This window comes from Gluconobacter cerevisiae, from assembly GCF_015244675.1.
Lineage (GTDB): Bacteria > Pseudomonadota > Alphaproteobacteria > Acetobacterales > Acetobacteraceae > Gluconobacter > Gluconobacter cerevisiae.
Map to the genome: position 1 here is coordinate 115,344 of NZ_JABCQO010000006.1, position 56,144 is coordinate 171,487.

Below are 56,144 nucleotides of genomic sequence, written 5' to 3' on the forward strand. Positions count from 1 at the left end.
CAGATCGCTCTCCGCGCCGTCATGCAGGGCATAGGAGTGAACAAAATAGCCGTGATTGCCGGGCGTGAGACCGTCCGTTAGCAGATGCGCGCCGGGTGTGAAATCCAGTGTGTTCCAGCCCATGTGGGGCAGACGCAGACCGGCACTGGCAGCTTCATCCATGCGGCGAATATTGCCGGAAATCCAGCCCAGCCCCTCGGTCCGGCCATGTTCGAGACCATAGTCGCTCATGAGCTGCATGCCGACACAGATGCCGAGAAACGGCGTGCCATTGGCGGTTGCAGTTTCAAGCATGGAGCGCAGTTCTGATCCGAGACCCTGCGCGCAGTCCGCGAATGCGCCCTGACCGGGGAGGATCAGGCGGTCTGCGGTGAGGATGTCATCTGCGTCGCGGGAGATGACGACGTTGGCCTCTATGCCCTTGCGTGTCGCGGCCTTGCGGGCTGCCTGTGCGGCCGAGGCGAGATTTCCGCCATTGTAGTCAATTACGACGACGCGCATGGAAACTCCGGGGATGTGCCGTAGGAAGGGGCGTATTGCTGCTGGTCCATCCAGCGCAGGAGCGCGATGTCCCGGCTGGGTGCGGCGATGGGCGTGCCGGGAACGCGGCCGTTCAGGCGCTGTTCCCACAGACGGATCTCAGCCGTGAAGCTGGCGAGTACGGCGTGAATGGCTACGATCAGATCAAGCCGTGGCCAGAATCCTTTTAAGATATGCAGCGTGATCATGGTGACGGCTGCGGTCAGAAGGGCAGAAATCCACGCGCCATAGGTCAGCAGACCAAACCAGCCGAAAAACAGGACGCGCCATGAAAAACCGTCCTGCACCATTACGGGCATCTGCGGGCCGGGAGCTTCAGGCTTCGTGCAGGGAATATAGAGCTTCACAGCACGCCTTTGGTGGAGGGAATAGCGCCTGCCAAGCGCGGATCATGCGAAACGGCAACTTTCAACGCGCGGGCAACGGCCTTGAAGCCGCTTTCGGCAATATGATGCGCATTGGTGCCGGCCTTGCAGGTGATGTGCAGGGCAATATGGGCGGACATGGCGAAGGCGCGGAAAAACTCTTCAAACAGTTCCGTGTCCATCGTCCCGATCTTCTCCCGAAGGAAGACGACATTCCACGCGAGATAGGGGCGGCCGGAAATATCTACCACGGCTTCGCACAGGGCTTCGTCCAGCGGCACGAGCGCATGGCCGAAACGTTCGATACCGCGCTTGTCTCCGATGGCCTGACGAAAGGCCTGTCCGAAAACAATGCCGACATCCTCGACAGTATGATGCCCGTCGATATGCAGGTCTCCCTTGGCCTTCAGATCAAGGTTGAAGCTGCCATGTTTGGCCAACGCCGTCAGCATGTGATCGAAAAAGCCGATGCCACTGTCCACGTTGGAACGGCCTTCGCCGTCGAGCGTGAGGGCAAGGGTGATATCGGTTTCGCTGGTGGCCCGATGCAGGCTGGCATGGCGGATGTCGTTCATGACATCTCTGCTACACCAGCATGGCACGGATTTCCACGCTATCCGGCCAATATGCTTGTGAAATCCACAATGCCCCCAGGCCGAAAAAGTCTGAGCGGGGAAAGTGTGTTCCCGCAGGAGCCAGTGTGAAAGGGTGTCACGTTTCCTTGAAGTGAGCAGTGTCAGGAAAATAACCTTGGCGAGAAGGGGAGATAGGCCCATATTTCTGGATTATGGCACATCATCATTCCCCCCTCGACGTCCTTCTCTCCCGCGCCTCGACGGACCATCTCGTCGAGCCTCCGCCGAAGGGGGATGACCTCCGCACCATTCTCTCCGCCGGCCTCCGGGCCCCGGATCACGGGAAGATGCGCCCCTGGCGCTATACGGTGATCAAAGGCAAGCACCGCGAGGCTTTCGCTGATCTCGTGGTGGAGGCGATGGGGCGGCAGGAGTCCGATGCGCCTGAGGCCAAGAAGACCAAGCGCCATCACCGCTTTTCCAATATGCCGATGATCATTGCACTGGGCATGCATCTTAAGCCAGACGGGAAAATTCCCGTCATCGAGCAGGAAATGGCCGTGGCTGCAGGGGCAATGAACGTTCTGAACGCGCTTCACTCATCCGGATTCGGCGGAATGTGGGTGACGGGTCCGTTCTGCGAAGACCGAATTCTGCTGACAGCTCTTGGGCTGCCCGAGCCACATCGTCTTGCGGGCTTCCTGTTCGTAGGAACGCCCGCGAAGCATTCCGATGAGCGCAAGCGTCCCGAAATCGACGATTACATGGCGGTCTGGAAGGGCGATGCCATCAAGTTCGCCGCGGATGCCGGCTGAACAGATGCGTTACGACGTTATTATCGCGGGTGGTGGTCCGGTCGGGCTGGCTGCTGCAATTTCGTTTGCGCGGGACGGACGCAAGGTCTGCCTTGTCGAGCGGTCATCTGCGGATGTGCTGGCTGATCCGCCTTTTGACGGGCGGGAAATCGCACTGACCCATCATGCGTCGGAATGGCTGAAGGCGGTCGGTGCGTGGGATGAGATTCCTGCTGGCAGCATCTGTCCGATGTATACGGCCCGAATTGAAACCGGAAAGACCGGAAATCCGCCCCTTCTGTTCGATGCGCCCGCTAATGGCCCCGATGCGCTGGGGCATATGGTGGCGAACCATCTGATCCGGCGGGCGCTGTATCGCGTGGTTTCGAGGACGCCGGGTGTGGACATCAAGGCCGGAGAGGGCATTGCCAGCTCATGGCACGATACGCGGTCGGCAGGCGTCGTTCTGGCTAATGGCGAGCGTCTTGAGGCTGATCTGCTGATTGCGGCGGACGGACGTTTTTCGCGCCTGCGGACTGAAGCCGGAATCGGTGCCATCGTGCACGATTTCCAGCGCAACATCATGGTTTGCCGGATGCGGCACCCCGAACCGCATGCCAATACGGCGCTTCAGTGGTTCGATGAAGGACAGACGATCGCTCTTCTGCCGGTCGCAGCAGATGAGCGGCCGGGGTCCTGTTCATCGCTGGTTCTGACGCTGGAACCGGACGAGATTGCGCGTCTCAAGACACTCGACGGCAAGGCCTTCAGCGAGGACATCACCGCCCGCACGCAGGGGCGCATGGGCCCAATGACGCTGGAGAGCGCGCGTTGTGTCTATCCACTCAAGGCCGTGTATGCGCATCGCTTTCAAGCGCCGCGTCTGGCGCTGATCGGGGATGCAGCTGTGGGAATGCACCCGATTACGGCGCATGGATTCAATCTGGGCCTCAAGGGACAGGAAGTTCTGGCTCGGGCGATTGCGGACGGGCCGGGCGATGCGGGTGATCCGTCCGTTCTGGCGCGTTTCGAACGTACGCATCGTCTGGCGACCGCGCCGCTCTTTGCGGCCACCAATGCCATTGCGACCGTTTATACCCGTGATGAGGCACCGTTCCTGATGGCGCGTCGGGCAGGGTTGGCTGTGGCCAATCGGCTCCTGCCCTTCAAAGCGGCTGTAACGAACATGCTGATGGATCGTCAGGGCTAAGGCATCTGACGGTTCGGTTTCCGGATTGAAAGGGAATTACCGTGAAGGCTTTCGGACATCGACGCGGGACCCGCATGGACGAAGCTGACGCTCTGGTCGAGCTGGATATTCCGACGCCTGTTCCGGGGCCTCGGGATGTGATCGTGGAGATCCGTGCGGTTTCGGTCAATCCCGTTGATACAAAGCTGCGTTCGATGGACGCGCCGGATGGCGAGCCGCGCGTGTTGGGATACGATGCAGTCGGTACGATCGTTGCGACGGGCGGTCAGGTGCGCGGCTTTCGGGCGGGAGACCGGGTATTCTATGCGGGAAGCGCGCAGCGGCAGGGAAGTGATGCACGGTTTCAGGCCGTCGATGAACGTCTGATTGCGCTGGCTCCGAAAACGCTTTCGGATGTCGAAGCCGCAGCACTCCCTCTGACGGCCCTGACGGCTTGGGAACTGTTGTTTGACCGACTGGGTGTGCGATTGGGTGAGATGGATAATCCCGACGCGCTTTTGATCGTTGGCGGAGCGGGAGGTGTGGGATCGATCCTGACGCAGATCGCGCGCCGTCTGACGGGACTGATGGTTATTGCCACAGCCTCGCGCCCCGAAACCACGGATTGGTGCCATGAGATGGGCGCCCATCATGTTATCGATCATCGCAGGCCGCTCGATCAGGAACTGGCGCGGATCGGAATCCCTCAGGTGCGTTATGTTGCGGGGCTTACGGCCTCGGGGGAGCACCGGGATGCGATTGTGCGCTCTCTCGCTCCGCAGGGCGCATTGGCGCTAATCGACGATCCGGGCGAATTTGACATCATGCCTTTCAAGCGCAAATCTCTTTCGGTGCATTGGGAATATATGTTTGCCCGCCCGATGTTCGAGACGCCGGATATGGCTGTTCAGGGGCGCATTCTGGGACAGATTGCTTCGCTTGTGGAAGCTGGCCTTCTGAAAACCACGCTGCATGAGGTGCTGGAACCGATTGGCATTGCCAATCTGCGGAAAGCTCATGAACTGCTTGAAAGCGGTAAGGGTATTGGAAAAGTCGTGCTTTGCGGCTTTGAATAATCCGTTAGTTAAAATGCGCCCGTAGTAGCGGTGTTGACGAAATACAGAGCATGATCAGCCCGAATAGCGCCATCACCTTGATGACAAAAAAGCAGGCGTGATGGCGGGCATCCGCGCCGGTTGCCAGCATCATGAAGGGGTCCGGGTCAGGGAAACCGGTTTTGCTGCCGACCTGTATCAGTTCCAGCGCGCGCTGACGGTTAGCGGCCGCCTGCGCACGAGGGCGTGTCATTTCCGTTCCAGAAATGTCAGCTTTCTCGTATAGTGCGATGAGATAGAGTTCCAGATCTTCGCGACGATATGCGATCTTCTTATCTGGAGTTTGGGTCCGTGCCGGTCCTGTGCCGAGGAGGGTCAGCAGCTTCATTCTGCGTTCCGGCAGCCCCAGATGGACTGCGGCTTCTGCTATAGAGAGGGTTTTGGAGCGTACGGGCAGGTGGAGAACCTGACCGATTGTTGTCTGGCCGGAAAGATGTGTCGGGGATGGCATCGGTCTGGATCCTGTCCTTGCGGAACGGTCTTGACCTTAAGAGCAGGGCCTCCGGAAATCGAGCATTTCGCGGAGTCCTGCGGTATATTTTTAATCAGGCTGTCGTGATGGCGATGCCTTCGGAACGGAACCGGCGGAAGACGTCGAAAAGAATGGCATCCTGCACGCTGCTGGCGTCCCGGGCGGAGGTGAGGGCAACACTCAGGGTCACAATCAGACTGTCTGCCGTAATGGCACTGACCCGGACTTTGGGTGCAGGTGTTGCGAGGACTTCATCGCGATGTGCTGCAACTTCGAGCAACATGGATTTCGCTTTTTCCGGATGCGTCGCCACCGGAACCTGAAATGTCAGGTTGAGAGTTCCCGTCGCCCCACTCAGCGTGGCGTTTTTGACGCTCGTCGTGATGAACTGGGAGTTCGGAACAATCATGGTCGAACCGTCGCTCAGCCCAATATCGGTCGCGCGGATGCTGATGCGTTTGATATCCCCCCGCGTCCCGGCGATCTCGACCATGTCTCCAACGCGCACCGGTCGCTCAGCCATGAGAATAACGCCGGAGACGAAGTTCTGCACGATGGATTGCAGACCAAAACCGATACCGACCGAGAGGGCGCTGACCACCCAGGTCAGGTTTTGTACGGATACCCCGGAGATGGACAGGATTCCGAGACCGACGAGAATCCACGAGCAATAGGTGAAGATGCTGAGGATCGACGTACGACTGCCGATGTCGAGACGGGTGGTGGGGAAAAACCGGTCTCTGATCCACATCCGGGTCTGACGGATAGCGTAATAGGCGACTACGGCCAGCACGATGACCAGAACGACTGTGTCGAGCGAGATCTTTACGCCGTGGATGGTATTACCGACGAACAGCAGCCAGAAGCGACTGGTGATGTCTGTCACGCTGAAGTTGCCATCCGTTTGGGCGATGGAAAACAGCAACAAAAGCAGCAGGATGTTTCCAAGCCCGGAAAGGATGACCCCGATCTGGGACAGGCGGCGTTGCGGCAGCCCAAGCTGAATCAGGCGCCGACTGAAGAAGCCCCCTTCTGAAAACAACCGTTCCAGCACGTCGCGCCAGCATAACCCCAGGAGCGCCACAATGGCTACGCCCGTTCCCAACGACAGCAACCAGCCGTTGAGCGTGAAGGCAAAGGCCACATAGCCCAGCAGGATGGAAATAACCGTTATGGCCAGAATCAGACTGGACACACCCAATGCAGATGGGGCGAAGCCGCGTGTATCGTTCTGGTTTCCCAGCCTGCGGAATGTATCTACAGCGCACAGACCGATGGCAATTGAGAACGCGATTTCCAACAGAAGCTGAAGTGTCTGACCGAAAGCATCCTGAGCCTGAAAGGCGCGCAACAGATCCAGCAGAAGAATGCTGATGGCCAGAATCCAGTCCACCCCCCGAAGTGCCTTACGCTCGCCGGGGTTGCCTTGTGCCAGAACGCCGCTGCGTCCGAAAACCGGCAGTCCGGCGCCGATGATGAAGCCGCAGACGGGGATAGTCTCGCCAATGACGGAACCGATGGGACCGCCGCCATCAGGCAGTACTGCCGCAGCCCAGATGAACCATGTCAGCGTGGCGATCAGGGCTTCCAGCGCGCCATTAAGCGTGATGGCAATGATGCTGGCAGAGAGAGCCTCCTTGACGCTGTCCTCGGTAGCGGGACGGAAATGGGCGCCACAGCGTTTGAGCAGACGCAGCATCAGCGGCGAACTGAAACCAATGGTTACGAACGTGACGGCGCAGCCGATCAGGAGATAGAGCCAGTCTGCCAGAACGCCGCCCGCATGAAGCGAAAAACGGTTCTCGGCACGCTCGGTCAGGAGCGTGTTCCAAAAGCGTGGAGCCAATGGAGAAACCGTGTGTTCAGACAATGCCGCCTGTTGCAGTCGTGAGCGGCGGGTATTGATGGCCGTGTTAAGTTGCTGTGCCTGAAGATTATAGAGCTTGGCCCGTATCAGGGCTGATTTCACAGACCGGGCATTCTGCTGCATCTGCTGGCGCTGTGCAGTGACGGAGGCGTCTTCGTTTTCCACGGCATTTGGACCGAGGATCTTCAGGAAAGACTCAATGATGTTGTCATAGGACTGGATTTGCGTGACCGCGTCCTGAGTGCTCTGCTGGACTTTCTGGATTCGGGACGACAGGCTTTCGAGCTCGCTATTTCCCGTATTGCCGTCTTTACGGTTCAGAGTAGCAAAGACCTGTTGCAGGGCCGTGACGTTATCGTCGAGTTGACGCCCGATAGCGGCAGAGACCGCAGTCCAGCCAAGGCCGGAACTTGCGGGGTCACGCGGCGAATCTTTCCCTGTGTCTTTCGGCGCAGGTTTGGAAGAGACGGTACTTGTCTGGGGCGCGACGGCTTGTGGAGCAGCGAACGCCCCCGGGGGTACCAATCCTGCGAATACCAGCCCAACGGAAAGCATAAAAACACTCAGGCCATGCCTACAAACGGCTCCGGAACGCTGTCTGTTTAAAGATCTAGAGGCGCGCGCGGCAGGCCGTTTGGTCATGCGGTGTGTATTCCGTTCAGTGTCTTGGTGGGTTTTCAACGGTTTGCAGGGACAAGGGTTCGATTGGCACGGAAGCACGGATACGAAAAAGGCATCTTTTCCAAAACTGAAAAGATGCCCTGAACTCCGAAAAGTACTCCGTGTAATCCTGCTGGCAGATTAGTCCTGCCAGTCAACGCCATGAGCGTCTGCAATCGACTCAAAGCCGTCGCGACGCATGGCTTCGAGCAGTTCCTGTTTCAGGCGGCTCAGGATGCCAGGCCCCTGCAGCACGAAAGACGAATAGATCTGCACCATGTCTGCGCCCATGCGGATGCGGGCAAGAATGTCCTCGCCAGTTTCAATGCCGCCGCAGGAAATCAGCGCCAGTCGACCCTTGTTCAGCCTCGAGACAATCCGCAGCACGTCCCGCGAACGGGCTGCCAGAGGCCGTCCGGACAGGCCGCCGGTTTCGCGGGCTGCCGGATCACGCAGGGTGGCTGGGCGGGCTATGGTCGTGTTGGTCAGGATCAGGCCCTGCGCACCTCCGTCGATGGCAGCCTCAAGGATCGGCTCGTAGGAACTGTCATCCAGATCCGGTGCGAGCTTGATCAGCAGGGGTGGCCGTTCGGGATTGCGCGTGTTGATGGCCGTGAGAAGTTCTTTCAGCATGGCTGCCGACTGAAGATCGCGCAGGCCCGGCGTGTTGGGCGACGACAGGTTCATTGTAATGTAGTCGGCATACGGCCGCACGCGAGCCACGAGTTCCGGATAATCCCGTAATGGGTCGGAGCCGGTCTTGTTGATGCCGATATTTACACCCAGCGGAACGGTCGGGCCGCGCATCCTGCCATTGGGCATCGGGCGGTGCAGACGGGCGAGGCGTCTGCAGAAGCGGTTTACGCCGCAGCCATTGAAACCCATGCGATTGATGATCGCACCGTCCTCAACCAGCCGGAACAGGCGCGGACCCGGATTGCCGGGCTGGGGGCGAGGTGTCACGGTCCCGGCCTCGATATGCCCGAAGCCCAGCTTTGCGAGCGGGCGAATGGCGCGGGCATCTTTGTCGAACCCGGCAGCCAGGCCGATCGGGTTGGGAAAGCGCAGGCCGAGTGCGCGGGTCGAGAGAGCCGGCACATCTTTCGGGGCCTGACCACCGAGGCCAAGAGCGAGAGAGTGAATGGCGAGTTCATGTGCCGTTTCGGTGTCGAAGCGGTGCAGAAGCGGGGTGACGAGCGTTCCGAGATCGATCATGAGTCGTTTCCATAGCCTAATCCGTGCTGTGAAGCATCCACCTCACGGCTTTGGGTGATGTCTGGTGGCGTTTTATCTTGGCGGTAACGCAGGGACACGATAGACGCGAACTCATGTCCGGTGCCCCTGCTGCTGAATCTTATGACGAGCCTTATCTGGAGACGTGCTGTCGCTCGACGTTGCACCGGCTTCTGCTGTGTGCCGCGACGGGCCGCCCGACAGGTCTGAAAGATCAGCCTTGTCTGGAGCGGCTGCAAAGACTGGGACTGTCCCAACTGCGCGATGACGGGCGTTTCGTAATCACACAAGATGGTTTGAAGCGGCACAGTGAAGAAATCGGCCCAACGGGCTGAGGTCAGGTTTTCAGAAACTCCAGAACGGCACGGTTGAACTTTTCAGTTTCGTCCAGAAAAACCATGTGAGCACTGTCTTCGAAGTCCATGCCCGTGCAGTTGGGCATGTTCTGTGCGACCCAGGCAGGGCCTTCGGGGTTCAGTATCGTGTCTTTTCGGGCCACCATCATCAGGGCTGGGAGCGTGAAGCGCGGCAGGATATCGCGCCAGTCCTGCGTGGTATGATCGGCCATCATGGAGCTGCGGGCGTGAGAGGGGCTCTGCGCCATTTCCCGAAGTAGGAAGGCCTTTTCCTCTTCCGCAAGCGGATGACAGATACAGTTTTCCAGATTGGTCCGGTCGAAATCTTCCGGGGTAAGGGTCAGTTGCTGCTGCACGGCCGTCAGACCGGCCTGATCGTAACAGTCAGAGTGACCGAGCTTCCAGTCGGAAGAATAATACTGTTTCGGGGTCTGTTGAACGAAAATGGCATTGCGGATGCGCTCAGTCCCGAACAGTTCCAGATACGACCAGATGACCGGACAGCCGATCGACCACCCCAGAACCGTGACATCCCGGAGGTTCAGCGCCACCAGCAGGTCCCGCAGATCGGCGGCCAGACGCGCGATCCTGTAACCGTGTGACGGTTTTTCTGAACGTCCATGACCGCGTAAATCTATGGTGATGACGCGGGCCTGCTCGGAGATCGGGCCGACGTTACGATGAAAGAAGCGTCCCGAGAACGTCCAGCCATGAATCATGACGAGGGGCCGGCCGTGCCCCTGCTCCTCGTAATGGATAAGGATTCCGTCACTGGTCGTGATATGCGGCATGGTCTTCCCCATGAAAGCGTTGGGCGGGTAGGGTGCAGAAACTGTCACAGAACATAGCGCGCGGACCGTAGGGCGGGTTGCGTTCAAAGGAGCGTTTGCGCTTGCGAGAGTGGGGCGGTAAATTGACTGGGCCATGACTGCTTCCCCTTCTTCTGATCCATCTGAAACCGCCGCTCCGAACCGTGTTCTGAAACCCATTGATCTGGGGCAGGGCGTGGTGATCGAGGATCCGGTGATCCTTGCCCCGCTTTCGGGTGTTACGGATCTGCCGTTCCGTCAGCTTGCGCGCGATCTGGGAGCAGGGCTGGTGGTGTCGGAAATGATCGCCTCCTGGGCGATGATCCGCGAGAACGAGAACACCATGCGTATGGCCCGTATGGCCGAACGCGGTCCCAATGCGGTCCAGCTTGCGGGTTGCGACCCCGAGGCTATGGCGCAGGCGGCAAAGATTTCAGTCGATGGAGGCGCGAACCTTATCGACATCAATTTCGGCTGCCCGGTGAAGAAAGTCGCAATCGGGCAGATGGCTGGCTCCGCGCTGATGCGGGACGAGGTTCTGGCCGGAAAGCTGCTGGAAGCAACGGCACGGGCCGTGAATGTACCGGTCACGCTCAAAATGCGCATGGGCTGGGATCACAACTCCCTCAATGCGCCGCGTCTGGCGAAAATCGCGGAAGAGAGCGGCATCCGGCTTGTGACCGTCCACGGTCGCACCCGGCAGATGTTCTATAATGGGACGGCGGACTGGCGCTTCGTTAAAACGGTGAAGGATGCAGTGTCGCTGCCGGTCATCGTCAATGGCGACATCAACACGATCCGCGATGCGCGTGAGGCGCTGCATCAGTCTCAGGCCGATGGCGTCATGATCGGGCGGGGTTGCTATGGTCGCCCGTGGTTCACGGCGCAGGTGGCGCAGTCCCTGCGGACCGGCGAGGATGTGCCGGACCCTGATCTGGCGACCGAAAAGGAGATCGCCCTGCGTCATTACCGCATGATGCTCGATCATTTCGGCGAACGTCCGGGACTGCGGCTCGCGCGCAAACATGTCTCCTGGTATTCCGCCGGTCTGCCGGGATCTGCGACGTTCCGCTCCACGATCAATAATGTCGATAACGCCGCTGAAGCCATCGCGCTGCTTGAAGGCTTCTATGACCGTCATATCGAAGCCGGTGTTGTGCGGAACCGCGAAGCCGGACCAGCAGGCAGTCTGAGCCGCGACGGCACGCGTGAAGCGGCCTGAGATCATGCGCCGTTCATGACGGAAACGTCCGTATCCGGTCTGGTCGAGCAGGGCTGTCATCCGGTTTTCCTTTACGGAGCCTCCCGGCTGGATCGGCAGGACGTGGCCCGCAGACTGCACGGTCACAGCCCGCGCGCGCAGCGCCCCTTTGTGGTTGCCACCCTGACCGCTACACCGCGCGCCCTGCGCGAAGCGGCGCTGTTCGGTAACGCCGAGGCGGGCTGGATCCAGCAGGCCCAGGGGGGGACCCTTCTGCTGGATGAGATCGACTGTCTGTGCCCCACGATGCAGGATCGCTTCGTGGACTGTCTTGCGCAAACGGATCTGCGCGTCATTGCGGGAAGCCGTCACGATCCGCTCCTGCTCCTGCGGCAGGGAGGGTTGGCGGCTGGACTGCATCAATGGCTGTCAGCGCTGCCCTCCGCACAACGGATGGGGCCGGAGCGGATCAGCGCGGTCTGTCGTCTAGGCGCGGGCACGGGCACGGCCCGTCCCCGCGGGCTGGAACGGGCGCTGGAACGGCCTTTGTCTGAATATCTTGAGGGTGATCTGGAAAACGGCGCGGGCGATCTGCACGCCTGTGTGGTGGGGGAAGTCGAGCGGCCGCTGATTACGATGGTCCTGCGCCGGACCTGCGGCAACCAGTTGCGCGCCGCCGCCATTCTGGGGGTGAACCGCAACACCCTGCGCAAACGCATCCGCGAACTGGACATCACGATCCCGAAAGGTATCGACGAGTGAAATTCCCTTCCCTGAGGCGCCTGTTTGCAAGGCTGACCAGTGCCAATGGGGCGGTTCTTCTGACGGTTCTGGCGCTGGTGCTGGCCTTCGCCACGTTCGTGGTGCTGTCAGGTGGCATGTCTCTGGCGCATCGCCCGCAGGTTCAGGCGATCGTCTTCCTGCTCGATTTCATCACGCTCATGCTGATTGCCGCGGCTGCCGTGGTGCAGATCGGGCGGATGGTGGCTGAACGCAGGCTTGGGCTGGCAGGCGCGCGTCTGCATGTGCGGCTTATTACGCTGTTCGGAATCGTGGCGGTGGCCCCAACCATCGTCGTGGGTGCGGTGGCAACGCTGTTTTTCCATTACGGCGTGGAAATCTGGTTTTCCAACCGTGTGAACGATGCCCTGACGGAGGCACGATCGGTCGCGGTTGGTTACCTGCAGGAGCATAATGATAACGCCCGTACCGAAGCCTTCGCGCTCGCAAACACGCTGATTACGGTCCAGAACGACGAGCTTTTCTCGCGCGGGACCGACCTATTTCACGACCCGGCGCGTCTTCAGGAATTTCTGGACGACGAAGTCACGGAACGTGGCCTGACGGATGCGGAAGTGTTTGATCCGCTGACCTCCAAAGTGCTGGCCGTTGGCGGCCTTCTGGGCAGCGATGCAGACATGTCGACGGCCCCGCCACTCCCACCGAAATCGGTCGTGGAGCTGGCCCGGCACGGCGAGGCTGTCATCCTTGATCGTCCGGATCAGCGCAGGGTGCGGGCCGTGGTCGCGCTGGGCGGCAATTCGGGGCTCATGCTGGTCATCACCCGTCCGGTCGATCCGGATGTGGTGGAACACATGCGCCGGACGGACACGCTGGTTGCGGATTATCAACGGCTGATTGCCAATCGTGGTAAGACGCAGGTCCTGTTCGCGGTCATTTTCGCACTGATGGGCCTGCTGGTTCTGGCGGTGGGAATGCTGACAGGACTGGCGCTGGCAAACCGGATTGCCAATCCGCTGGGTCTTCTCATTCTGGCGGCCCAACGGATTTCCAAAGGAGATCTGGGGGTTCGGGTTCCTGTTCCCGAAAACGCAGGGCAGGACAAGGACGACGAAGTGACTGGGCTGTCCCGTGCGTTCAACAGCATGACAGACCAGCTCGAAAGTCAGCGTTCCGAGCTGATGCAGGCTTACGACCAGATCAACGAACGCCGCCGTTTCACCGAGACGGTACTTGCTGGTGTTTCGGCAGGCGTGATCGGACTGGACCGCGCGCAGGTGATCGAATTGCCGAATCGCGCGGCCTCCAGTGTGCTCCAGCGTGATCTGCAGCCCGCCATTGGCCGAAAATTGACGGAGCGGGTGCCGGAGTTCTCCGCCCTGCTGGAGGCTGCGCGCATGGCGCCAGAGCGCGTCCATACGGCCGAAATTCAGGTCGATACCGAGGGCGCGCAGCGTCCTGGCGGTCCGGGTGAGGGTGCGGGTGCGGGTGCGGGGCGCACGCTTCTCGTGCGGGTCGTGGCGGAACTACGCGGCCAGGATGTTGCGGGCTACGTCGTGACCTTCGACGATATTACGGATCTCCAGTCCGCCCAGCGTAAGGCCGCGTGGGCTGACGTGGCACGTCGTGTGGCGCATGAGATCAAGAATCCGCTGACCCCGATCCAGTTAGCTGCAGAACGTCTGAAACGCCGCTTCCTCAAGGAAATTCACTCCGATCCTGAGACCTATACGCAGCTTGTCGATACGATCGTGCGACAGGTGGGCGATATCGGGCGGATGGTTGACGAGTTCTCCGCTTTTGCGCGGATGCCACAGCCCGTCATGCAGCCGGAGGACTTCTCGCGGCTGTGTCGGGAAGCGCTGGTGCTCCAGAGAAATGCCCATCCCGAAATCGTGTTCGAGACGACCGGACTACCGCCGTCAGGGCCGATCGTGCGGTGTGACCGGCGACTTATCGGTCAGGCACTGACAAACCTGCTACAGAATGCAGCAGATGCCATCAGCATGGCAGACCGCGGAAAACCGGGAGAAAATGCTTCTGGACAACCCCCAGGACAGATAGTGCAGCCAATAGGACACATTGTGGTGGGCTTGCACATTCGCGGCGGGCATGTCCTGCTAGACATAGAAGATGACGGGATCGGCCTGCCGACGGTGGAACGCCACCGGCTGACCGAGCCTTATGTAACCCACAAGGCGAAGGGCACCGGCCTCGGCCTTGCGATCGTCAAGAAGATCATGGAGGACCATTCCGGGATGCTTCAACTCACTGATCGGGAACCAGACCTTTCCCGTAGCCCGACATCCGGGCAGCGGGGAACGCGCGTCACCCTGTCTCTGCCGTTGTGGGAGCAGGAGAGCCATATTCCGGGTGGAACGGGCCTTCAGACCATGAGGACAGCAGATGGAACATGAGATCCTGATCGTCGATGACGAACCGGACATCCGGTTCCTCATCGAAGGTATTCTGAACGATGAGGGCTACAGAACCCGGACAGCCGCCAACTCGGATCAGGCGCTTGAGCTGTTCCGCGTGCATCGTCCATCGCTGGCGATTCTGGATATCTGGCTTCAGGGTTCCCGGCTGGACGGAATCGAACTGCTCAAGATTTTCCAGACCGAGGAGCCCGGTCTGCCGACGCTCATGATTTCGGGTCACGGAACCATCGAGACGGCGGTGTCCAGTCTCAAGCTGGGTGCCTATGACTTCATCGAGAAACCGTTCCAGTCGGACCGGCTTCTGGTTGTGGTACGTCGCGCACTGGAAGCAGCGCGTCTGCGGCGGGAAAATGCGGAGCTGCGTCTGCGGGCAGGGCCGGAAACCACCCTTTCGGGAGAGGGGGCCGTCATTTCGGCCATCCGTGCCCAGATCGAACGTGTTGCCCCTACTAACTCCCGTGTGCTGATCAGCGGTCCGGCCGGTGCGGGCAAGGAAGTAGCAGCGCGGATGATCCACGCTCGCTCCCGCCGTGCGGAAGGTCCGTTCATCGCCCTGAACTGTGCGACGCTCGCGCCTAACCGCTTCGAAGAGGAGCTGTTCGGTCTTGAGGGCGAAGACGGCCAGCCGATGCGTCGCGGCGTGCTGGAGCGCGCCCATCGCGGAACGCTCCTGCTCGATGAAGTCGCGGACATGCCGCCTGAAACGCAGGGCAAGATCGTCCGTGCGCTTCAGGACCAGACCTTCGAGCGTCTGGGCGGCAATACGCGGGTGAAAGTGGATATCCGCGTCATCGCCACCACCAACCGCGATCTCCAGTCCGAAATTGCCGCACACCGGTTTCGGGAAGATCTGTACTACCGGCTTGCGGTCGTGCCGCTGCGCATTCCGTCCCTGCGGGAACGGCGCGAAGATATTCCGGGTCTTGCGCGTCACTTCCTTGACCGGTGCGCCGAGTCTTCGGGTCTGCCGGTCCGGGAGCTGTCTGTGGACGCTCTTGCCGCGCTGCAATCCTATGAGTGGCCGGGCAATGTGCGTGAGTTGCGCAACCTGATGGAGCGGTTGCTGATCATGATGCCGGGGACGGGGAACGATCCGATCCGGGCAGACATGCTCCCCTCTACCATCAGTCAGGGCGCACCGTCCATGACACGCCTCAATTCGGGTGCGGACGTCATGAGTCTGCCTCTGCGTGAGGCACGGGACCTGTTTGAGACGCAGTATCTTCAGGTGCAGCTCATGCGCTTTGGGGGTAATATCAGCCGTACGGCCAGCTTCGTCTGCATGGAGCGCAGTGCGCTGCATCGCAAACTCAAGCAGCTTGGCGTGACGACCAATGAAGACCGTGCGCCCGCGTCGTCCACGCCTGTGAGTGGCTGAGATGACCTGTCGGTTTTCCTGCTCTTTCCTCTGTCGACTGAGAACAGCGTGACTTCAGAACATTCCTCTCCTGTCGGCCCTCGTGCCGTTCAGGAAGTCTTCCTCGATCATCTGCGCCGGACGGAAGCCTCCGTGACCGTCTTTCTGGTCAATGGTGTGAAGCTTCAGGGGATCGTAGCCCAGTCGGATGCGCAGACCCTGCTGCTGCGTCGTGATGGTCATGTACAGCTAGTTTACAAACATGCCGTCAGCACGATCATGCCGGCGACGGCGATGCATTTTGTGGAAGAAGAACTTTGAGCGGTTTCGAGACCAAAAAGCCTGCAACACGGGCGGCCGTCATTCTGCCGTGGGAGAAGTCCGGGCCGCAGGAAGAAATCCGTGCGGCTGATGCACGGCTTGAGGAAGCCGTGGGTCTGACGGCTTCGATCGGACTTGTCGTGGTGCGTCAGGCCGCGATCCTGCTGCGCGCCCGCCGTCCGGCAACCCTGCTGGGCAGCGGTCAGGTCGAGCAGCTTGCCGAGGCGGTGAAGCTCGACGACGTGGATGTGGTCGTGATTGACGCGCGGCTGTCACCGGGTCAGCAGCGCAATCTTGAAAAGGCGCTGGCCTGCAAGGTTGTGGACCGGACGGGACTGATTCTTGATATTTTCGGCGCGCGTGCTGCCACTCGTGAAGGTGTGTTGCAGGTCGAACTGGCCCATCTGGAATATCAGCGTTCGCGCCTCGTCCGTCTCTGGACCCATCTTGAGCGTCAGCGGGGTGGCTTCGGCTTCCTTGGCGGTCCGGGTGAGACTCAGATGGAAGCTGATCGCCGGATGCTGGCCGAGCGGATCGGGAAGATCCGCAAAGAGCTGGAGCAGGTGCGCCGGACGCGCGGATTGCACCGCGAATCCCGCAAGCGCGTACCGTTCCCGGTTGTGGCTCTCGTCGGCTACACCAACGCGGGCAAGTCCACGCTGTTCAATGCTCTGACCGGGGCCTCTGTTCATGCACAGGACCAGCTTTTCGCCACGCTGGACCCGACCATGCGCGGCATGCGTCTGCCGTCCGGGCGCAATGTGATCCTGTCCGACACGGTGGGGTTCATCAGTGAACTGCCAACCGAACTGATCGCAGCCTTCCGGGCAACGCTTGAGGAAGTGGCGCAGGCGGATGTGATCCTGCATGTGCGCGATATTTCGCATCCTGACAGTGTCGCCCAGCGGGCAGACGTTCTGAACGTGCTGGATGGCATGGTGCGGGACGGCGTGCTGGATTCACACTGGTCTGACCGCACGATCGAGGTTCTGAACAAGGCCGATCTGGTGGGCGGTGTTGAGGCAGTTCCGAAGCGTGAAAATGCTGTCGCGATTTCTGCCATTACAGGCGAGGGTCTGCCGGACCTGTTCGAGGTTCTGGATCAGTACCTGACGCGATCCATGAAATCCGTTGATGTCCGCCTTCCGATTACGGACGGCGCGGCGCTGGCGTGGCTTTACCAGCATGGCGAAGTGGTCGGGCGAACGGATCGGGATGATGGAATAGATGTGCAGGTCCGTCTGTTCTCGGCGGATCTGGAGCGTTTCGAACTGCTTCATCCAGACCGGATCGTGCAACCGGACGCCTGAGTTTTCTACTCGGACACCCGTGCCGCCAGAGCCGCGCTGCGCGAAGAAGCGCGGGCGGCTCTGGCGCGCTGGCGGGCACGGTCCAGCGGTACGGCCAGTGCATAGGTCAGACCGAGGCCGACCACATTCATCACAAGCTGTTCCCATAGATTGATGCCAAAGCTGGCGAACATCAGCCGCCCCAGAAGATCCAGCACCGTGCTGCAGGCAAAAACTTCCAGCGAATTCCGTCCCAGCAGGGCAAGGCTCTGGCCGATGCGGTCGGCGGAGATGCGGCGCAGCGCAGCGGAAGACTGCACCAGATAGAAGATCGCCATGATGTCCAGCAGCCGCCAGATGGCCAGTGTGGATTTGCCTGTATTGGGCGGGGCCGGAAAAATCCGCAGAAACGGGACGTGCCAGTACTCGTAAGGGAAGCACACCACGAACGCGCCCGCGAGATAAACCAGACACAGGGCCTTGGCCCACGGGCGGTACGGCAGATCGCCGTTGTTTTTCGAGGCCCAGACGGCCCCCAGAATTCCGAGAATATAGAGAAACTGCCAGCCAAATGGATTGAGATACCATCCACTGGGATCTAGCCAGTTGGGAATGGTGATGTGCGGGTCCAGATTGGCGATGGCCCAGATACTGACGCTGAGCGCGACCAGAAGCCACAGGCTGCGCTTGAGAATCCAGTAAATCAGCGGAAACAGCGCCAGAAGCACCACATAAAGCGGCAGGATGTTCAGATAGCTTGGGAGCGCGTCGAAAGTCAGAATACGCCATAGCCAACTATAGCCATGCGCAAGTTGCGGCTCGATCGTGTATTCGGGCAACGGTTGATAGTGCCGCCACTGCCGAACCGTCCAAACGAACACCAGCGTCATGCCAGTCTGATACAGATACAGTCTGAGGCATCGGCCAAGAATACGGTGAATGCCGGTTTTCCAGCCCTCCCGGTCGATCAGGCGCCCATAAGCCAGATAGGACGCGTAACCCGCCAGCATGACGAAGATCTCTGCTGCATCAGCAAATCCGAAATTGCGGATCGTGATGCGATTGAGCAGATCATCCGGGACGTGGTCCACCAGCATCATCAGCAGTGCGATACCGCGAAGGGCATCCACGCGATGGTCGCGGGGAATCTTTCGCGTTAAAGCTGCTGGGGAGGGTTGGGGCGGCTCCATAATCTCTTCTTACCGTCAGAGCGTGGGCAGGGGTATGGGGCCAGATTACGGCCAGATTAAAGATTGGACGGAATTCAGGCCCGGTGTCCTGCCGGAGCCTTTTTTCTCAAACCGTCTTTTATAGAGCGAGCAGGGCTTCGTTCGACTGGCTTGCCAGAATGCCATGCCGGTCAGGATGCAGCCCCGTAATTTCGACGATGTGATCGCGCCCCTGAAGCTTGCCGATAATTTTTTCCAGAACCTGAACGGACGTAATGTCCCACAGACGGGCCTCGGTCAGGTCCAGCACAACAATAGCGGCATCAGTATGGTAGTCGATCGCATCGGAGAGACTGTCGGCGGATGCGAAGAAAACCTGACCGGCAGCGCTATACGTCAGCACATCGCCGGAACGCCTTTCCGTGACGCGAAGCAGGCTCGCGGCGTGCCAGGCGAAGAACACGCCCGAAAGCATGACGCCAACCGCGACGCCTGCGGCCAGATCGTGAGTCATCACGACCACAGCCACGGTGACGAGCATGGTCAGGCTGGACAGGCGCGGATGTCGGGTCAGGTCGCGCAGGCTGCTCCATGAAAATGTGCTGGCGGAGACCATGACCATGATGGCGACCAGAGCAGCCATCGGAACCTGCCCAACCCAGCGATGCAGCAGCACCATAAGGGCCAGAAGGAATGCGCCTGCTGTGAAAGTGGACAGACGCCCGCGTCCGCCATAGCGCAGATTGCCAACGGTTTGGCCAATCATGCCGCAACCCGCGATGCCACCGAACGCGCCAACGAGAATGTTTGAAATCCCGAGGCCCGTGCATTCCATGCGCTGGTCGCCGTGAGTATCGGTGATGTCATCCACAACAGAGGCCGTCATCATGGATTCCAGCAGACCCACAGCGGCCATAGCCAGAGCATAAGGCAGCACGACGGACCATGTGGCCCAGTTCAGCGGGATATGCGGAAAAGTCAGGCTGGGAAGACCGGTCGGGAGGTCGCCGAGATCGGAGACAGTATGAACCGGCATCGGATAAAGCATCGTGATGGCGGTGAGAACCACGATGCAGATCAAAGGGGAAGGAATGGCATCGGACAGGCGGGGCAGCAGATAGATAATAACAAGGCCCAGCGCGATCAGCGCATAAGTGTGCCAACTCACTCCCAGCATCTGCGGCACCTGTGCGGCAAAGATCATGATAGCCAGAGCGTTGACGAAGCCTGTCCGGACCTCTGCGGGGACAAAGCGCATGACGGCCTGAAGGCGCAACAGGCCGAACAGGACCTGAAATGCGCCTGCAACCAGTGTCGCGAGCAACATGGCCTGAACGCCGTGAGCATGAACCAGCGGCGCCGCCACCAGAGCGACGGATCCGGCAGCACCTGAAATCATTCCTGGTCGGCCGCCAAAAATGGCGATCGAAACGGAAATGACGAATGACGCGAACAGCGAGACCGCTGGAGAGACCCCCGCGATATAGGAAAAGGCGATGACCTCGGGAATGAGGGCAAAGGTTCCGACCATTCCGGCCAGCACTTCGCGCAGTGGGTTCTGTGCCCACTGGCGACGATAGAGAGCGGGAGTCATGAAAATCCTTGAGGGCAGGGCGTGAACGGGGTGCGACGTATTCAGGCCCGGCGCGGCAATGATGCACGAGTGTAACCCGGCTGGTCCCAGGATTGAAGAGACGGAATTGCCGGGAGAACACACATAAGAGCGGGATGAGAGAGTCTAAAAAAAATCGGAGGCATGAAAAAAAAATGCGTCAAAAGACTGGACGAATGCCCCAACCTTCCTCTAGAGAGTGCGTCGCTGTGTGGCGGATGTAGCTCAGTCGGTAGAGCGCCGGTTTGTGGTACCGGTTGTCGCGGGTTCGATCCCCGTCATTCGCCCCAGCACTTCTCCTGAAAATCTGAATGAACATTCATCCGGGCTTTGCAGTATCAGCCTGATGGTTGTGTCTGTGCTCCCAGCGTTCTTCCAGCGCCATACGCTCGAAGCGCAGTTTCTGTCGGATCCAGTTCAGCATGCCCGACAGCGTCACGACGATAATTCCCATGAATGTCCAGTTGTCCAATGGCTGATGAAACAGCAGGTAACTGAATGCCACCGCCCAGACCATCTGGCTGTATTGCGGCAGCGCGACCCGGTTCGCGGGGGCGACGGCTGTGGCCATCATCATGAACAGTTGTCCCAGAGCTGCCAGAAAACCGTATCCGAACAGAAGGGCCCAGACTCGCGGTCCATGTGGCCAGGAGGCATGGGTGATCATGAGAAGGCCGTCGCCGATCAGCGGTCCGAACAGGCTTGATCCGAACAGGGAAAGCCGTGCGCTTTTATCTCCGGCCAGTCGGTAAGACACGACGCTGCTGGCATTGGCGAGCGCGGCGACGATGGCGCAGACATGCCCGAGATGGAATGCGCGGGCGCCGGGGCGCAGGACGATCAATACGCCCAGAAAGCCGATTCCAACGGAAAGCCACGTCCAGAACGAAACCTTTTCCTTCAGGATCGTCACGGAAATGATGGTGACGAAGAACGGCATCAGGAACATCAGCGATAGCGCTTCTGGCATCGGGAGCAGCATGAAAGCCATGACACTGGCGGCCGTTGAGACGAATGTTGAAACGGCGCGCAGAACCCACATGCCTGGCCGGTTCGTCGCGAAAATGTCGGAATAGGGTTCTTCAGGGCGGCGGATGAACGGGAGGAGCAGAAAGCCGAAAACGCCGCCTGAAAAGGCGACTTCGAAAGGATCGAGCCGCCCCGCAAGCCCTTTTGAGCAGGCATCGCTGATGGCAAAGGCGGCGTATCCGAGAAGTGCCAGCAGAATACCCGAGGAGAAAATGTTCTGTTTCATGGGCTGGTTTCTCCGCAGGTAAAGCTGTTTTCGGTCTGAAAATAAGAAAATCTGCTGTTGTCGACAGTCAAGTTTTTCAGATTCCCGAGATCGCTCTTCCTGCTTTATAAATCATTAATATTAAGTGAATATTGATTTTATAAAAGGTATCTATAAGTAAAATTGGAGAGGTTGCCATCTTCATGTATGGTGCGCGTCATTCGGGTAGGCTGTATGGCCCCCATCTCCTGGATGAAAAAGCGTGAGCCCCCTTATGTCTCAGAAGATTGTTCCAGTCATTCTCTCCGGTGGATCAGGTAGCCGCCTTTGGCCAGTGTCGCGCAGCAGCTATCCCAAGCAGTTCTGGCCTCTCCTGACGGAACGGACTCTGATTCAGGAAACTGCTTTGCGCGGTGTCCGTGCCGAGCTCTCGGCACCGATCGTGATCTGCAATTCCGAGCATCGCTTCATCGTTGCGGAGCAATTGCGGGATGTCGGCGTCGAAAATGCCCGTATCATGCTCGAACCCGTTGGACGCAACTCCGCGCCCGCCATCGCAGCTGCGGCGTTTCTCGTAGCCGAAACCGATCCGGACGCCATCTTGTGGATCATGGCTGCGGATGCTGCGATTACAGACGAAGCCGCGCTCTACGCCTCTCTTGAGCATGCAGTTTCTGCGGCAGCCCAAGGGCGGATCGTGACATTCGGCATGAAGCCGACGCGCGTTGAAACCGGCTATGGCTATATTGAAAGCGGTGCGCCTCTTCCGGGGCTGGACGGCGTTTTCGAAGTGTCGCGCTTTGTCGAGAAGCCTGATGCCGCAACCGCAGAGGCCTTTTTCCGTGATGGCCGATATCTGTGGAATTCCGGCATGTTCGTGACGCAGGCCGGTGTTTTCCTATCCGAAATCAAGACGTTTGAGCCGGACATTTATGAGTATGTCGGGCAGGCTGTTCAGGCACGTCATAGCGATCTGGACTTCGACCGGCTGGATGATGCAAGCTTCCGTCAGGCTCCGGATATCTCCGTGGATTATGCCGTCGCCGAGCGCACGAAGCGTGCGGCTGTGGTGCCGGGTACGTTCGGCTGGTCGGATATCGGCAGTTGGGACGCGCTTTGGGATTTGTCTCCCAAGGACGATGCGGGCAATGCCACGTTCGGGGATGTTTTCCTTGATGGTGCCAAGAACTGCTACGTCCGGTCGGATGGAATCGTTGCCACGGTCACCGGGGTCGAGGATCTGGTCGTCGTTGTGACGCAGGATGCCGTCATGGTCTCGCATCGTGATCGTGCGCAGGACGTCAAGCATATGGTCAACCGTCTGAAGAAGGCAGGCCGCAAGGAAGCGGTGGCGCATAACCGTATGTATCGTCCGTGGGGATTCTATGAGAGCCTGATTCAGGCGGACCGTTTCCAGGTGAAGCGCATTGTGGTGGAGCCGGGCCAGAAGCTCTCGCTGCAGAAGCACTTCCATCGTGCCGAGCATTGGGTCGTCGTAGGTGGCACGGCGCTTGTGACGCGTGACACGGATCAGATCATGGTTCGTGAAAACGAGAGCGTCTATCTGCCGCTGGGCTGTGTGCACCGTCTTGAGAATCCGGGCCGGATTCCCCTGACGCTCATTGAAGTCCAGTCCGGCCCCTATCTGGGCGAAGACGATATCGTGCGTATTGAAGACGTTTACGCCCGCAACTAAGGCGGGCTGCAAACCCTGATCCAGCTAGGATCAGGGTTTGTGCTTTTCGGGGGAGCGGCGCCCGAAGAGGTGATGAAGTCCGTTCGCAAGTGGGATGGGCGTCACACCCAGACGATGTTCCATCGGGCCAATATCGAAATTCTTGTCTTCCAGAAGTCGACGGATTTCTTCCGGTGCGATCTGCGGTAGTTTGCGGATATGGCGCGTGACATGAGACAGCGCCATAAGCATCCATCCCGGCAGGGAAATGATGGGGCGGCCACCAAGTTCCGCAAAATACAGAACCATGCGAACAAAGGTCCGGTACGCTACGGCTGTCGGTCCTGCGATGACGATGCTCTCGGGGCCTGAGACGTTTCCGCTCTGAATGAGGCGGATGGCTGCGACCACACAGCGTGTCACGTCGCGCTGATCGATGGGCTGCACGAGGGCGCGCCCTCCGCCGGGCAGGGGGATCACCGGCAGACGTTCCAGAAGTTTGGCCAGCCGCTGCACGTTGTCTTCGCCTTGAGCGCCATAAATCATGGTTGGATGCAGCAGAATCGAAGGGCGGCCATCTGCTTCGAGCGCAGCTTCACCCGCCAGAACGCCTCGTCCGTGATCATCCGGCCAGTTTGTGAACTTGCGTGTGCTGCCCAAGGCCACAATTGGAGCCGTCGTGGCTGCGAGAATAGCTGGCAGATGGCGCGCATGGGCCGTGTTGACGACAATCGCAGCATCTTCAAAAGCCAGCGCCAGCATGGCGGGCTCTGTCAGATCGGCAATGCGGACGGCCTGACAGGCCTGTGCGATGTCAGGTGCAAGATTGCCCTGACTGCGAACCACGGCGATGATCTTCTGGTCTTGCGCCAGAAGTGCACGACACAGGGCGGCCCCTGAGCGTCCACTGGCGCCGACGATGCAGACTGGGCCGCTGGCCAATGGTGCGGGATGTGTGATGTCTTCGGGCGTCATTGCGCAAAAGCCTTCAGATCGGGGGAAGCGAGGAACGTCAGCATCGCGGCGGGTGAAGACATGGCGGCGTTGAGTGCCGTGAAGGACATTGGCGTTGCGGAAGCATAAGTGACCGTCAGGGTGCGGTCTGCGGGGTGCTCCACATAATCCGGAATTGCGGCCAGAGCCGGGTTGGCTGAAAGGCTCGCCCGCAGGATCTGTGCGGTCCGCTCACGGATCTGCTCTGTGGTAGTGCCGTTTCCGATCTGCCGTGCGGCAAGGAGGAAGCCGGCGTCAAGGAGGCGATCGCCTTGCAAAGAGATTGTGACATTCTGCAAGGCCGTGGATTGCAGCAATTGCTGTGGCGACGGGTGTCTTTCTGTAAAATCAGTCTGGATGGTGCGTGCATCGACAGTAAAGGTCATGAAACCCGGAACTGCGAGGGTGGCGTTGGTCCGTGACGTGTGCTCTGCGAGGTTTGAAACCTGCACATAATGAGCGGTCGAGCCTGCGCCATTGATGTGAAAGGGTAGTTTCTCATCGCTTTGGAAATGAAAGCCTTTCAAGTCCTGCGTGACGGTCGAAATCTGGTTTTCCAGAGTGCCCGTCCCCTGCAGATCGTCCAGGCGGAACAGACCGGAGGTCATGTTCAGTCTGAAATTATGAGCTGCAAAGCTCTGGGGCGGCGCCATGTGGGACGGGAGAGGGAGATGATCCCAGAGTGCTGCGACCTGTGACGCGAGATCGAGCTGTTTCAGATCGAAGCGTTCCAGACTGGCCTGACCGCTGACAAGCTGCGGATCATGGCCGGGGGCCTGCAGTGTGCGTTCATAAGCAACTGTTGCGGCGTCGGTACGCAGGCTCGTAAGCAGGGCGGGGCCGTAATTGTCCAGTGTCAGGCGACGGGTAAAGAGGCTGTGAACATTCACAGGGCCGGGCGCTGAGGATTGTGCGAGATTCTGGATCGAAAGCTGTTCAATCTGGCCGTGAGCGAGAGTGACATGCGCCAGATCAATACGGGAATGTCCTTCCGCGGCAGCCCTCGACGGTGGCAGGATCAGATGCCGCAGGCTGAGCGTGCTGCCATGAATGATCTGGGTGGGCGTTTGAAGGAAGGGTTCACGAATTTCGACAGAGCGGACGGAAAGCCTGCCATCCGGCATCGGCCGGGGGTGGCCCAGTCGCATCTGGGAAGCACGGAGCGTGATGGCCCCATCACGCAGGGTGATATCCGTCAGGGTGGCGCCCAGGGCGAGAATGGACGGTGTGGCGGTTCCGTAAGTGAATGTGGTTCCCGGCGGGAGGGCCGCCCGGAAGCTCGACAGACCGCGGACCAGTCCCATATGGGCTTCGTGATGCACACCGGCCAGGCCGATTACAGCCGTTACTGAAATCAGGCTCGCCGCGAGCCAGGGTTTTTTCACGTTGATGTTCCTGTCTAACCGGTCCCGCACAGGCGTCGGGCGCGAACGTTCTGTGTGGCGGCAGGATACCATTGTCGCGATATGGAGCAATGCAGACGTCGTTTTTGTTGCGGTAATGGGATACCATATTGCTAAAAATGGCTGAAAACTGCTGCGAATCACATAATTCAATGTGTGAACGGGGCTTGACGCGCGCGCTGCAGACGGCAATAAGGCCCCACCTGATCCGCCTCGTGGGGAAGGAGGGTGTTTTCGGACATCGTTTTGACCACAGGCGCCATCCACGGTGCGTTCTTTGTGGACGCACCCCAAGCTGGAATGTCACTAATGAAGACCACACGTTCGCTGAAGCCAGCGGAGGTGACGAAGAACTGGGTGCTGATCGACGCCGAAGGGCTCGTTCTCGGCCGTCTCGCCACCATCATCGCCACCCGCCTGCGCGGAAAGCACAAGCCGCAGTTCACCCCGCACGTTGATTGCGGCGACAACATTGTCGTCATCAACGCCGAGAAGGTTGTTCTTACGGGCAACAAGGTCGGACAGAAGCTGTTCCACTACCACACGGGTCACCCGGGTGGGATCAAGGAGCGCACCATCACGCAGCGTCTCACGGGCAAACACCCGGGTGAAGTTGTCGAGAAGGCTGTCGAGCGCATGATCACCCGTGGTCCTCTGCAGCGCGCCCAGATGAAGCACCTTTATGTCTATGCCGGTTCCGAGCACCCGCATGACGGCCAGAAGCCCGTCAAGCTGGACGTTGCTGCGATGAACCGCAAAAACACCGTAACCCACGAGTCGTAAGGCCTGTATCATGTCCGAGACCCAAGAGCGCACCGGCACGCTGCAGGACCTTGCGAGCGTTGCTCCTGCCGTTACCTCCAACGCTGCCCCTGTTCACGAAGTCAAGCGTGACGCCCAGGGCCGTTCCTACGCAACCGGTCGTCGTAAGGACGCCGTGGCCCGCGTATGGATCAAGCCTGGCAAGGGTGACATCATCGTCAATGGCCGTCCGGTCACGACGTATTTCGCCCGTCCGGTCCTGCGTATGCTCCTCACGCAGCCGTTCCTGATTTCCGATCGCTACAACCAGTTCGACGTGTATTGCACGGTCGCTGGTGGCGGTCTGTCCGGTCAGGCTGGCGCCGTCCGTCACGGTATTTCCCGTGCGCTGACGTATTACGAGCCGAGCCTGCGTGGCATCCTGAAGGCCGCTGGCTTCCTGACGCGTGACAGCCGTATTGTCGAGCGTAAGAAGTACGGTCGTGCGAAGGCACGTCGTTCCTTCCAGTTCTCGAAGCGCTGATCTCTCAGTCTTCCCGAACGACGAAAAACCCGGCCAGAAATGGCCGGGTTTTTTTTGTTCTGTTTGGGAAGGCAATTTACGGTGGTTTCAAACAACCTCATCCAATTCTTTGCGAAGCTCCAGCCCCTTCTGAAAAATCCAAGCCATAACGAATGGCAGTGCGACAAGTCCGAGATCCGAGGCACTTGTGACATCATAAAATATGGCTTGATGAGAAGGTGGTGCTGTTGGGAGGTCCGTGATTCCTTCAATGAAACCTGTAAAAAATGGAATACAAAGACTAGCGAGGCCCGCGAAGCCGATGACGCGGAGCGAACGGACATTGCTGACCGTAAAAATCTTTTCCTGAAGACATTCTAAAATGAGAGAGGCAATCCGATACAGGATGATTGCCTGACAGAGATTCTGAAAGGCGAGACAGAGATGGGCTATTATGGATACATCGCGCCAGGGGGCCATCATGAATTTCCAGCCGACCCAGTGCGTCAGCAGAAGCGGCAAATCGTTTTGCAGGGCGGCGCAGATATGTCCTGCTGCAACGAGAGCTGAAAGTCCCGCCGGGATTTGGAACAGGGCGGCGGCGCTTTCCGCCAAGGGTCGACTTGGTAGTGTAGCGGATTTTGACCGGATCATGATGCTTCCTCATACAACAGCAGGATTAAGATTTATTGTAAAACGATAATATCGGAAAGCAATAAATATTTATATCGTGAGAGCTTGTTTCTGGGAAAGAAAGATACGGCCTGGATATACTCATCATAAAATAACAATTAATGGATATTTATTATAACAAAATTATATAAAATAATATTATAAAATAATATTATTCCGATATCGCCAGATGACGTATCCTGTGTCACATTGCGCTCGCTGTTTTTCCAGACCATGATCTTACCGGAAGCTGTGATCTCATGACGCCCTTCATCATTGAAAAGACCGAAACCCCGACCGATCCTGTGAAGCAGATGGAGCTGCTGGCTAATCCGGCCTTTGGACGCGTCTTCACAGATCATATGGCCATCATTCGCTATTCCGCGGACAAGGGCTGGCATGATGCGAAAATCACGCCGCGCCGTCCCCTGAGCATCGATCCGGCCTCGACGGTCCTGCATTACGGGCAGGAAATCTTTGAGGGCATGAAGGCCTATCGGGAGAAGGATGGTCATGTCGCCACGTTCCGCCCGGAGGCCAACGCGGCGCGCTTTGCCGAATCCGCACGTCGCATGGGAATGGCTGAGCTGCCGGAAGATCTGTTTGTGCAGGCTGTTGATGAACTGGTGCGTGTGGATCAGGACTGGGTGCCGTCTGGAGAGGGGCAGAGCCTCTATCTGCGGCCGTTCATGATTTCCAACGAGGTCTTCCTCGGCGTGAAGCCGGCGAACGAGTATTTGTTCATCGTGATCGCCTGTCCGGTCGGAGCCTATTTCAGCTCCGGTTGTGTGTCTGTCTGGGTGTCCGAAAACTACACGCGGGCTGCGATCGGCGGCACGGGTGAAGCCAAGTGTGGCGGCAACTATGCTGGCAGCCTTATCGCTCAGGCTGAAGCCAAGGAGAAGGGCTGCGATCAGGTCCTGTTCCTTGATGCGCGCGAGCGTCGCTTCGTCGAGGAAATGGGTGGCATGAACGTGATGTTCGTTCGCAAGGACGGTAAGATCGTCACGCCCCCATTGGGCGGCACTATCCTACGCGGTATCACCCGCAACAGCCTGATCCAGCTTGCTGCCGATCTGGGGATTGAGGTGATTGAGGAGCCGGTTGATATCGACGAGCTTTTCGCTGGTGCGGCTTCGGGTAAATACACGGAAGCGTTTGCGTGCGGCACGGCAGCAGTTCTTTCGCCGATCGGCAAGTTCGTACGTCCGTCGGGTGAGGCCGTATTCGGGGACGGAACGACGCCCGGTCCGGTGTCGCAGAAGCTCAAGAAAATCCTGACGGATGTGCAGGGCGGCCGGACGAATGACGTCCATGGCTGGATTCACCGTATTTCCTGAAGTCTGGCCGCCGGGTTCATAATGAGCCCGGCTTTTTTTAGGCCGGATCGATCCATCCGGCACGGATTGCGGCTTCAAGCTGCTCGGGTGTGTCGATATCGAAGCCGAGTTCGGGGGCGTGCAGGAAGGCCGGTGTGGTTGCGCCGTTTTTCCAGAGCTGGCGCAGGCCGGTATCACCGCGCAGATCGGCAAGGCGTAGTTGCGTTGCAGGGCTGAGCAGCACCGGGATGCCCCGCCCCTCCTCTCCATAAGCTGTGACGACATCCGTATGATTGTTGCCTTGTCTCAGAAGGGCACGGAGATGCTCGCATGTCAGACATGGCTGATCCGTGCCAGCAATCAACAGGAGGCCCGGATCTGTCCCGAGCGCCCGGTATCCGCATTGGAGCGAAGACGCCATGCCGGTTTTCCAGTCGCCATTCTGCACCAGAACACTGTCGAGACCTGCGAGAGCCTGATCTGTCTCTGTGGCCGCGCCACCCGTCACGACAACAAGATGCTCTGGTCTCGTCGCCAGCAGGAGTTCTGCGATATGGCGTACCAGTGGGACGCCATTGACCGTCAGAAGCTGTTTGGGCCGTCCGAGGCGCGTGCTGCCCCCCGCGGCCAGAAGAAGAGCGGAGTGGCGGTTCATTGAGGCTGCTTTGCGATCATCTGGGCCAGAATGGAGAGGGCGATTTCCATGGGAGCCTGTGCGCCGATCTCCAGCCCGGCGGGCAGGTGCAGTCGATCAAAGGCTTCGGCAGGGACGCCCGCTGCTCTGAGAGCTTCCAGACGTCCGGGAATTTTGCGGCGGCTGCCGAGAATGCTGACGCAGAAAGCATCTGATTTCAGCGCATGTGCCGTCAGCATCAGATCGGAATGGGCGTCATGGGTGAGGCTGTAAACCGCCGTCCATCGGTCCAGTGGCAGCGTGGGGAGGGCAGCCTCCAGATTTCCTCGCAAATAACGTGTCGGGGGCAGTCCCGGAGGAGGTTCGGGCGGTCCGTAAGGGCGGATCAGAATGGTTTCGAGTCCCATGACAGCGGACAGGTTCAGAATTGCCAGTGTGACCGGATCTCCACCTGCCAGAACCAGCCTTAAAGGTGGTAGGTACGGGCGAAAGAAACGGCCTGCTTCCTGTCCCGTAGAGCGCGCCTCATCCCAGAACGCCATACTCCCGCTGTCGAGGTCCGTGACCAGTGTGATGGGGCGGCGGTTGTCCCGCGCGGCTCTGCGGACGGCAACATGAGCAGCGAGATCAGGGATCGGGCGCACGAAAATACCGATCCGCCCGCCGCAGGTAAGCTGGATGTCCAGAATCGGACTGCCCGCGCCATAATCCAGCGTCCGCGGCTGCTCATCCTCCAGACATTCCAGTGCCTCGACGCGCACGGCGGCTTCTACACAGCCACCCGACACATAGCCCTGAACCTCCCCGTCCTCGCAGATCGCCATTTCGCTTCCCATCGGGCGGGGCGAAGAACCCGTGATGCTGACCAGTGTCGCCAGAGCCGCTCTTTTCCCGTCTGCGGCCCAGCGTTCCAGTGTGGGAAGCAGGTCGTCCGTCAGGCCATAGTCCGGCCACTGGGGAAGGGGAGAGAGCTGTGCCGCGTCCGTCATGGGGGTCCCTGATGCGCTTTGAAGGCGTCAGGGTAACGCCAAAGACGATTATGACATACCCTTTCACCCACAGACTGTTGATCCACGGGCCATGAGGTCTATATCGGCAGGGAACGCGGCGTCGGCATTTCAGCCAGCGCAACAGACGCACCAGAGACCGGAGCGGAAATGAGTGATCTCCTGAGCGTTACACGGGCCATGGAACTGGTGCTGGATTATGCCGGCAGCTTCGGGACAGAGACCGTGGACCTGACGATGGCAGCCGGTCGCGTGCTTCAGCAGACGATCCATGCCGAGCGCGCCCAGCCGCCTTATGACCGTGTGATGATGGACGGCATTGCCTATCGTCACGGCAGCGGCCAGACGCTGGTCTCGCACGGAATTCAGCGCGCCGGTGCGCCGGGGCAGGTCTTGCCGGATGGTTCTGTCTGTCTGGAAGTGATGACGGGCGCGGTCTTGCCGGAAGGGGCGGATACCGTTGTTCCGGTCGAACGTCTTGTTCGCGAAGGACGACTGATCCGATTTGAAGAGGGCTATGAGCCGCGCAAGGGCCAGTTCATCCATCGCCGGGGTTCTGATTGTGTAGCCGGAACGGAGCTTCTGGCGCCGGGACGTCGGCTGGATGGTCCGGCGCTGGCGGTTCTGGCGGGGAATGGGCATGCGCAGGTTAGTGTGTCACGGATTCCTTTCATCGGGATCGTGGCGACGGGCGACGAACTCGTGGATGTCGGCGCCCCTGTGCGCGACTGGGAAATCCGCCGGTCCAACGAATTCGCCCTGACCGGCGCGCTCCTGTCGCGCGGCTTTAACTGCATTGAACGCTCTGTCGTTCCGGACGATCTCGCAGAGACGATCGTGGCGCTGCGCGAACAGCTTTCGCGACATGATGTTCTGATCCTGAGTGGGGGCGTTTCGATGGGGGCCTTCGATCACGTTCCCAAAGCGCTGTCGAAAATCGGGGTCGAGCGGGTGTTCCACAAGGTGGCGCAGCGTCCGGGTAAGCCGCTGTGGTTCGGGGTCGGTCCGGAGGGACAGCGCGTGTTCGGGCTGCCGGGGAACCCGGTTTCCGCCACGATCTGCGGGGTGCGTTACGTCATGCCGATGCTTCTTGCAGGGCAGGGACTGAGCCGTCCCGAACCCTACACGGTCATGCTGGACACCGATGCCGAATGTATCCCGACACTGACGCGCTTTCTGCCCGTAAAACTCCATTATGATGCGACGGGGCAGGCGCGCGCAACGCCCTGTCCGATGCCGACATCCGGGGATTTCAGCTTTCTGGCTTCAACGGACGGGTTTGTGGAACTGTCGCGTGGGGATGGTGTGTCGTCCCGTGGAACGGCCGTGTTGTTTCATGGCTGGTAACGCCCTGACCGACCGCTTCAGTCGTCCGCTGCATGATCTGCGGATCTCCGTGATGGATCGGTGCAATTTCCGTTGCCCGTACTGCATGCCGGAAGCGACCTATCACGAACATTTCCGCTTTCTGGAACCCAAAGAGCGTCTGAGCTTCGACGAAATCGAACGTGTGGCGCGTGTGGCCGTATCGCTCGGGGTGCGCAAACTGCGCCTGACAGGTGGGGAGCCGCTTCTGCGTCCGAAGCTGCCGGACCTCATAGCGCGTCTGGCGTCCATCGAGGGTGTGGAAGATGTTGCGCTGACCACGAACGGCGTTCTGCTGGAGCGGCATGTTCGGGAATTGAAAGCGGCGGGGCTGAATCGTGTAACGGTCAGTCTCGACAGTCTGGACCCGGCGGCTTTTGCGCGGATGAGCGGAGGCCGCGCGCAGCTTGAGCCGGTTCTGGAGGCCATCGATAGCGCTGCAAAAGCAGGTTTTTCAGGCGGCGTGAAACTCAATACCGTCATCCAGCGCGGTCTGAACGATTCAGGCGTCGAAGCACTGGCCGAACGCTTCCGCCACAGTGGCGTCGTGCTGCGGTTCATCGAATACATGGATGTCGGAACGCGCAATCACTGGGAGCGGGCGGAAGTGGTTCCGTCGCGCGAACTGCTGGAACGTCTTGACTCCCGCTGGCCGCTCGAACCGGTTGACGCGCACTATCGCGGAGAGGTCGCACAACGATACCGCTACTGCGACGGGGGCGGAGAAGTCGGATTCATTTCTTCCGTCACCGCGCCATTCTGCGGTGATTGTTCGCGCGCGCGCCTCTCATCAGAAGGGCAGATTTATACCTGCCTGTTCGCGTCGGAAGGGACGGATCTGCGAACACTTCTGCGCAGCGACGAAGACGATACGGCCTTACGTGCGCTGCTGGCCGGGGTGTGGCGCCAGCGGACGGACAGGTATAGTGAGGAGCGGGCTGCGTCTGCGGATGCACCAGCACGCCGCCGCATCGAGATGAACTATATCGGCGGCTAGAAACGGTAGTCGGATCGGGAGATCGAACACGATGAAAACGCTCACCCATGTCAACGAGCACGGCGAAGATCCGCGCATGGTCGATATCAGCGGCAAGGATGTGACTGAGCGCAGCGCCCATGCGCAGGCTCGTCTGGTTTTCCCATCCGATATGGCGCGGACGCTGTCTGAAGCCGGGTTCATGACGGCCAAAGGCGCTGTTCTGACTGTGGCGCAGATTGCGGGCGTGATGGGTGTGAAATCGACATCGCAGCTTATTCCGCTGTGTCATCCGCTGGCCCTCAGCGGCTGCCGGGTAGACATCACGATCGAGGGTGACGAGGCACTGATCGACTGCCGCGTGTCGTGCAAGGGGCGGACAGGCGTGGAAATGGAAGCCCTGACTGGCGCGTCCGTGGCGGCGCTCACGATCTACGATATGTGCAAGGCGATGTCCCACGACATGGTCATCCGCGAGGTCCGGCTGATGGGTAAGGCAGGCGGCAAGCGCGACTTCCAGAGGATCGAATCGTGAGGCCGCTTTATGGCCTGATCCTTGCGGGAGGGGCCAGCAAACGCATGGGGACGGACAAGGCGGCGCTCGACTATCATGGCAAGCCGCAGCTTCAGGCGGCATTCGATGTCGTGTCGCCTCTGGTGGAGAAGTGTTTTGTCTCGGTGCGGCCGGACCAGACGGGAAACCCGGTCCGGGCCGCATTTCCGCAGATTGTCGATTCCGTAGATATTGATGGCCCGGCGGCCGGTCTGCTGTCCGCGCATCAGGCCTATCCGGATGTCGCCTGGCTAGTTCTGGCCTGCGATCTGCCGATGCTGGATCGAGGCACGCTGGAGAATCTGATCGCAAGGCGGGAGGCTACAAACGTCGCGGTTGCCTATCGCAGCGAACATGACGGTCTGCCGGAACCGCTCTGTGCCATCTGGGAACCCGAAGCGCTGGAGCGGCTGGAACAGCAGGTTCTGGATGGTCGGACCTGCCCGCGCAAGCTGCTGATCAACAGTCCGACCAAGCTGCTGGAGCCCTATGCCCGTGGCGCGCTCGACAATATCAACACGCCCGAGGAACGCGAGGATGCGACCCGGCGTCTGGAGAACCCGACAGGAGGGCCGATGATTCGCCTGAAACTGGAATATTTCGCACAGCTCCGGGAGTTGGCCGGAACGCGCGAGCAGACGCTTGAGACTACATTCGCAACCGTCGGGCCGCTTTATGAGGAACTGCGTGAAACATACGCCTTTCCTTTCGAAGCCTCGAAGCTTCGTGTGGCGATCAACGGCGATTTCGCGCCCTGGACACAGCCCCTGAAGGATGGAGACCACATTGTGTTCATCCCGCCGGTGACGGGAGGATGAGCCGCTTTCGGATGGCGGCTGCGCCCGTGGACCTGACCCTGTTGCGTGAGGATCTGCATCTGGCCGAGGCGGGAGGATTCTGCACCTTTGAAGGCTGGGTCCGTAACAGGAATGACGGCCGCCCCGTTGATGGTCTGGAATATGAATCCTACGAAGCGCTGGCGCAGCTTGAAGGCGAACGGATCGTCGCAGAAGCGCTGGAGCGTTTCGAGATCAGCGAGGCCGTGGCCATGCACCGGACGGGTAGTCTGAAGGTCGGGGAGGTCGCCGTCTGGATCGGTGTTTCGGCACCGCATCGCGATGCGGCGTTCCGGGCCTGCCGCTACATCATCGACGAGATCAAGCACCGTGTTCCGGTCTGGAAGAAGGAACATTATCTGGATGGGGACGCCGAATGGGTGGCGTGCCATCATTGCCAGACGGCGCCCCGTGCCTCCGAAACGGATGCTCATGACCATGATCATGGACAGTGTGGCCATCACCATCACTGAGTGAGCCTGACTGCGGAGCAGAAGCTTTCTGTTCCGCAGCGTCTTTTTGAGTTGTAATTGCAAATCATTCTCAATTAGGATGAATCCGGTCCTGCTGATTCGGAGTTATCCCCATGACACGGCTGTCGCTTTCCCTGTCCGATCTCTGCTGCTGTGAACGGCTGGCGCTGTGGAGTATCCGCTGCCTCATCAGCCATTACCGTTTGCCAAACTGCCCTGAGACAAAAACGACCGACGGCCTGTTCCCGGTCTGCTTCCGCCCGGCCCTTGATGCGGCGGAGGGGGCCTTTTCGGACGCCGTCCATCTCTTGGCAGTTGCAGGACAGCCGGGGCTCGCGGTGAATGCGCCGGGCATGCAGTCCCTGACGGTGCTGGAGGAGCGTTTCCTGCGCGGAATCGTCGCGGCCCAGAACGAAGGCCAGCGTGACGTTTTCATCCTCCTTGCGGAAACCTTCCCAGATCGCTTCGTACAGGGCTGTCTTGCTACGGCCCTGACGCTGTTGGCAGATTGCCTCGCCGGAGCGGGGCATTGGCTTCCCAAGACTTTGCTGAAGGACGAAACCACGATTTCCGGGGGCGGGGCATTGTCTTCGATTAGTCGCTGGCGCTCGGTCAGCCCATCGCGGATGCGCGTTCTATGGCCGCAGGATAGCGGCCCTCTCCAGCGCGAGACTGTGCCTGAAGCGAACAGGGTGATGCATTGATGATGTCGCTGGGCAGGCGCACCATCCGGAATGGCGTTGCGTCACGCATTCCGGGCTTTGAGGAGCTGGAACACATGACGGTTTGTCTGTTACTGCTACTCGCTGGCGTGGTCGGTTTTTGCTGGCTGGCCTGCGTAAACCTTGAGATTTCTGCCGACGACCTTCTGTCCGCACTGGGGTACCAGTCCGGGCTGGAAGAAACTTTCAGGGGGTAGATCCTTCTCCGGCCCACGGATGGACCGGAGACAGCGTTTTCAGATGTAGTATTCGGTCAGCGGTGGAAAGCCGTTGAAGCCGACGGAGCAGTACGTCGAAACATACGCGCCAGTGGCGAGGATCTCGACGCGATCGCCGCATTCGAGGGAATCCGGCATCGGGATGCGGTTCTTCTCGTACATGATGTCCACACCATCACAGCTCGGACCGGCCACGACACATGGTGAACGGGTGCCATCTTCTGAATCGCGGGAGGTGCGGAACGTGTAGCGAATGGCCTCGCCTTCCGTTTCCGCCAATCCGCCAAAACGCCCGATATCGAGATAGACCCAGCGCGGATCGGTGACGGCACCGCCACGTCGGCTGACGAGAATGACCTCGCTCGACACCACCCCCGACTGCCCGACCATGTAGCGGCCCGGCTCCAGCAGAATTTCCGGCGCACCGTCAGGAAAATGCGTCTTGAGGGACGCATGGATCGTGTCGGCGAAATCCTGAACGGAAGGGACGTTCTCGCGGTAATGCGTCGGGAAGCCGCCACCCAGATTGAGCATCTGAAGGTCCACGTCCTGCGCGCGCAGATCATGATACAGTCCGGCCGCCTTGGCGATGGCATGATCATAGGCCGCAACGCCGGTCTGCTGGCTGCCGACATGGAAGGACAGGCCGTAAGGCTTCAGGCCCAGTTCGCGGGCGCGCAGCATGAGCGTGCGGGCATTGTTCAGCGTGGTGCCGAACTTGCGGGATAGGGGCCAGTCGGCACCTTCGTTTTCCACGGCCAGACGGCAGAAAACGCGTGCACCAGGTGCATGTTTGCCGAGCTTTTCCAGCTCTTCGATGCTGTCGAACACGAACAGGCTGATGCCCAGATCGTAGGCTTCGCGGATCCATTCTGGCTTCTTTAGTGTGTTGCCGTAGGAGATCCGATCCGGTGTTGCGCCAGCATCGAGGCACATCCGGATTTCCGCAATGGAAGCGGCATCGAAGGAAGAGCCCAGACCGACGAGGCGCTCGAGAATGGCCGGGGCCGGGTTGGCCTTGATGGCGTAATAGATTTTCGCTTCCCCAAGCGCATCGTGCAGGGCACGATAATGCGCGCCCACGACGTCGAGATCGACGACAAGGCAAGGGGTTGCCGGCTTTTGCTCGGCAAGGAAGCGGGAGATTTTGGGAGTCATGACACTCAATTCCCAGAACCGGACTCGTCAGGGAACGATATCGCCCTGCGAGTGTGTTGCGAAACGGTCGAACGGACCGGCGAATAGCGGGAATCCGTAACGGGTGGATTCCTGAAGGCCAGAACGCTTGACGTCGTTGCGTAACCTCGAGTGGGCCAGTGGCACGTGCGTTGCTGCGTGAGGCGGGCATATGGGACCAAACGCCCTGTCGTGCAACTGCTAATTTTGCATTGTGATGCTTTTGCCAATATTGGTGTGCTGAATCTGGGCGAATTCGGAACGCTGAAGGTATCTTTCGCGTAGGTACATGGCTCATGTCGTCCGATCTGGACTGTCATGAGGTCGACCGTTGCCCCAACAGGACACTGCCGAGGACACCCTGCGTGAGTTTGACACCCGAATCTGCGACCATCTCCGGCTCCCGGATCATACCGGAACAAGCCGTATCTTCGGAGTCGGGGCAGGCGGCTACTCACACAGAGGCCACTGATTCAAACACCGTATCATCGCAGAACAGGCTGCATCATGCGGCCTGGCGGGTTATCGCCAAGCATCTCTTCGCAGAGGTAGGCTCCAGCCAGACATCGCTTTCTGCGGCGGGCTGCGCATTTTACGCTACTTTGTCGCTTTTTCCGGCCATTTCCAGCCTGATTTCCCTTTACGGTCTGGCCTTCGATCTCCAGTCCGTCGAACCTCAGCTTGAAGTGCTTCGACATCTCCTTCCGCCCTCGGCTTATGCCCTGATTGGCGACCGGATCCACGAGTTGATTTCCCAACCTCACTCGTCTCTGACAATCGGTCTGATTTTCTCGCTTGCGGTGGCCCTTTGGTCTGCTTCGGCGAGCACAAAGTCGATCCTGTCCGCACTGAACATGGCTTATAATGCGCAGGAAACACGGAGTTTTCTGAAGTTTCAGGCTGTGGCGCTCTCCACGACGCTAACGGCTATCGTGGGTGCTGCGCTTACTCTGGCACTCATGGTGGCAGCTCCTGCACTTGTGGATTACCTGCCGCGCCATGTCAGCTTTCTGAGCGACCCGCCATTTCCAGTGAATTTCCTGCTGTCCTATGGCGCGCCGATGATTGTGCACACACTGGCGCCGGTTCTGATGCTGCTGTTCGTCTTTATCGCTGTGACGCTGCTGTACCGTTTTGCGCCGTGTCGGGTGCATACGGAGTGGCGCTGGATCTTTCCGGGCTCGATCCTTGCGACGATCCTTTGGGTTGCAACGTCTTTGGGTTTTTCATGGTATGTCGCGCATTTCGCCAGCTATGGCGCGACATATGGTCCCCTTGGCGCGGTTGCGGCCATCATGATGTGGCTTTTCGTGAGCGCCTATGTGGTGCTGTTTGGGGCGGAGCTGAACGCCAGCCTTGAGGCGCGGGTTGGAAAGAGTCAGGCCGTACCGCCGGAAGAAACAAGTCTGGCCTGAAGATCAGGCCAGACGTCGTTCAGCGTCAGTGGTGATGGTGCGGGATACGCTGTGATGCGCTGCCCCGCGGAGAGGCAGGGGCTGTATTGGTGCCTGCGGCTTCAATGGCCTGGGCGCTGGTGTCCGAAGGATCGGCTTCCGCCACTTCAGGCTCGGAGGTGGACTGCGGGGACGGAACCGCTTCCGTCATTTTCGCGATCGTGACATGCGCCGTTCCTGCGCCCAGCATGCCGATTTTCGCGGCTGCTGCGTGGGACAGGTCAATGATGCGACTGTTGAAAGGACCACGGTCGTTGACCGTCACCACAACCGAACGCCCCGTATCTTGGGACGTCACCAGCAGTTTCGTCCCGATCGGCAGGGATGGGTGTGCGGCGGTCAGGTCATTGGTGTTGAAAACCGTTCCGCTGGCCGTGCGTCGCCCATGGAAATGCCGTCCATACCAGCTCGCCATACCATGCTGGGACCAGGCATGTGCCGCCTGATGGGCGCGATTGGAGAGTGCGGCCCGAACGGAGTCTGCCCAGCTTGTTCTCGGCGTTCCATCGATGGCGGACTCGTCACTCGCATGAGCGGTGTGATGACCGGCCAGACCTGCAAGCGCTACTGCAAATGTCATGCTGCGCAGAGGGATGAAGCCTAAGGGATTGCGAAGGGCAGACAGGTTAAAGCGCACTATATCAGGTTCTTCTCCAGTGGACGGGACGGGCTCAGATTGCACCTGATAGCACAAAAATGCTGCCCTGTCGTCTTTTGGACACCCTGAAGACGGCAGTAATAGGGCAATGACGCTTTCATGACAGCTTCGAAAGTGCTATCGCGCGGCCAGATGAAACGCCCTCTGATCACCGTTCTCAACGGTCCGAATCTCAATATGCTGGGTCTTCGCCAGCCCGGAATCTACGGTCACGCCACGCTCGACGATGTTGAGCAGGTGTGCATTCAGGCTGCGGAACGGCTTGATGTTGCCATTGATTTCCGCCAGACGAACGGAGAGGGTGAACTTGTGTCCTGGGTTCAGGAATGCCGCGGCCGTGCAGACGGAATCGTGATCAATCCTGCAGCTTACGGGCACACCTCGATTGCTCTGCTCGATGCGCTTCTGGCGGTCGAGCTGCCGGTGGTTGAGGTTCATATTTCTAATATTCATCGCAGGGAGCCGTTCCGTCATCACACCTACGTCTCGCAGGCCGCCATCGGCGTGATCTGTGGCCTCGGCGTCAGGGGATATGCGCACGCGCTTCAGGCAATAACCGACATGATCGAAGACGAAGGATGAGCCGTATGCTCGTGGACAAGGATGCCATCCGGGCATTGGCCGATATTCTGACCCAGACCGGCCTGACCGAAATCGAGATTTCCGAAGCGGACAGCCGTATCCGCGTGGCGCGTAACGTGAGCGTGGTTCAGGCTGCTGCTCCGGTGCAGGCTGCTGCGGCTCCAGCAGTCCCGGCTGTTGCTGCCCCCGTTGCGGCCTCGGCTGACCCAGCCAAGCATCCGGGCATGGTGCCGAGCCCGATGGTCGGTGTGGCTTATCTGACGCCCGATCCGGCTTCCCCGCAGTTTGCAACGGAAGGCCAGCCCGTTGTCGCAGGTCAGACGATCATGCTCATCGAAGCCATGAAGACCTTCAACCAGATCAAGGCCCCTCGTGCTGGCACGCTGACGAAGTTCCTTGTCGAATCCGGCCAGCCGGTCGAGTTCGGCGAAGCTCTGGCGATCATTGAGTAATGATTTCCAAAGTCCTCATTGCCAACCGGGGTGAGATCGCGCTGCGGATTCAGCGCGCTTGCCGCGAGATGGGCATTAAAACCGTTGCCGTGCATTCGACGGCAGATGCCGATGCGATGCATGTGCGCCTTGCAGACGAAGCCGTCTGCATCGGGCCGCCGAGCGCGCGTGACTCCTATCTGAACGTTGCTGCCATTCTTTCGGCCGCGATGATCACGGGAGCGGACGCCATCCATCCCGGCTATGGCTTCCTGTCGGAAAATGCCGAGTTCGCCGAAACCGTGGAAGAGCACGGCCTTGCGTTCATTGGTCCGACCGCCGAGCATATCCGCACGATGGGCGACAAGATTGCTGCCAAGACGACCATGCGTGCGCTCGGTGTTCCGCTGGTGCCGGGATCTGATGGCGGTCTGGCCGATTTGCAGGCTGCCCGTGAGGTTGCGAACAAGGTCGGCTATCCGGTCCTCATCAAGGCTGCTGCCGGCGGTGGCGGGCGTGGGATGAAGGTCGCGATGACGGCGGACGACATCGAGGAAGCCTGGTCGGTTGCCCGTGCCGAAGCCCGGGCGGCTTTCGGCAATGACGAAGTCTATCTCGAGAAGTACCTCAACCGTCCGCGTCATATCGAGCTTCAGATTCTCGGCGATGCGCATGGCAACGTCGTGCATTTCGGAGAGCGTGACTGTTCGCTCCAGCGCCGTCATCAGAAGCTACTGGAAGAAGCCGGTTCGCCGGCCCTGACGGACGCCGAACGTGAGGAAATTGGCCGCACCGCGACCGAGGCCCTTTCGCGCATGGGTTACCGTAATGCGGGCACGCTGGAGTTCCTGTATCAGGACGGTCAGTTCTGCTTCATCGAGATGAACACGCGTCTTCAGGTCGAGCATCCGGTGACGGAGATGGTCTGCAACGTGGATCTCGTGCGTGAGCAGATCCGGATCGCCTCTGGTGAGCCACTTGGGTACACGCAGTCAGACATCAAGATGTCCGGTCATGCGATCGAGTGTCGCATCAATGCGGAAGATCCGGAGACCTTCATGCCGAGCCCCGGCACGATCAAGGTGTTCCATGCTCCGGGTGGATTGGGCGTTCGTATGGACAGCGCGATTTACGCTGGCTACCGCATCCCGCCTTACTACGACAGCATGATTGCCAAGCTGATCGTGCACGCCCCAACGCGCGCCGAAGCTATTGCCCGCATGCAGCGCGCTCTGGATGAATGTGTGGTCGACGGTGTGAAGACGGTCATTCCGCTCCATCAGAAAATTCTGGCGGATCCGTCTTTCCAGAAGGGGGATTATACCATCCACTGGCTGGAAAATTTTGTGGCTGCCCAGCAGGCAGGAAAATAACCCGGAGTCAGTCCATGAGTTACGCGGAAACCATTATCCTCGATGTCCGGATCGGACAGGTCCCTGTGGTGGTTTCTGCACTCACTGGGCGTGACGGACTCGGCGTCTGGGTGAGCGATATCGGTGTACTCAACCGGGTTGTCCTGTTCCGGACAGCCGACACATATGCCGCTCTTCTGGAAGAGCGGCCTGAGTTTCTGGCTGCAATTCCCAAAGATGTCATCCAGAGCGTCGATGTCACAAGCTGGCGTCTCATTTCGCCTCTGCTTCCTGCCGGAGCGCATGGTGGCGTTTATGAATGGCGTTGCTACGAGTTAAAGCTCGGGCAGGTGGGGGATGTGGAGGAAGCCTTTGTGGCGTCCCTTCCACCACGGCTGGAGCTGTCTGGGCTGATCTGTGGGATGGTCTCTCTTGAAGGGAAACCACGACTGGCCCATATCTGGCCTTATGCAGACATGAATGCGCGAATGGAGATCAGGGCTCAGGCCGTGGCGAGCGGAGTTTGGCCACCAAAGATCGGAAGTAATCTGAGCATTATGGAAAATGCGATTCTGCTTCCTGCCCAACGTTCTGCCTGGCGCTAAAGCGTTCTGAATGACAGATAAAAAAGCGGTGAGGCTTGAGCCTGCACCGCTTTTTTTGTGTCTCAGGCCTGTACTTCGCAAATTACTTCTTGGCGGGAGCTGGAACTGCTGGAGCCAATGTTTCGATTGTGCTTTCGGAAACGAACACCACTGAATTCAGGGCCTGATTTAGGGCATCGACAGCGTCCTGAGGATGGTGCCCCTCGGTGAAAACGGTTGCCCGGTAAACCGCACCCTGCACTGGTGCGATCGGAGCGAGTGCCATAATGAAATCCGCGTCTGCTCCTACGACTTTCATGGACTGGGCGGCCTGATCCGTATTGCCGGTCTTCAACTGTGCATTGGCGGAGATGACCGCAGCTTTCTTTTCAGGAGCCAGTGTTTCGCTCACGATGAACTCCCCCCCGACCGGAAGCCAGTCCGTCTGTCCGACGACAGGCTGATGGTTGGCAAGGATGGAATGCTGCGGAGAGGGATGGAGATCGCTTTCCGCAGCCTGAAACTTCTTGTCGGCTTTTTCAGCAGCAGCAAGGCGTTTCTGGGCATCATAAAGTGCCGGGATGGCGGCCTCGGTCTTCCCGGTTGTCTGAAGGATGTCGCGGGCCTTCAGAATATCCTGAAAGGCGCGCTGTCCGTCGGCGGAAAGATGATGAAAAGCGCGGTGAGCCTTGAATTTTTCCCAATGTGTGTGAAGTGAATCTGCGCTGGCAAAAGGCGTTGCACACAGAATGGATGAAATCGCGGCGATGGTCGGAACAAATTTCATGATATTGCCTCCGTGAATATTTGGTTCTGGTCTTTATCGGTATTTCACAAAAATAGTTCAGGCAAATTACCGATCGTTTAATGATTTTCGGTTCATTGAATGTTTTTCGAAGTTCACTCTGGTGGGCAGGGTTGCCTCTCTGAAAGATGGTGGATCCTGAAGATTGTGACTAACGGATGCAATTCTCTTTATTGCGCTTAGAGTTTAATTTTTGGAATTTATCGACTCCAAAAAATGATTTATTGAAATAAAAATGAGAATATCGAGGTTTTCATTTGGGGAATGGCTTGCCCTGAGGCAGGGCTTTCCGTATGAACGGGGCCTCAATCACGATACCGTGCCTTGCGCCGGAAAGTCGGCCTTTCCGGAGCGCATTGCAGGCATCAGCCGAGTAGCGAGTATTTCCAGATGTCTCTGAATCCCGTCGTCGAGAGTGTAACTGCCCGTATCATCGAGCGTTCGAAAATCTCCCGGCGCCGGTATCTTGCCCTGATGGAGCGCAACCGGGCCAAAGGTGTGCTCCGTCCCAGACTCGCCTGCGGAAATCTGGCTCATGCCATCGCCGCCTCCAGCCCGGACAAGCCGGAACTGATGCGTCCCACCGGGACCAATATCGGCATCATTACGACTTATAACGACATGCTCTCGGCGCATCAGCCCTATGGCCGCTATCCCGAGCAGATCAAGCTGTTTGCCCGTGAAGTCGGGGCGACGGCCCAGGTGGCAGGCGGCGCACCGGCCATGTGCGATGGTGTGACACAGGGGCAGGAGGGGATGGAACTTTCTCTGTTCTCCCGCGACGTGATCGCCATGTCCACGGCGGTTGGTCTGAGTCACGGCATGTTCGAAAGCGTGGCGCTGCTCGGGATCTGCGACAAGATCGTGCCGGGGCTTCTGATGGGCGCTCTGCGCTTTGGTCACCTGCCCACCATGCTGATTCCAGCCGGTCCGATGCCGTCCGGCCTTCCGAATAAGGAAAAGCAGCGCATCCGCCAGCTCTATGTTCAGGGCAAGGTCGGACAGGCCGAGTTGATGGAAGCGGAAAACGCCTCCTATCACAGCGCCGGAACCTGCACATTCTATGGAACGGCCAATACGAACCAGATGATGGTCGAGATCATGGGGCTGATGATGCCGGATTCGGCGTTCATCAATCCCAACACGAAGCTGCGCCAGACCATGACGCGCTCGGGAATCCATCGTCTGGCGGAAATCGGTCTGAACGGTGAAGACGCGCGTCCTCTGGCGCAGTGTGTGGATGAGAAAGCGATCGTAAACGCGGCGGTCGGGCTGCTGGCAACAGGCGGGTCGACCAACCATGCGATCCATCTCCCAGCGATTGCCCGCGCTGCCGGTATTCTGATCGATTGGGAAGACATCAGCCGCCTGTCATCAGCTGTTCCACTGATTACGCGCGTCTATCCGAGTGGCTCTGAAGACGTGAACGCTTTCAATCGCGTGGGTGGTATGCCGACCGTGATCGCCGAACTGTCGCGCGCCGAAATGTTGCATCAGGACATCCTGACGGTCTCGCGGGGCGGCTTCTCCGATTACGCCCGCCGCGCTTCGCTTGAAGGCGACGAACTCGTGTACAGCCGCGCAAAGCCGTCCACGGACACCGACATTCTGCGTGATGTGGCAACGCCTTTCCGTCCGGATGGCGGCATGCGTCTGATGACGGGCAATCTGGGGCGTGCGATCTACAAGAGCAGCGCCATTGCGTCCGAGCATCTGACGGTTGAAGCGCCTGCGCGGGTGTTTCAGGACCAACATGACGTCATCACGGCCTATCAGAATGGCGAACTTGAGCGTGACGTTGTCGTGGTGGTGCGTTTTCAGGGACCGGAAGCCAACGGTATGCCGGAACTGCACAAGCTGACGCCGACTCTGGGTGTGTTGCAGGATCGTGGCTTCAAGGTTGCGCTTCTGACGGATGGTCGTATGTCGGGTGCCAGTGGCAAAGTGCCGGCGGCCATTCATGTCGGCCCTGAAGCGCAGGTCGGTGGTCCGATCGCCCGCGTTCGGGACGGTGACATGATCCGCGTCTGCGCCGTGAGCGGCCAGATCGAGGTATTGGTTGACGCCGCCGAATGGGACAGCCGCACGCCGGTCGCTCCGCCGCTCCCGGCATTGGGAACGGGCCGGGAACTGTTCGCGCTGTTACGTTCAGTGCATGATCCGGCTGAAGCGGGCGGCTCTGCAATGCTGGCCCAGATGGATCGCGTGATCGAAGCCGTCGGCGACGATATTCACTAAGGAAGATTTCTCATGATCGATACTGCCAAACTTGATGCCGTCATGAGCCGCTGTCCGGTCATGCCGGTGCTGGTGGTCAATGACGTGGCGCAGGCCCGTCCGATGGCCGAGGCTCTGGTGGCGGGTGGCCTGTCCACGCTGGAAGTCACGCTGCGGACGCCCTGTGCGCTCGAAGTCATCGAGGAAATGTCCAAGGTGCCGGGTGCGCTCGTCGGTGCGGGGACCGTTCTGAACCCGTCTGATATGGACCGTGCCGTGAAAGCGGGCGCGCGCTTCATCGTTAGCCCCGGCCTGACCGAGGCTCTCGTCAAGGCTTCAGTCGAGCATGACGTCCCGTTCCTGCCGGGTGTCGCCAATGCGGGTGATATCATGCGCGGTCTCGATCTGGGCCTGTCGCGCTTCAAGTTTTTTCCGGCTGTGACGAATGGCGGCATCCCTGCGCTCAAGAGCCTTGCCAGTGTTTTCGGCAGCAATGTCCGTTTCTGCCCGACGGGTGGCATTACGGAAGAGAGCGCCCCGGAGTGGCTGGCCCTTCCGACCGTTTCCTGTGTTGGTGGTTCCTGGGTGACGTCGGGCGCGTTTGACGCGGACAAGATCCGTCAGCGCGCAACGGCCGCAGCCCTCCTGAAGGTCTGAACACGCGGCAATAAACGGTTCACGGGGTGCAGCATTATGCCGTGGCTCCCCGTGAACGTTTTATGAACAAATGGTTTGCGGGACGGCCTGAACCAGATCATAAGGGCGCGTGACTGGACGTTCCCATTTATTGATCGGCGGCTTTGCCGTGTTGTGTGCCATGCGCTGGCATGTGCTTTCTCCTGAGCCACTCTCCGTCTGCACGGGACTGCTAGGTAGCCTTTTGCCCGATATCGATACCGAGCGTTCGATGCTTGGTTGTCGGGTGAAGATTCTCTCCCGCTTTCTGGCAAAAGCTTTCGGCCATCGTGGTCTGACGCATTCGGGTCTGATGCTGTTCGTGGTTGCGGCTGTCATGAACGGCCTGATGGGACCTGAGAGTCTTAGGGGGCCATGGGGTGCCCTGCTACTCGGCGCTGCGACGCATATCGCCGCCGATCTTCCGACAGGAGGGTGCCAGGTTCTCGCCCCCCTTAGTCGTTCGCGACTTTCGCTCTGGCCCTATGTCCGGACTGGCGGCATCGGGGAAATCATGCTTCTTGTGCCCATCCTCTGCCTTCTGGGCTGGGCAGGATTTTCCGGCAGTGGCCCTGTTCCGAGCCATGTCTTTCCATCTGCGCATCACTCGCGGTTGCGCGGACATGTTTTGAAGGATATTTCATTCTCATCATGACACAGACCCGACTCCCCGTCCGCCGTGCCCTTCTCTCCGTTTCTGACAAAACGGGACTGATCGAACTGGGGCGTGCGCTCGCCGCCCACGGTGCGGAACTGCTTTCGACCGGGGGGTCCGCCAAGGCTCTTCGTGATGCTGGTCTGACAGTCAAGGATGTCTCGGACCATACAGGCTTTCCGGAAATTCTGGACGGGCGGGTCAAAACCCTCGTTCCTCAGGTTCATGGTGGCATTCTCGGACGCCGCGATCTGGCCGATCATGTTGCGCAGATGGCGGAGCATGACATTACTCCGATCGATCTGGTCTGTGTAAATCTCTACCCGTTCGCCGCAACCGTTGCATCCGGTGCCGGTGACGAAGACTGCATCGAGAATATCGATATTGGTGGTCCCGCCATGATCCGTGCGGCTGCCAAGAATTTTGATCACGTCGCAATCCTGACCGATCCGCAGCAATATGCTGCGGTTATCGCATCGCTGGAGCAGGGCGGTACGGTGCTGGTCGAGCGGCGCAGCTACGCGGCCTCCGCCTATGCTCACACAGCCGCTTATGACAGCATGATCTCTCGCTGGTTCGCCAAACAGGCTGGCGAGATTCTACCGCCTGTCCTGACTCTGAGCGGGACACGGGACGATCTGCTGCGTTACGGCGAAAACCCGCATCAGAAAGCGGCTTTCTACCGTGACGGTAGCCAGCGTCACGGCGTGGCGAGCGCGCGGCAGCTGCAGGGCAAGGCGCTGAGCTATAACAACATCAACGACACGGATGCTGCATTCGAAGCTGTGGCCGAGTTTGACGAACCGACTGTCGTGATCGTCAAACATGCCAATCCATGTGGCGTGGCCTCTGCTGCGACGTTGGAACAGGCTTGGATTGCGGCTCTGCGCTGCGACCCCGTCTCGGCTTTCGGCGGTATCGTCGCCCTCAACCGGACACTGGACGGCGCAACGGCACAAAGGATCAGCAAGATCTTCACGGAAGTGATTGTAGCTCCCGATGCTGATGCGGAGGCCATTGAGGTCCTTGCAAAGAAAAAGAACCTGCGTTTGCTGCTCACGCAGGGCGTGCCTGATCCGACGGCTGAAGGGCTGTCGTTCCGCTCTGTCGCCGGTGGCTTTCTCGCCCAGAGTCGCGATGCAGGCCGGGTGACGGAAGCCGACCTCAAGGTCGTCACCAAGCGTGCGCCGACGGACCAGGAAATGAAAGATCTGCTGTTCGCGTTCCGCGTTGCAAAGCACGTGAAATCAAACGCTGTCATCTATGTTCGCAATGGCGCCACGGTGGGCATTGGTGCTGGGCAGATGTCACGGGTAGATAGTGCACGAATTGCAGCGCGCAAGAGCGAAGATGCGGCAAAGGAAGCTGGAGAGCAGGCTCCGTTGACAATCGGATCGGTTGCGGCTTCGGATGCGTTCTTTCCCTTCGCAGATGGTCTTGAGAGCGTCGTTGCGGCGGGTGCCGTGGCTGTCATTCAGCCGGGTGGTTCCATCCGCGATCAGGAGGTGATCGATGCGGCAGACGCAGCCGGGATCGCCATGGTATTCACCGGCATGAGGCATTTCAGACATTGAAAAAGCTCGTTTGCGCCAGCCTGGTTCTGGCTCTTTCCCTTTCTGCAGCGAAAGCTGCCCCCTGTGTCTATGACATGACGCCACTTCCGGTGACCAATGGGACTGTCGCCAACATCACGCCCACCGGCGTGCAGCTCAGCGACGGTACAGCTATCATCCTGCCCGCAGAGTTTCTGGCACATATTCACCTAAACCAGAAACTGGCCGTTAGAGGATTGATTGCAACGGCCACGCACACCGTGCAGGCTTTGGCACTCGATGGTAACCCTCCCATCTGTCCAAGCGCGCCGGTGATTCCAAGAGGTGCTTTTCCGGGTTCGCCAGGATATGACACGATCCACCCCTGATCGCTTGCGTCTGGATGTAGTACCGAGCGGTAGTTAAACGCTTTCTTTACGCTTTTTGTGCAATAATTTTCCGGATTTACCGATGTTGGCGGATCCGGAGGCGCAAGTTCTTGTCACATGTCACGACATCTGCAGTTACGTCGATCGCTGGCCTCGGGCGCACAGACATTGCTCCCGGGGCACAACTGGCTTCCAACGAGCGGTTTCACGAGTTTTTGGAAAGCTACGTACATCCGGAAACACCCAAACATTTTGAGGTTAGCCAGAAGGCCTCGATTACTAAGCCTCAGGCTACAAAAGTAGAACCTGTTGGATCCGAACATACGACTCAAAAGCAGCCTTCGAAAGTTAGAACGCTAACGAAGTCCACAATGCAGCAAAGTACAGATTCGAGTTTAGAAGATCGTACGCATCTTCTGAAGCAAGGGGCTGTAACTAAAAACAAAGCTCTTCCCGATACTGTAGAGAAAACTATTTCTGGTGGAAGTCAAAAACAGCTACAAAATAATATTAATCAAAAAAACTCATCTCAATCGATTGTTCCAGATTCTGATGATAAACACCTACCTAGTGATGACCAGGAGCAGGCAAAAAATACATTATCACAAACAAAAAAAAATGATTTCACCACTAATGGAATAGTAAATAGTTTTATAAATGAAGAAAATTCAAATTATACTGATAAAAAAGAAATAAATACAGAATTATCATTGATGGATAATAATTGCTCGTCAGAGGAAAGTAATAATCCAGAAATTGTTTCTGGAGATTGCGCCAATAATATTAAAATTGAAGAAAACTCCACAAAAGAAAATACTCCATTTATTGATCTGGAATCGATCTCTCCAGACTCTTCGGAAAAAACATTGTCTGAATCATTGGAGGAGGTATCTTCTAAAGCGCAGACAGAAAATGAAACTGTAACACCAGGTGATGAAGAAAAACCCTCTTCGCGCGCTGACGCGCATACCTTACTTTACCAGCAAGAAAATAACGGAAATACGACAACGCATATTGAAATGAACGTTGGTAGAAATGAAAAAATACATGTAGAAATCAATAGATCCGAAAGTAAAGATCATCGGATTCATATTAATACAGATGATCCAAAAATTTATCAGTCTCTGAAAGCTGATCAGGATATATTGGTTGCAGCTCTATCTGATAATTCATGCCTTACTGCTGGAATGCAACCTATAGCAAGGGCAGATATCCAAATCAGTCTTTCATTACCAGCCTTTCTTGACATGTCGTCTCGCGATGAGCGGCAAGAGGGTAAAAACCGCTCGCTGGGCCTCTCACGGGATAGCGCGTCGGATACTTCAAGTTCCACCACTAAACGCCGCTTTATAAGTGGCGTTGTTGATCTCACTGTTTGAAAATAGGATTGGAACCATGGTTTCTTCAGTTGGCACCACAACAAGCAGTACGTCTCTTTTAAGCCAGGCAATAAGCGCAGCAAAAAGCAATGCCGCAACAAATTATTCTGCGGCTTCTAATGCTACAACAAGTAGTTCAAGTAGTTCCTCTCTGTCTTCCTTGGGCGGTAATTTTAATCAGTTTCTTACGCTACTTACAACCCAATTGCAGCATCAAGATCCTAGTAATCCAACCAGTACCGATTCGTTTACTGCTGAACTGGCCCAGTTTGCTGGTGTGCAGCAACAAGTCGAAACCAATACGAATCTAGCGAGCTTAATTTCAGCCACGCAGGATAACCAGATGGCCTCGGCTGTTAGCCTCATTGGAAAAACAACTACAGCAAGTACTTCTAGTTTGCCATTACAGAATGGGGGCGCGTCTTTATCATTTACAGCGCCGCAGACTGGAGAGGTTGCAATCGCCATAACTGATAATAAGGGGACTGTTGTTAGGTCCCAGACAGTGGATGCCTCGGTCGGTACAAATACATGGACGTGGGATGGAAAAAATAACGCTGGTACCCAACTCAGTGATGGCGGTTACACCGTAGCAGTAGAAGGAAGCTCTACTGACGGAACCAGTGTCGTGCTTCCGACCACGGTAACAGGAACGGTCACAGGGGTTTCCAAAGGAAATTCAGGGGTAAATATCGATATGGGCGGCGCCACCATTGGTATGAGCGATCTAACCGGATTTTCAGGCACATGATTTCAAAGCCCAATCAAGTCGATTGTTAGTCATGCATTAACCTTTTTGCTCCACAATGGAGTTCATCGAAAGTAAAACTTTAGGAATAAATGCGTATGTGGGCAGGGCAGGGAGGTTTTTCTGACGGAAATCGCAGCGATTGCGATTCTTTGAAAAACTGGAAGGAGAGCAATCAGTGAAAGCTCTTCTGGAAAACCTAAAACAGCTCGGCCTCCCGCGTCTGGCCGCCCTCGGTGGCGTCGGCGTATCAATGTTGGTTCTACTGGGTGTTTTGGTCCTGCATGGCGTTAATGCCACGAATGGCCTTTTGTATCGTGATTTGGAGCCTCATGAAGCTGGTGAAATTGTAGATCAGCTCGCAAAAGCTCACATCAAATATCGTCTTCAGGACCAAGGTAGTACCATCATGGTTCCTGATGATGATGTTGCTCGTGCCAGATTGCTTCTGGCGAAAGACGGCCTACCGTCTGGCGGGGCGGTCGGATACGAGATTTTTGATAAGGGCAACAGCTTCACTGCAACACAATTCGAGCAGACTATCAATGAAACCCGGGCTCTTGAGGGAGAATTGGAAAGATCTATTCGCCTTATTCATGGTGTGCAAAATGCCAGAGTCCATCTTGTTCTGCGTCATAGAGAGCTTTTTTCAACAGCTGAACAGAGTGCACAGGCAAGTGTGCTTCTTTCCATGGATGGAGGGCGTCGACTTGATGAGGAGAACGTCGCTGCAATTGTCAATCTCGTCGCCGCCGCTGTTCCGGGGTTGGATGCACATAATATTTCACTAATAGACAATCGTGGGCATGTCCTTCTTAAACAAGGAGAAGGAAACGCGAATGGTGACCAGTCCTTGGAAGGGCAGCGTCAGATTATTGAGCAGCGCATTGCACATGAGGTTGAGGACTTGTTGGGGGCATCATTAGGCCCTGGTCATGTCCGTGTGGAAGCGAATGTTACGATGAATAATGATCATATTCGTGAAACACAGGAAAGTTATGATCCGGACCAGCAGGTTTTACGCTCTCAACAGACCAAAACGGAAAAAAACATCAATACTCAGGGATCTGCCAATACAACTGTTTCGAATAACCTTCCAAATGCGAATGCGGGACAGCAGCAAAGTGGAAGCCAGAGCAACAGGCAAGAGCAAACTAATAATTACGAGATAGGTAAGACAGTTCGTACTTTAATTCAGGATCAACCCCGGATTGCACGTATTAGCATGGCCGTGATGGTGGACGGTATTAGTCAATCTGATGAAAAAGGTAAATTGTCTTGGCAACCCCGTAATGAAGAAGAGCTCGCTCGTTTAACTGCGTTAACTAAAAGTGCAGTTGGTTTTGATCAAAGACGAGGCGACATTGTTACGGTTATGTCAATGAAGTTTACCGATATAGGGACTGAAATGCGCCCTGAAATTTCCAATTGGAGAAAATTTTTCGACCGTAAGAATGAGATGGAAGCTGTTAAATTTGGATTGTTCGTATTCTGCCTTGCAATGGTTTTGTTTTTTGTTGTGCGACCACTACTGAAACCAATTGGAGATAATAGCCATAAAAAGCTTTTTAATGCTTTGGATTCGGTATCTGGATCTCAAACGATAACTGCGCCTTCGAGAAATGCTATCTACCTTTCGGATAATCATTCCGAAAAACAAAAAACACAAATACTAGAAGCTCCTGAGTATAGTTTAGATTTATCAAATGAAGAGACTGTTTTCGTTAATGGTGTGCAAGGTAGAATAAAAGCATCATCTGTACAAAAAGTTATAGATCTTGTGGGTTCACATCCATCTGAAAGTATTTCATTATTAAGAGGATGGTTGGTTCCTGGTCAAGGAGGAGTATCAAGATGATGGATATAGAAAAAAATATCTCAGGAGTGCAAAAAGTAGCTATTTTGATGATGGCTTTAGGTGAAGAAAATTGTTCTAGATTGTTCGAGCAAATGCATGAAGAAGAAATTAGAGAGATTTCTTCAGAGATGACTCAACTTGGCATCATATCATCACAAATTGTAGAGAAAGTATGTCATGAGTTTAGTCAAGGACTGGGAACAGCTGAAGGTGTGGTTGGAGACCTAGAGAATACAGAAAAGCTGCTCAAAAGTACCCTCCCTGCCAACCAAGCTGCAGCTATTATGGAGGAGATTCGTGGTCCTGCTGGTCGCACTATGTGGGAAAAATTAGGGAATGTGTCCGAAATAGTGCTTGCTAACTATTTAAAAAATGAATACCCACAAACTGTTTCTGTTATCTTATCTAGAATAAAACCTTCTCATGCAGCTAAAGTGTTGGCAATTTTACCTGAAGAATTTTCTTTAGATATTATGATGAGAATGTTGAAAACAGAGACAATACAAAAAAACGTAATACAAAGCATAGAAAAAACTCTAAGATTGGAATTTATTTCTAATATTCCGAGAGGAGTAAATCGCAATAGTCATGAAGTATTAGCGGATATATTTAATAATTTCGATAGAAGACTTGAAAATCGGTTTATGATAGCTTTAGAAGAACGAAGTTATAACGACGCTGAACAAATTAAGAGTCTTATGTTTACGTTCGAAGAACTCACGAATCTATCCGGAGAAAGTTTAATAGTACTTTTAAATCAAATTTCACGTGAGGTTCTTCCATTAGCACTGAAGGGGGCAAGTGATAGGTTGCTTCAGGCGTTTCTTGCATCAATGTCTGATCGTGCGGGCCGAATTCTTTTAAGTGAAATTGAGGACTTAGGTCCTGTACGGGTTAAAGATGTTGATATAGCTCAAAATGAAATTCTTATTGTAGCTAAGGGTTTAATTGATCGTGGAGAAATTGACATGATTGATCAGCAGCAGCCAGGAAATGAGATGATTGTCTGATGAGTAAGCAATTGGGAGAAAATCATAAAAAAGCAGGAATTTTATATTTGGAAGATTTTGAGGAGGCCCCGGCAGAAAAAAGTATAAAAGTTGAAGAAACATATATTTCATCAGTTGATGAAAAAGAAAGTTTAATTTCAAGCGAAATTTTAGATGATTTTTATAAAAAAGGTGTTTTAGAAGGAAGGAAGATAGAAGAAGAAAAATACGATGAATACAAAAAAAAAATAGAAAAAAGTAATGAATTATTATTAAATATGTTTTCTTCTATAGAGAAACAATTTTTTTTAAAAAAAAATCAGATTTCTCAAGATTTGCACTTGGTTGTGTCAAATAGTCTATTGAATTTATTTCCAAGTTTAATAACAAAATATGGCGAAAATGAATCTGAAGAAGTTCTTAAGAAAATATTTGAATTTATAGACCAAAATTTAAATATTAGTATAAATTGCTCTAAAGAATTTTTCGATAAAATAAATAATTCTTTATTGAGTGGTTCTAAAAGAAGAATAACTTTTAATTTGGATGAGACATTAAAAAATGGAGATTTTGAGTTGCTCTGGGACACTGGGTCCCTATCACGTAATGCAAATGAGAGAATCGGAAAAATAGTTTCCGAAATCTTTTTAACAATATAGAAGGAATGAAAAATGTCAGAACCTGATAAAAATAAATTTGAGATGGGCAAAGAAGATTTTTCGTTATCTGATAATATCAATTGTGATTCCCCTACTGATTTAGAGGCTATTTATACTGTCCCAGTTACTGTTAGTGCAGTATTGGGTAAGTCTATTATGCCTATAAATCAGCTACTTAGGCTAGGAAGAGGTGCTGTTGTTGAGTTGGATCGCAAGATTGGTGACCCAATTGATATTCTGGTCAATAATCGTCTAATTGCAAGAGGGGAAGTTGTTATGGTTGATGCAACTCGTTTAGGGGTTACGATGACCGAAATTATAAAATCTGATAAATAAGTACTTTATAAATATTTTATTTATTTTGAAAGATGCGGAAAAGTGAATTATACTGATAGATATTTTTTTAATAATGCAGGAATAATATCTGATTTCTTTAGACGTTTCCCTGGCTTGTCTTCTATCCAAAAAAAAATTCCAGGATCTGATGTGGGGCTTGCAGTCTTTGTCGCAGGCCTTCTTTCTGTACTTATTTTCCCTCTTCCTACATTTATTCTTGATATCGGTTTATCTATTTCTATTACATTAGCTATATTGATCTTAATGGTAGCATTGTTTTTGAAAAGACCACTAGATTTTACATCTTTTCCAATCTTGTTGTTGTTAACAACATTGTTGCGTCTTTCTCTCGAGGTAGCAACTACCCGCCTGATATTAAGTCATGGATATCAAGGTTTATATTCTGCAGGACATGTAGTTGCAGCTTTTGGTGGTTTTCTTATGGGAGGCGATATAGTTATTGGAGCTATATTGTTTTCTATACTTCTTGTTGTTAATTTTATGGTCATTACGAAAGGATCTGGAAGAATTTCTGAAGTTTCCGCCAGATTTTTCTTGGATTCTATGCCAGGAAAACAAATGGCTATTGATGCGGAATTATCTTCAGGTAGTATAAATAATGTAATTGCAAAGAAAAAAAGAAAAGAACTTGAAGAAGAAAGCTCTTTTTATGGAGCGATGGATGGTGCATCTAAGTTTGTTCGTGGAGATGCTATTGCTAGTTTGATAATAACTGTTATTAATATTGTCGGCGGGTTGACAATAGGTATTGTTCGTCATGGGATGACCGTATCAGATGCCGCTGCAGCCTTTACAACACTAACGATAGGTGACGGACTTGTTTCGCAGATCCCAGCTCTTTTAGTTTCTGCGGCTTCAGGTATTGTTGTAACAAAAGGGGGTACAGAAGGGGGGGCGGATGTTGTTCTAATAAAGCAATTAGGGGGGAATGCTAAGCCGCTTGTTTTAGTCGCTGTTTGTTCACTGGTTTTGGCGATAATGCCTGGATTGCCAGCTTTCCCATTTCTATTTTTGGCAATTTTATCTGCATTAGCATCTTGGTTCAGATATGTTTTCCCGATTGCCGATAAAATTAATGAAGATGACTCTATTTCGATTCCAGAGGAAAAGAGTCAAACGGATATTCCTATTTCTAATATTCTCAGAGTAGATTTATTGAAATTAGAGCTGGGATTTAATTTACTCCCTATTGCTAATATAGATAATAGTAGTTTGACCGAAAAAATAAAATTGTTGCGAAGAACACTTGCTGCTGATGTGGGATTTGTATTGCCGCCTGTTCGGATTCAAGATAATTTAAATTTGCCACCTGACCGTTACTCATTATGTATTAAAGAAATAGAAGTTGGTGGTGGTAATATTAAAGTCAATAAGCTTTTAGCTATGGATCCTCAAGGTCGGGAGCCTGATATTGAAGGCGAAAAAACTATAGAGCCTGCTTTTGGATTATCTGCATCATGGATAGACCAAAATTTACGCGAGAATGCTATTATCCAAGGATATACAGTCGTAGACCCATCTAGTGTTATTATTACACATTTAACTGAATTAATCAAAGATAATATGGCAGATCTTCTTTCTTACTCAGAAACGCAAAAATTACTCGATGGAGTTACGGTCGATCAACAAAAACTGATTTCTGACCTAATTCCATCACAAATTTCTGTAAGTAATATACAGAGAATATTGCAATCTCTTCTTGAGGAAAGAGTATCTATTAGGGATTTAATCGGAATTTTGGAATCTATACAAGATGGATGCAGCCAAGGATTAAAAACAGTTTCATCTTTGGTCGCGCATGTCAGAATTAAGTTGGCTCGCCAAATAAGTTCTTGCGCTATGAACTCTCAAGGATATATCCCAGTAATATTGCTGAGTCCGAATTGGGAGAATATTATCTATGATAATTTATCTTCTTCAAAAGAGGGCGGGCAAATTAATTTTTCGCCTTCTCAAATGAATAAATTTATTTCTAGTTTGAGAACTTCTTTTGGGAATGTATCAAAAAAGGGAGAATTGCCGATACTACTGGTATCTAATAATATTAGGATTCCTATTAGGCGCATAGTAGAAAGAATAAATCCTTCTGTGTCTGTTTTGGCTCAAGAGGAAATTTTTCCTCGTGTTAAGGTTCAGAATATAGAAATAATAAATTAGTTTATTCAAACTTATTTTTGCTTTTAATCAGTATGTG

At 56.4% G+C, this 56,144-nt stretch carries 57 protein-coding genes and 1 tRNA gene (1 of these 58 only partly in view); 39 read left to right on the forward strand and 19 right to left on the reverse strand.

The features are described 5' to 3' along the window. The 3 genes in view from hisH to hisB are tightly spaced (each overlapping or abutting the next) and all read right to left on the reverse strand, a layout consistent with a single transcriptional unit that may run on beyond the window. Positions 1–501, reverse strand: partial view of an imidazole glycerol phosphate synthase subunit HisH gene (hisH, locus tag HKD21_RS08815; protein ID WP_194255336.1) — the 5' portion only. Its footprint begins 138 nt before the window's first position; 501 of the gene's 639 nt are visible here — the first part of the coding sequence; its start codon is at positions 499–501; its stop codon lies off the left edge, out of view. Beyond that, complete coding sequence (locus tag HKD21_RS08820; RefSeq protein WP_194255337.1) at positions 486–887, reverse strand: hypothetical protein; 402 nt, start codon at positions 885–887, stop codon at positions 486–488. Before HKD21_RS08820 ends, hisH begins: the two co-directional genes overlap by 16 nt. Further along, complete coding sequence (hisB, locus tag HKD21_RS08825; RefSeq protein WP_194255338.1) at positions 884–1,480, reverse strand: imidazoleglycerol-phosphate dehydratase HisB; 597 nt, start codon at positions 1,478–1,480, stop codon at positions 884–886. Before hisB ends, HKD21_RS08820 begins: the two co-directional genes overlap by 4 nt. Positions 1,481–1,692: 212 nt before the next feature. Here hisB and HKD21_RS08830 point away from each other — a divergent pair, with 212 nt between their 5' ends. From HKD21_RS08830 to HKD21_RS08840, 3 genes are read left to right on the forward strand one after another with little or no spacing between them, the layout of a single operon-like run. After that, on the forward strand, positions 1,693–2,295 hold the full coding sequence (locus HKD21_RS08830; protein WP_194255339.1) for a nitroreductase family protein: 603 nt from the start codon (positions 1,693–1,695) through the stop codon (positions 2,293–2,295). A gap of 4 nt (positions 2,296–2,299) precedes the next feature. Then, positions 2,300–3,484 (forward strand): 5-demethoxyubiquinol-8 5-hydroxylase UbiM, encoded by a 1,185-nt coding sequence (ubiM, locus tag HKD21_RS08835; RefSeq protein WP_194255340.1) that lies wholly within the window; start codon positions 2,300–2,302, stop codon positions 3,482–3,484. A gap of 41 nt (positions 3,485–3,525) precedes the next feature. Further along, positions 3,526–4,539, forward strand: a complete 1,014-nt coding sequence (locus HKD21_RS08840) for a zinc-binding alcohol dehydrogenase family protein (protein WP_194255341.1) — start codon at positions 3,526–3,528, stop codon at positions 4,537–4,539. Between the two features lie 4 nt (positions 4,540–4,543). On the opposite strand, the gene HKD21_RS08845 is transcribed toward HKD21_RS08840, so the two are convergent. The 3 genes from HKD21_RS08845 to HKD21_RS08855 all read right to left on the reverse strand — a co-directional run bounded on the left by HKD21_RS08845 (position 4,544) and on the right by HKD21_RS08855 (position 8,792). Next, on the reverse strand, positions 4,544–5,029 hold the full coding sequence (locus tag HKD21_RS08845) for a hypothetical protein (protein ID WP_194255342.1): 486 nt from the start codon (positions 5,027–5,029) through the stop codon (positions 4,544–4,546). A gap of 94 nt (positions 5,030–5,123) precedes the next feature. Continuing rightward, positions 5,124–7,472: a DUF3772 domain-containing protein gene (locus HKD21_RS08850; protein WP_194255343.1), complete on the reverse strand. Its 2,349-nt coding sequence runs from the start codon at positions 7,470–7,472 to the stop codon at positions 5,124–5,126. A 246-nt stretch (positions 7,473–7,718) separates the two neighbouring features. Then, positions 7,719–8,792, reverse strand: a complete 1,074-nt coding sequence (locus tag HKD21_RS08855) for a quinone-dependent dihydroorotate dehydrogenase (protein ID WP_194255344.1) — start codon at positions 8,790–8,792, stop codon at positions 7,719–7,721. 113 nt (positions 8,793–8,905) lie between these two features. Between HKD21_RS08855 and HKD21_RS08860 the strand changes: the two genes are divergently transcribed. After that, the gene (locus tag HKD21_RS08860; RefSeq protein ID WP_194255345.1) at positions 8,906–9,145 is read left to right on the forward strand and encodes a hypothetical protein; all 240 of its coding nucleotides are present in this window, start codon (positions 8,906–8,908) and stop codon (positions 9,143–9,145) included. Between the two features lie 2 nt (positions 9,146–9,147). Here the strand turns inward: HKD21_RS08860 and HKD21_RS08865 are convergent, their stop codons facing one another. Then, a complete protein-coding gene (locus HKD21_RS08865; RefSeq protein WP_228121218.1) occupies positions 9,148–10,092 on the reverse strand; it encodes an alpha/beta fold hydrolase in 945 nt (314 codons plus the stop codon). Here HKD21_RS08865 and dusB point away from each other — a divergent pair. The 6 genes from dusB to hflX are packed head-to-tail and all read left to right on the forward strand — an operon-like array spanning position 10,091 to position 17,346. After that, positions 10,091–11,197: a tRNA dihydrouridine synthase DusB gene (dusB, locus tag HKD21_RS08870; RefSeq protein ID WP_194255346.1), complete on the forward strand. Its 1,107-nt coding sequence runs from the start codon at positions 10,091–10,093 to the stop codon at positions 11,195–11,197. The two genes, HKD21_RS08865 and dusB, sit on opposite strands and share 2 nt — an antisense overlap. A gap of 15 nt (positions 11,198–11,212) precedes the next feature. Beyond that, positions 11,213–11,938, forward strand: a complete 726-nt coding sequence (locus HKD21_RS08875; RefSeq protein WP_194255347.1) for a sigma 54-interacting transcriptional regulator — start codon at positions 11,213–11,215, stop codon at positions 11,936–11,938. After that, on the forward strand, positions 11,935–14,334 hold the full coding sequence (locus HKD21_RS08880) for a sensor histidine kinase NtrY-like (protein WP_194255348.1): 2,400 nt from the start codon (positions 11,935–11,937) through the stop codon (positions 14,332–14,334). Before HKD21_RS08875 ends, HKD21_RS08880 begins: the two co-directional genes overlap by 4 nt. Beyond that, positions 14,324–15,736, forward strand: a complete 1,413-nt coding sequence (gene ntrX, locus HKD21_RS08885; protein WP_194255349.1) for a nitrogen assimilation response regulator NtrX — start codon at positions 14,324–14,326, stop codon at positions 15,734–15,736. The genes HKD21_RS08880 and ntrX overlap by 11 nt, the downstream gene beginning before the upstream one ends. Before the next feature lie 48 nt (positions 15,737–15,784). Further along, positions 15,785–16,036 (forward strand): RNA chaperone Hfq, encoded by a 252-nt coding sequence (gene hfq, locus HKD21_RS08890; protein ID WP_194255350.1) that lies wholly within the window; start codon positions 15,785–15,787, stop codon positions 16,034–16,036. After that, positions 16,033–17,346 carry a GTPase HflX gene (hflX, locus tag HKD21_RS08895; protein WP_194255351.1) on the forward strand — a complete coding sequence of 438 codons (1,314 nt, stop codon included), beginning with the start codon at positions 16,033–16,035 and terminating at the stop codon, positions 17,344–17,346. Before hfq ends, hflX begins: the two co-directional genes overlap by 4 nt. A gap of 5 nt (positions 17,347–17,351) precedes the next feature. Here the strand turns inward: hflX and HKD21_RS08900 are convergent, their stop codons facing one another. Both HKD21_RS08900 and HKD21_RS08905 read right to left on the reverse strand, forming a co-directional pair. Then, the gene (locus HKD21_RS08900; protein WP_194255352.1) at positions 17,352–18,515 is read right to left on the reverse strand and encodes an OpgC family protein; all 1,164 of its coding nucleotides are present in this window, start codon (positions 18,513–18,515) and stop codon (positions 17,352–17,354) included. A gap of 118 nt (positions 18,516–18,633) precedes the next feature. Next, positions 18,634–20,088 carry a SulP family inorganic anion transporter gene (locus HKD21_RS08905; protein ID WP_194255353.1) on the reverse strand — a complete coding sequence of 485 codons (1,455 nt, stop codon included), beginning with the start codon at positions 20,086–20,088 and terminating at the stop codon, positions 18,634–18,636. A gap of 232 nt (positions 20,089–20,320) precedes the next feature. On the opposite strand from HKD21_RS08905, the gene HKD21_RS08910 reads away from it, so the two are divergent. Further along, positions 20,321–20,396, forward strand: a tRNA-His gene (locus tag HKD21_RS08910). A gap of 29 nt (positions 20,397–20,425) precedes the next feature. On the opposite strand, the gene HKD21_RS08915 is transcribed toward HKD21_RS08910, so the two are convergent. Then, positions 20,426–21,361, reverse strand: a complete 936-nt coding sequence (locus HKD21_RS08915) for a DMT family transporter (RefSeq protein ID WP_194255354.1) — start codon at positions 21,359–21,361, stop codon at positions 20,426–20,428. Positions 21,362–21,614: 253 nt separating this feature from the next. Between HKD21_RS08915 and HKD21_RS08920 the strand changes: the two genes are divergently transcribed. Beyond that, positions 21,615–23,036 (forward strand): mannose-1-phosphate guanylyltransferase/mannose-6-phosphate isomerase, encoded by a 1,422-nt coding sequence (locus tag HKD21_RS08920; RefSeq protein ID WP_194255355.1) that lies wholly within the window; start codon positions 21,615–21,617, stop codon positions 23,034–23,036. A gap of 30 nt (positions 23,037–23,066) precedes the next feature. Here HKD21_RS08920 and HKD21_RS08925 read toward each other — a convergent pair whose 3' ends face one another. Next, entirely contained in the window at positions 23,067–23,990 is a 924-nt protein-coding gene (locus HKD21_RS08925; RefSeq protein WP_194255356.1) for an SDR family oxidoreductase, read from the reverse strand. Further along, complete coding sequence (locus tag HKD21_RS08930; protein ID WP_194255357.1) at positions 23,987–25,393, reverse strand: hypothetical protein; 1,407 nt, start codon at positions 25,391–25,393, stop codon at positions 23,987–23,989. The genes HKD21_RS08925 and HKD21_RS08930 overlap by 4 nt, the downstream gene beginning before the upstream one ends. 327 nt (positions 25,394–25,720) lie before the next feature. On the opposite strand from HKD21_RS08930, the gene rplM reads away from it, so the two are divergent. Continuing rightward, positions 25,721–26,194 carry a 50S ribosomal protein L13 gene (rplM, locus tag HKD21_RS08935; RefSeq protein ID WP_062028977.1) on the forward strand — a complete coding sequence of 158 codons (474 nt, stop codon included), beginning with the start codon at positions 25,721–25,723 and terminating at the stop codon, positions 26,192–26,194. Positions 26,195–26,204: 10 nt separating this feature from the next. Then, positions 26,205–26,696 carry a 30S ribosomal protein S9 gene (gene rpsI / locus HKD21_RS08940; RefSeq protein ID WP_062028979.1) on the forward strand — a complete coding sequence of 164 codons (492 nt, stop codon included), beginning with the start codon at positions 26,205–26,207 and terminating at the stop codon, positions 26,694–26,696. 87 nt (positions 26,697–26,783) lie between these two features. Here rpsI and HKD21_RS08945 read toward each other — a convergent pair whose 3' ends face one another. Continuing rightward, a complete protein-coding gene (locus HKD21_RS08945) occupies positions 26,784–27,158 on the reverse strand; it encodes a DUF2975 domain-containing protein (RefSeq protein WP_194255358.1) in 375 nt (124 codons plus the stop codon). A 449-nt stretch (positions 27,159–27,607) separates the two neighbouring features. Between HKD21_RS08945 and HKD21_RS08950 the strand changes: the two genes are divergently transcribed. After that, positions 27,608–28,687, forward strand: a complete 1,080-nt coding sequence (locus tag HKD21_RS08950; protein WP_194255359.1) for a branched-chain amino acid aminotransferase — start codon at positions 27,608–27,610, stop codon at positions 28,685–28,687. Between the two features lie 37 nt (positions 28,688–28,724). On the opposite strand, the gene HKD21_RS08955 is transcribed toward HKD21_RS08950, so the two are convergent. Together HKD21_RS08955 and HKD21_RS08960 are read right to left on the reverse strand one after the other, a co-directional pair. After that, complete coding sequence (locus HKD21_RS08955) at positions 28,725–29,321, reverse strand: nucleotidyltransferase family protein (RefSeq protein ID WP_194255360.1); 597 nt, start codon at positions 29,319–29,321, stop codon at positions 28,725–28,727. Beyond that, entirely contained in the window at positions 29,318–30,289 is a 972-nt protein-coding gene (locus HKD21_RS08960) for an XdhC family protein (RefSeq protein WP_194255361.1), read from the reverse strand. The genes HKD21_RS08955 and HKD21_RS08960 overlap by 4 nt, the downstream gene beginning before the upstream one ends. 168 nt (positions 30,290–30,457) lie before the next feature. Between HKD21_RS08960 and HKD21_RS08965 the strand changes: the two genes are divergently transcribed. The 7 genes from HKD21_RS08965 (at position 30,458) to HKD21_RS08995 (ending at position 35,429) form a co-directional block, all read left to right on the forward strand. Continuing rightward, entirely contained in the window at positions 30,458–31,654 is a 1,197-nt protein-coding gene (locus HKD21_RS08965; protein ID WP_194255362.1) for a molybdopterin molybdotransferase MoeA, read from the forward strand. Further along, positions 31,644–32,669: a GTP 3',8-cyclase MoaA gene (gene moaA / locus HKD21_RS08970; protein WP_194255363.1), complete on the forward strand. Its 1,026-nt coding sequence runs from the start codon at positions 31,644–31,646 to the stop codon at positions 32,667–32,669. The genes HKD21_RS08965 and moaA overlap by 11 nt, the downstream gene beginning before the upstream one ends. A gap of 31 nt (positions 32,670–32,700) precedes the next feature. Beyond that, positions 32,701–33,183 carry a cyclic pyranopterin monophosphate synthase MoaC gene (moaC, locus tag HKD21_RS08975; RefSeq protein WP_194255364.1) on the forward strand — a complete coding sequence of 161 codons (483 nt, stop codon included), beginning with the start codon at positions 32,701–32,703 and terminating at the stop codon, positions 33,181–33,183. Then, positions 33,180–34,019, forward strand: a complete 840-nt coding sequence (locus HKD21_RS08980) for an NTP transferase domain-containing protein (protein WP_194255365.1) — start codon at positions 33,180–33,182, stop codon at positions 34,017–34,019. Before moaC ends, HKD21_RS08980 begins: the two co-directional genes overlap by 4 nt. After that, on the forward strand, positions 34,016–34,510 hold the full coding sequence (locus HKD21_RS08985) for a molybdenum cofactor biosynthesis protein MoaE (RefSeq protein WP_194255366.1): 495 nt from the start codon (positions 34,016–34,018) through the stop codon (positions 34,508–34,510). The genes HKD21_RS08980 and HKD21_RS08985 overlap by 4 nt, the downstream gene beginning before the upstream one ends. Before the next feature lie 113 nt (positions 34,511–34,623). Continuing rightward, entirely contained in the window at positions 34,624–35,214 is a 591-nt protein-coding gene (locus tag HKD21_RS08990; protein WP_228121220.1) for a hypothetical protein, read from the forward strand. After that, positions 35,214–35,429: a hypothetical protein gene (locus HKD21_RS08995; protein WP_194255367.1), complete on the forward strand. Its 216-nt coding sequence runs from the start codon at positions 35,214–35,216 to the stop codon at positions 35,427–35,429. The genes HKD21_RS08990 and HKD21_RS08995 overlap by 1 nt, the downstream gene beginning before the upstream one ends. Positions 35,430–35,468: 39 nt before the next feature. Here the strand turns inward: HKD21_RS08995 and HKD21_RS09000 are convergent, their stop codons facing one another. Both HKD21_RS09000 and HKD21_RS09005 read right to left on the reverse strand, forming a co-directional pair. Further along, complete coding sequence (locus tag HKD21_RS09000) at positions 35,469–36,608, reverse strand: type III PLP-dependent enzyme (RefSeq protein WP_194255368.1); 1,140 nt, start codon at positions 36,606–36,608, stop codon at positions 35,469–35,471. Between the two features lie 27 nt (positions 36,609–36,635). Further along, the gene (locus HKD21_RS09005; RefSeq protein ID WP_194255369.1) at positions 36,636–36,773 is read right to left on the reverse strand and encodes a hypothetical protein; all 138 of its coding nucleotides are present in this window, start codon (positions 36,771–36,773) and stop codon (positions 36,636–36,638) included. A 218-nt stretch (positions 36,774–36,991) separates the two neighbouring features. Here HKD21_RS09005 and HKD21_RS09010 point away from each other — a divergent pair, with 218 nt between their 5' ends. Next, positions 36,992–38,041, forward strand: coding sequence for a YihY/virulence factor BrkB family protein (locus HKD21_RS09010; RefSeq protein WP_407646556.1), 1,050 nt, complete (start codon positions 36,992–36,994; stop codon positions 38,039–38,041). A 25-nt stretch (positions 38,042–38,066) separates the two neighbouring features. On the opposite strand, the gene HKD21_RS09015 is transcribed toward HKD21_RS09010, so the two are convergent. Beyond that, positions 38,067–38,717: a septal ring lytic transglycosylase RlpA family protein gene (locus tag HKD21_RS09015; RefSeq protein WP_194255370.1), complete on the reverse strand. Its 651-nt coding sequence runs from the start codon at positions 38,715–38,717 to the stop codon at positions 38,067–38,069. 153 nt (positions 38,718–38,870) lie between these two features. On the opposite strand from HKD21_RS09015, the gene aroQ reads away from it, so the two are divergent. The 4 genes from aroQ to HKD21_RS09035 are packed head-to-tail and all read left to right on the forward strand — an operon-like array spanning position 38,871 to position 41,708. Continuing rightward, positions 38,871–39,320, forward strand: coding sequence for a type II 3-dehydroquinate dehydratase (gene aroQ, locus HKD21_RS09020; protein ID WP_041112562.1), 450 nt, complete (start codon positions 38,871–38,873; stop codon positions 39,318–39,320). Beyond that, a complete protein-coding gene (locus HKD21_RS09025; RefSeq protein ID WP_194255371.1) occupies positions 39,317–39,772 on the forward strand; it encodes an acetyl-CoA carboxylase biotin carboxyl carrier protein in 456 nt (151 codons plus the stop codon). The genes aroQ and HKD21_RS09025 overlap by 4 nt, the downstream gene beginning before the upstream one ends. Continuing rightward, the gene (gene accC, locus HKD21_RS09030; RefSeq protein ID WP_194255372.1) at positions 39,772–41,124 is read left to right on the forward strand and encodes an acetyl-CoA carboxylase biotin carboxylase subunit; all 1,353 of its coding nucleotides are present in this window, start codon (positions 39,772–39,774) and stop codon (positions 41,122–41,124) included. The genes HKD21_RS09025 and accC overlap by 1 nt, the downstream gene beginning before the upstream one ends. A 14-nt stretch (positions 41,125–41,138) precedes the next feature. After that, positions 41,139–41,708 carry an NIPSNAP family protein gene (locus tag HKD21_RS09035; protein ID WP_194255373.1) on the forward strand — a complete coding sequence of 190 codons (570 nt, stop codon included), beginning with the start codon at positions 41,139–41,141 and terminating at the stop codon, positions 41,706–41,708. Between the two features lie 82 nt (positions 41,709–41,790). Here the strand turns inward: HKD21_RS09035 and HKD21_RS09040 are convergent, their stop codons facing one another. Beyond that, the gene (locus HKD21_RS09040) at positions 41,791–42,474 is read right to left on the reverse strand and encodes a YfdX family protein (protein WP_194255374.1); all 684 of its coding nucleotides are present in this window, start codon (positions 42,472–42,474) and stop codon (positions 41,791–41,793) included. Positions 42,475–42,882: 408 nt separating this feature from the next. On the opposite strand from HKD21_RS09040, the gene edd reads away from it, so the two are divergent. The 12 genes from edd to flhA all read left to right on the forward strand — a co-directional run bounded on the left by edd (position 42,883) and on the right by flhA (position 56,107). After that, positions 42,883–44,730 (forward strand): phosphogluconate dehydratase, encoded by a 1,848-nt coding sequence (gene edd, locus HKD21_RS09045; protein WP_194255375.1) that lies wholly within the window; start codon positions 42,883–42,885, stop codon positions 44,728–44,730. 12 nt (positions 44,731–44,742) lie between these two features. Then, positions 44,743–45,366 carry a bifunctional 4-hydroxy-2-oxoglutarate aldolase/2-dehydro-3-deoxy-phosphogluconate aldolase gene (gene eda, locus HKD21_RS09050; RefSeq protein ID WP_194255376.1) on the forward strand — a complete coding sequence of 208 codons (624 nt, stop codon included), beginning with the start codon at positions 44,743–44,745 and terminating at the stop codon, positions 45,364–45,366. Positions 45,367–45,475: 109 nt separating this feature from the next. Beyond that, positions 45,476–46,039, forward strand: a complete 564-nt coding sequence (locus HKD21_RS09055; RefSeq protein WP_194255377.1) for a metal-dependent hydrolase — start codon at positions 45,476–45,478, stop codon at positions 46,037–46,039. Further along, positions 46,036–47,613, forward strand: coding sequence for a bifunctional phosphoribosylaminoimidazolecarboxamide formyltransferase/IMP cyclohydrolase (gene purH / locus HKD21_RS09060; protein WP_194255378.1), 1,578 nt, complete (start codon positions 46,036–46,038; stop codon positions 47,611–47,613). The genes HKD21_RS09055 and purH overlap by 4 nt, the downstream gene beginning before the upstream one ends. After that, on the forward strand, positions 47,610–47,960 hold the full coding sequence (locus tag HKD21_RS09065) for a hypothetical protein (RefSeq protein ID WP_194255379.1): 351 nt from the start codon (positions 47,610–47,612) through the stop codon (positions 47,958–47,960). Before purH ends, HKD21_RS09065 begins: the two co-directional genes overlap by 4 nt. A 110-nt stretch (positions 47,961–48,070) precedes the next feature. Further along, on the forward strand, positions 48,071–49,339 hold the full coding sequence (locus tag HKD21_RS09070) for a hypothetical protein (RefSeq protein ID WP_194255380.1): 1,269 nt from the start codon (positions 48,071–48,073) through the stop codon (positions 49,337–49,339). A 16-nt stretch (positions 49,340–49,355) separates the two neighbouring features. Further along, entirely contained in the window at positions 49,356–50,090 is a 735-nt protein-coding gene (locus tag HKD21_RS09075) for a flagellar hook assembly protein FlgD (RefSeq protein ID WP_194255381.1), read from the forward strand. A gap of 175 nt (positions 50,091–50,265) precedes the next feature. Beyond that, a complete protein-coding gene (gene fliF, locus HKD21_RS09080; RefSeq protein WP_194255382.1) occupies positions 50,266–51,945 on the forward strand; it encodes a flagellar basal-body MS-ring/collar protein FliF in 1,680 nt (559 codons plus the stop codon). Further along, positions 51,945–52,955 carry a flagellar motor switch protein FliG gene (locus HKD21_RS09085; protein ID WP_407646557.1) on the forward strand — a complete coding sequence of 337 codons (1,011 nt, stop codon included), beginning with the start codon at positions 51,945–51,947 and terminating at the stop codon, positions 52,953–52,955. The genes fliF and HKD21_RS09085 overlap by 1 nt, the downstream gene beginning before the upstream one ends. Then, positions 52,955–53,593 carry a hypothetical protein gene (locus HKD21_RS09090; RefSeq protein ID WP_194255384.1) on the forward strand — a complete coding sequence of 213 codons (639 nt, stop codon included), beginning with the start codon at positions 52,955–52,957 and terminating at the stop codon, positions 53,591–53,593. The genes HKD21_RS09085 and HKD21_RS09090 overlap by 1 nt, the downstream gene beginning before the upstream one ends. A 42-nt stretch (positions 53,594–53,635) precedes the next feature. Further along, complete coding sequence (gene fliN / locus HKD21_RS09095; RefSeq protein WP_228121247.1) at positions 53,636–53,929, forward strand: flagellar motor switch protein FliN; 294 nt, start codon at positions 53,636–53,638, stop codon at positions 53,927–53,929. Between the two features lie 42 nt (positions 53,930–53,971). Beyond that, the gene (flhA, locus tag HKD21_RS09100; protein WP_194255386.1) at positions 53,972–56,107 is read left to right on the forward strand and encodes a flagellar biosynthesis protein FlhA; all 2,136 of its coding nucleotides are present in this window, start codon (positions 53,972–53,974) and stop codon (positions 56,105–56,107) included. Positions 56,108–56,144: the final 37 nt, after the last annotated feature.

What these genes read in the sequence shown, in the direction of transcription:
- hisB (WP_194255338.1), bottom strand. Translation starts at nt 1,480, where the DNA reads ATGAACGACATCCGCCATGCCAGCCTGCATCGGGCCACCAGCGAAACC.
- HKD21_RS08830 (WP_194255339.1), top strand. Translation starts at nt 1,693, where the DNA reads ATGGCACATCATCATTCCCCCCTCGACGTCCTTCTCTCCCGCGCCTCG.
- ubiM (WP_194255340.1), top strand. Translation starts at nt 2,300, where the DNA reads ATGCGTTACGACGTTATTATCGCGGGTGGTGGTCCGGTCGGGCTGGCT.
- HKD21_RS08845 (WP_194255342.1), bottom strand. Translation starts at nt 5,029, where the DNA reads ATGCCATCCCCGACACATCTTTCCGGCCAGACAACAATCGGTCAGGTT.
- HKD21_RS08850 (WP_194255343.1), bottom strand. Translation starts at nt 7,472, where the DNA reads ATGCTTTCCGTTGGGCTGGTATTCGCAGGATTGGTACCCCCGGGGGCG.
- HKD21_RS08855 (WP_194255344.1), bottom strand. Translation starts at nt 8,792, where the DNA reads ATGATCGATCTCGGAACGCTCGTCACCCCGCTTCTGCACCGCTTCGAC.
- HKD21_RS08860 (WP_194255345.1), top strand. Translation starts at nt 8,906, where the DNA reads ATGTCCGGTGCCCCTGCTGCTGAATCTTATGACGAGCCTTATCTGGAG.
- dusB (WP_194255346.1), top strand. Translation starts at nt 10,091, where the DNA reads ATGACTGCTTCCCCTTCTTCTGATCCATCTGAAACCGCCGCTCCGAAC.
- HKD21_RS08865 (WP_228121218.1), bottom strand. Translation starts at nt 10,092, where the DNA reads ATGGCCCAGTCAATTTACCGCCCCACTCTCGCAAGCGCAAACGCTCCT.
- HKD21_RS08875 (WP_194255347.1), top strand. Translation starts at nt 11,213, where the DNA reads ATGACGGAAACGTCCGTATCCGGTCTGGTCGAGCAGGGCTGTCATCCG.
- ntrX (WP_194255349.1), top strand. Translation starts at nt 14,324, where the DNA reads ATGGAACATGAGATCCTGATCGTCGATGACGAACCGGACATCCGGTTC.
- HKD21_RS08900 (WP_194255352.1), bottom strand. Translation starts at nt 18,515, where the DNA reads ATGGAGCCGCCCCAACCCTCCCCAGCAGCTTTAACGCGAAAGATTCCC.
- HKD21_RS08905 (WP_194255353.1), bottom strand. Translation starts at nt 20,088, where the DNA reads ATGACTCCCGCTCTCTATCGTCGCCAGTGGGCACAGAACCCACTGCGC.
- HKD21_RS08915 (WP_194255354.1), bottom strand. Translation starts at nt 21,361, where the DNA reads ATGAAACAGAACATTTTCTCCTCGGGTATTCTGCTGGCACTTCTCGGA.
- HKD21_RS08920 (WP_194255355.1), top strand. Translation starts at nt 21,615, where the DNA reads ATGTCTCAGAAGATTGTTCCAGTCATTCTCTCCGGTGGATCAGGTAGC.
- HKD21_RS08925 (WP_194255356.1), bottom strand. Translation starts at nt 23,990, where the DNA reads ATGACGCCCGAAGACATCACACATCCCGCACCATTGGCCAGCGGCCCA.
- rplM (WP_062028977.1), top strand. Translation starts at nt 25,721, where the DNA reads ATGAAGACCACACGTTCGCTGAAGCCAGCGGAGGTGACGAAGAACTGG.
- rpsI (WP_062028979.1), top strand. Translation starts at nt 26,205, where the DNA reads ATGTCCGAGACCCAAGAGCGCACCGGCACGCTGCAGGACCTTGCGAGC.
- HKD21_RS08945 (WP_194255358.1), bottom strand. Translation starts at nt 27,158, where the DNA reads ATGATGGCCCCCTGGCGCGATGTATCCATAATAGCCCATCTCTGTCTC.
- HKD21_RS08950 (WP_194255359.1), top strand. Translation starts at nt 27,608, where the DNA reads ATGACGCCCTTCATCATTGAAAAGACCGAAACCCCGACCGATCCTGTG.
- HKD21_RS08955 (WP_194255360.1), bottom strand. Translation starts at nt 29,321, where the DNA reads ATGAACCGCCACTCCGCTCTTCTTCTGGCCGCGGGGGGCAGCACGCGC.
- HKD21_RS08960 (WP_194255361.1), bottom strand. Translation starts at nt 30,289, where the DNA reads ATGACGGACGCGGCACAGCTCTCTCCCCTTCCCCAGTGGCCGGACTAT.
- HKD21_RS08965 (WP_194255362.1), top strand. Translation starts at nt 30,458, where the DNA reads ATGAGTGATCTCCTGAGCGTTACACGGGCCATGGAACTGGTGCTGGAT.
- moaA (WP_194255363.1), top strand. Translation starts at nt 31,644, where the DNA reads ATGGCTGGTAACGCCCTGACCGACCGCTTCAGTCGTCCGCTGCATGAT.
- moaC (WP_194255364.1), top strand. Translation starts at nt 32,701, where the DNA reads ATGAAAACGCTCACCCATGTCAACGAGCACGGCGAAGATCCGCGCATG.
- HKD21_RS08985 (WP_194255366.1), top strand. Translation starts at nt 34,016, where the DNA reads ATGAGCCGCTTTCGGATGGCGGCTGCGCCCGTGGACCTGACCCTGTTG.
- HKD21_RS08990 (WP_228121220.1), top strand. Translation starts at nt 34,624, where the DNA reads ATGACACGGCTGTCGCTTTCCCTGTCCGATCTCTGCTGCTGTGAACGG.
- HKD21_RS08995 (WP_194255367.1), top strand. Translation starts at nt 35,214, where the DNA reads ATGATGTCGCTGGGCAGGCGCACCATCCGGAATGGCGTTGCGTCACGC.
- HKD21_RS09000 (WP_194255368.1), bottom strand. Translation starts at nt 36,608, where the DNA reads ATGACTCCCAAAATCTCCCGCTTCCTTGCCGAGCAAAAGCCGGCAACC.
- aroQ (WP_041112562.1), top strand. Translation starts at nt 38,871, where the DNA reads ATGAAACGCCCTCTGATCACCGTTCTCAACGGTCCGAATCTCAATATG.
- HKD21_RS09025 (WP_194255371.1), top strand. Translation starts at nt 39,317, where the DNA reads ATGAGCCGTATGCTCGTGGACAAGGATGCCATCCGGGCATTGGCCGAT.
- accC (WP_194255372.1), top strand. Translation starts at nt 39,772, where the DNA reads ATGATTTCCAAAGTCCTCATTGCCAACCGGGGTGAGATCGCGCTGCGG.
- HKD21_RS09035 (WP_194255373.1), top strand. Translation starts at nt 41,139, where the DNA reads ATGAGTTACGCGGAAACCATTATCCTCGATGTCCGGATCGGACAGGTC.
- HKD21_RS09040 (WP_194255374.1), bottom strand. Translation starts at nt 42,474, where the DNA reads ATGAAATTTGTTCCGACCATCGCCGCGATTTCATCCATTCTGTGTGCA.
- edd (WP_194255375.1), top strand. Translation starts at nt 42,883, where the DNA reads ATGTCTCTGAATCCCGTCGTCGAGAGTGTAACTGCCCGTATCATCGAG.
- eda (WP_194255376.1), top strand. Translation starts at nt 44,743, where the DNA reads ATGATCGATACTGCCAAACTTGATGCCGTCATGAGCCGCTGTCCGGTC.
- purH (WP_194255378.1), top strand. Translation starts at nt 46,036, where the DNA reads ATGACACAGACCCGACTCCCCGTCCGCCGTGCCCTTCTCTCCGTTTCT.
- HKD21_RS09075 (WP_194255381.1), top strand. Translation starts at nt 49,356, where the DNA reads ATGGTTTCTTCAGTTGGCACCACAACAAGCAGTACGTCTCTTTTAAGC.
- HKD21_RS09085 (WP_407646557.1), top strand. Translation starts at nt 51,945, where the DNA reads ATGGATATAGAAAAAAATATCTCAGGAGTGCAAAAAGTAGCTATTTTG.
- HKD21_RS09090 (WP_194255384.1), top strand. Translation starts at nt 52,955, where the DNA reads ATGAGTAAGCAATTGGGAGAAAATCATAAAAAAGCAGGAATTTTATAT.
- fliN (WP_228121247.1), top strand. Translation starts at nt 53,636, where the DNA reads ATGGGCAAAGAAGATTTTTCGTTATCTGATAATATCAATTGTGATTCC.